Here is a 57671-nt window from a genome sequence, read left to right as displayed (position 1 = left end):
GTCGCGTTCGCGCACCAGCAGGCCGCGGGAGACCAGACGCTCAAGAATAGAGGTCAGGGTAGAAGCCGACAGGGCCACGCGTTCGCTGATGTAGCCGGGGGTGATGGTCGTGTGCTGGTCTGTCGCGTAGACGATCTCAGTCAGGACGGTGAAATCGACAAGATTGAGACCGTGACGGCGGGCGAAGTGTGCTTGCGCGGTGCGAATGAGGTTGGTCTGCGCCATATTGGCATGGACCAAGCGCGCAAGCTCCGCGTTGAATTCAGTGTCCGACGGAAAATGCTGTTTGCCAGCGGTGTCGAACAGGCGGTTAAGGGAATCCGGAAGCATGGCGTTCATCCTAATTGGGAAAATCCGACCGCGCCTCTGGCGATGTCCGCGCTTTGGGATCAAGCAGCCCCATTTATGGACAGGGGCAACGCGAACGCCGAGACCGCAGGGAAACAGGCTCCGAAATGCGAGACGCGGACGTGTCTAAGTTCACGCGAGTGCGAAGCCTGCGATGCCCGTCATTCTGGGCAAGTGGACCGAAGCGAACGCGGCGGGCAGAGCTCTGTGATCCCCCTCATGAAATCCTGGGTGTTCTTCCAGTATTCTTGGAGTCGTAATATCACTGCACGCACTGCGCGCGGGCTGTTCAGACAGCTGTGCTCATAGGCACCCACAGTCTCGACGGTCCTCCCATTCGGTGCGTCTTTCTAAGGAAGTGACTGTGAAGCGCAAGTTTCTCGCTCCTGCCGTCGCCGTCTTTGCGACCGCAGCTCTCGCTCTTTCCGCCTGCGGTGAAGCCCCGGAGGGCGGCGCCGATGCCAAGAAGTCTGACTTCAAGGCCTGCATCATCTCTGACGAAGGCGGTTGGGATGACAAGTCGTTCAACCAGTCGTCAAAGGACGGCTTCGACCGCGCCGTGAAGGACTTCGGCCTGCAGGAGGCAGTCGCCGAATCCAAGGACAAGTCGGACTACTCGCAGAACGTCGACACCATGGTGCAGAACGGTTGCAGCATCATCTACGGTGTGGGCTTCAACCTCGCCGCTGAACTCGGCAAGTCCGCCAAGCAGAACAGCGACATCGAATACGCGCTCGTCGACTCCTACTTCTCTGACGAAAACGGCGAAACCGTCGAGTACGACAACGCCAAGCCGCTGGTGTTCAACACTGCTGAAGCCGCATACCTTGCAGGCTACGTGGCCGCAGGCACCACCAAGAGCGGCAAAGTCGCCACCTTCGGCGGCATGCAGATTCCGTCCGTGTCTATCTTCATGGACGGCTTTGCCGACGGTGTGGACCGCTACAACAAGGACCACGACGGCAAGGTCGAACTGCTCGGCTGGGACAAAGCCAAGCAGAAGGGTTCCTTCGTCGGAAACTTCTCCGACCAGGGTCAGGGCCAGGCCCTGACAGACCAGTTCATTTCGCAGGGTGCTGACATCGTGATGCCCGTTGCAGGGCCGGTGGGCCTCGGTGCGGCTGAATCGGCTAAGAAGCACGGCGATGTTTCGCTCGTGTGGGTTGACGCTGACGGCTACGAAACCACCGAGTACGGCGACCTCATGCTGACCTCGGTGCTCAAGGAGATGTCCAACGCCGTCTACGACAGCGCCAAGGAAGCTTCGGAAGACAACTTCACCGGTGAGCCCTACATCGGCGATCTGAAGAACGAAGGCGTGTCGATCGCCCCGTTCCACGACTTCGAAGACAAGGTCTCCGACGACGTCAAGGACGGCGTCGAAAAGATCAAGCAGGAGATCATCGACGGCAAGACCAAGGTCGAAACCGAGAACGCTCCTAAGTGACCCCGCGCTGAACGCGCAGGTCTCTGAAACGAGACGCCGGTCCCGGCATGGAAGAGCGACTGTCCTCATGCAGTTAGAATCTTCCTGCCGGGACCGCGCCTGTCCACATGTATTGAGGAGTAATCAGTGAAACTCACCCTCGAGGGAATCACGAAGAAGTTCGGTGAATTCACCGCAAACGATTCGATTGACCTCGTCGTCGAACCAGGCGAAATCCATGCGCTCCTGGGGGAGAACGGTGCAGGAAAATCAACTCTCATGAACGTCCTCTACGGACTGTATGAGCCCACCGCCGGCCGTATTCTCATTGACGACGAACCCGTGTCTTTTTCGGGTCCGGGTGACGCTGTTGCGGCAGGCATCGGCATGGTGCACCAGCACTTCATGCTCATTCCCGTGTTCACGGTCGCAGAATCTGTGGCCCTGGGCTATGAGCCCACCAAATCGCTCGGCCTTCTGGATCTCAAGCAGGCTCGGGAGAAAGTCACGGAGATCTCAGCCCGCTTCGGCTTCGACATCGACCCCGATGCCTACATTGAAGACCTTCCCGTCGGTGTGCAGCAGCGCGTCGAGATCATCAAAGCCCTGTCGCGTGATGCTCAGGTGCTCATCCTCGACGAACCGACCGCGGTGCTCACCCCGCACGAAACCGACGAACTCATCGAAATCATGCGCCAGCTCAAAGAGCGCGGCACATCGATCGTGTTCATCACCCACAAGCTGCGCGAAGTCCGCGCCGTCGCAGACTCCATCACGGTCATCCGCCGCGGCAAGGTCGTCGGCGAAGTCAGCCCGGAGTCTTCAGAGGCGGAGCTCGCCTCGGCCATGGTCGGCCGCGAAGTCAACCTCAAGTCTGACAAGACGCCCGCCGAACCCGGCGATGTCGCACTCAAGGTCACAGATCTGACGGTGCTCGACAAGAACAACCTGCCGGCGCTCAACCAGGTGTCCCTCGACGTGCGCCGGGGCGAAATCCTTGCGATCGCAGGCGTTGACGGCAACGGCCAGACAGAACTTGCCGAAGCGATCATCGGTCTGGAGACTCCGGCTGCCGGAACGATCGAACTTGACGGCGTGAACCTCGAAGCCTCGTCGATTAAGGCCAGACTCAACAAGGGCATCGGGTTCGTCCCCGAGGACCGCTCAACAGACGGGATCGTGGCAGGGTTCTCGATTGAAGAGAACATGATCCTCGACTGGTACGACCAGAAGCCCTACGCCAACGGACTGGCGCTGAATCCGTCGGCCATCCGCTCAGCCGCATTGGAAAAGGTCGAGCAGTTCGACATCCGCTGCGGATCAGTGCAAGACCAGATCTCCACGCTTTCGGGCGGCAACCAGCAGAAAGTTGTTCTGTCGCGCGAAATGGGACGCGATCTGCGTCTGCTCGTGGCCAGTCAGCCCACCCGCGGCCTGGATGTCGGATCCATCGAGTTCGTCCACAAGCGGATCATCGAAGAGCGCGACAGCGGAACTCCGTGCCTTATCGTCTCAACAGAACTCGACGAAGTGCTCAACCTTGCCGACAGGATCGCCGTGATGTACCGCGGACAGATCATCGGCACCGTGCCCGGCGGCACATCGCGTGACGTTCTGGGCCTCATGATGGCCGGTGTGCCCGAAGAAGAAGCCAACGCCCGCGTTGCCGACGGTTCGGCCGTGACAGAGGTCAGCCAGGCAGCCCAGGAGGACATCGTATGAATCAGAAGACCACTGCCGCCAGCGCTGATCGAGGCAGTGCGCGCCAGAGCATCATCCGCGGACTGCTGTCGGGCAGCTGGCTGGTGTCGGTTCTGGCGATCGTCATTGCGCTCGTCGCAGGAGCCGTGCTCATCATCCTGGCTGACGCCGACGTCCAGCGGGCCGCAGGCTACATCTTCGCCCGGCCGGGCGACTTCTTCTACTACGCTTTCCACTCGGTTCTCGAAGCCTACTCGGCTCTCTTCCGAGGTGCCGTGTTCGACTGGAACGCGAATTCCTTTGTGCGCTCTGTGCGCCCGCTGACCGAATCGCTGGTGTCGGGAACCCCGCTGATCCTCACCGCACTGGGCATCGCGCTGGCCTTCCGCTCGGGCCTGTTCAACATCGGCGGTCAGGGCCAGGTCATCCTCGGAGCCGTCATCGGCGGATACCTCGGCTACGCGCTGCACCTGCCGGCTGTGCTCCACATGCTCGTGGCACTTCTCGGCGGTATGCTCGCAGGCGCCATCTGGGCGTCGATTGCCGGTGTGCTGAAAGCCAAGACCGGTGCGAACGAAGTGATCGTGACGATCATGCTCAACTCGATCGCGCTGTACCTCATGGCCTATCTGCTCAAACAGGAGTGGTACAAGCACAAGTCCGGTTCGATCCCGCTGACGGCCAATATCGACTCGACCGCGCACTTCTTCAAGATCCTGCCGGACCCGTTCCGCCTGCACATCGGCTTTGTGATCGCCATACTGGCCACCGCGATCATCTGGTGGCTGCTTGAACGATCCACCATCGGATTCGAAATGCGCATGGTCGGACAGAACCCGGCCGCGGCGCGCACCGCCGGCATTTCCGTGTCGAAGGTGACGATCGTCGTCATGGCGGTAGCGGGTGCGCTGGCAGGTGCCGGCGGCGCCAACCAGGTGCTCGCCACAGAGGGCAACGTCGGCGGCGGCATCGCCGGAACGATCGGCTTCGACGCCATCACGGTGGCTCTTCTGGGCCGTTCGCGCCCGATCGGAGTGTTCTTCGCCGGGATTCTGTTCGGCGGTTTCAAAGCCGGCGGCTACCTCATGCAGGCCCAAACCGGCACGCCGATTGACATCGTGCTCGTCGTGCAGTCGATCATCGTGCTCCTGATTGCGGCACCCCCGCTGGTCAGGGCTATCTTCCGCCTGCCGGAGCCCATCGAAAAGCGCCGTGAAGACGTGAAGTCGACCGGCACCTCGACAGGTGCTGAAACAGCAGACTCGACCGGCGCGAAAGCCGAAAGCACAGAAGCGGCAGACGCCGCACCGACGACCGCAGCCGCTGCGAACGGCGGGGAGGAACGATGAGCACACAGACCAGCGTTCACAGCGCCCAGAAGCTCGCACCGAGGGACTGGAAGTTCCCGGTTGTCTACGGCGTCCTCGCCTTCATCGCACTGGCGGCCTTCGGCCTGGCCGCCGAAGGCGGTCGGAACGCAACGTTCCAGCTGGGCCAGCAGGGCGACTTCTTCCACATTCCGAATATCACCGTCGATGCCAAAACCACCGGCATTGTGATGGGACTGCTGCTGGCAGTGCTTGCGGGACTGTCCTTCTGGGGTCAGCTCAAGCGCATCACAATCGGCAACTGGCTTCCCGTGGCCGTCGGCGTGCTGTTCGTCATTGCGTTCCTCGCGTGGTCCGGTGCCGGATCAGGCGTCATCCCCGCAACCGCTCTGCTCGCCGGTGCTCTTGCACTGTCGGTTCCGCTGATCTTCGGCGCAATGTGCGGTCTGGTGGGCGAACGCGCGGGCATCATCAACATCGCAATTGAAGGCCAGCTGCTGGCCGGTGCTTTTGTTGCCGCAGTCGTCGCCTCGCTCGTGGGCAGCCCCTACGCGGGCCTTGTCGCCGCACCCATCGGCGGCGTGCTCGTGGCGATTGTCCTCGTGTTCTTCGCGGTGCGCTACTGGGTCGACCAGATCATCATCGGTGTCGTCCTCAACGTCCTCGTGATTGGTCTGACCAGCTTCTTCTTCTCAACCGTCCTGTCGGACAACCCCGAACAGTGGAACCGCTCCATGCGCCTTCCGGCACTGCCCGTGCCGGTCCTGTCGGACATTCCGATCATCGGGCCCGTGCTGTTCAACCAGAACATCCTCGTGTACCTCATGTACATTCTCGTGGCCGTTCTGCAGATTGCGCTGTTCAACTCCAAGTGGGGCCTGCGCCTGCGCGCAATCGGCGAACACCCGCGGGCAGCTGACACCGTCGGCATCAACGTCAACCGCGGCCGCGTGCTCAACACCATCATGGCCGGTGCAATTGCCGGTCTGGGCGGGGCATTCTTCACCGTCGGTTCGGGTCTTGCCTTCGGCAAGGAAATGACAGCCGGACAGGGATACATTGCCCTGGCCGCCATGATCCTCGGCAAATGGAACCCCCGCGGCGCGCTCATGGCTGCGCTGCTGTTCGGGTTCGCGAAGAACCTCGGCAATTCGCTTTCGGCCATTGGCTCGCCGATCCCGCCGGACCTGCTGCTCATGCTGCCGTACATCGTCACGATCTTCGCCGTCGCCGGATTCGTGGGCAAAGTGCGCGCACCGGCGGCCGAAGGCGTACCCTACTCCAAGCAGTGATGCACATGCCCGATCAGCCAAGCGGCGCCTCGTCAGAAAAGAGCGACAGCCGACAGGCCGACAGCATGCCGGGCAGCGTGGACGAGCGCGTGTGGGAGGACCTGCGAAAACAGGCCCGCCAAGCCATGCGGCGAGCCTACGCGCCGTACTCCGGCTACCCGGTCGGAGTGGCAGCGCTCGTGGACGACGGCCGGGTGATCACCGGATGCAACGTCGAGAACGCCTCCTACGGGCTCGGCCTGTGTGCCGAGTGCGGACTCGTATCGCAGCTGGCGGCAACCGGGGGAGGCAAGCTCGTGGCCTTCAGCTGCAGCGACGGCCAGGGCAGCAAGCTTGTCCCGTGCGGGCGCTGCCGCCAGCTGCTCTACGAATTCGGCGGACCTGACCTCCTGCTGGACATGCCCAGCGGCATCCAGCCGCTGTCTACCGTGCTGCCCGAAGCGTTCGGGCCCGACCACCTGAAACAGCAGACCACCCAACCGCAACCATGAGGAGTGTGTGACGTGGAAAAGTTTGACGCCGTTGACATCATCATCGCCAAGCGCGACGGCAATTCCCTGACCGACGAGCAGATCGACTGGACAATCGACGCCTACACCCGCGGCGTCATTGCCGATGAGCAGATGTCTGCTCTCGGCATGGCGATCTTCCTCAACGGCATGGAGTCGCGCGAAATCACGCGCTGGACGCAGGCGATGATCAAGTCCGGTGAAACCCTGGACTTCTCCAGCCTGTCGGTGCCGACCACGGACAAGCACTCCACCGGCGGTGTGGGCGATAAGATCACGCTGCCGCTGGCACCGCTTGTCGCAGTGTTCGACGTCGCCGTACCGCAGCTGTCTGGCCGCGGACTCGGCCACACCGGGGGCACGCTCGACAAACTCGAAGCGATCCCCGGCTGGCACGGAGCGATCTCCACCGAGGGCATTGTGCGACAGCTTGATGAGGTCGGCGCCATCATCTGTGAAACCACAGAAGGCCTGGCACCTGCAGACAAGAAGCTGTACGCGCTGCGCGACATCACCGGGATCGTCGACACGATTCCGCTGATCGCCTCATCGATCATGTCGAAGAAGATCGCCGAGGGCACAGAAGCTCTCGTGCTGGACGTCAAAACCGGCTCCGGCGCGTTTATGAAAGACCGGCAGAAAGCCGAAGAGCTCGCCCGCACCATGGTTGAACTCGGTAAAGCCGCAGGCACCGCAACATCCGCGTTCATCACCGACATGTCCACCCCGCTGGGCCTGGCTGTGGGCAATGCGATCGAAGTTGAGGAAAGCGTCGAGGTGCTCGCCGGCGGCGGCCCGGCCGACGTCGTCGAACTCACCGTCGCTCTGGCGCAGGAAATGCTGGCACTCGTCGGCAAGACAGACGTCGATGTCGCCGCGGCACTCAAGGACGGACGCGCCATGGACAAGTGGCGTCAGATGATCAGCGCACAGGGCGGTGACCCTGACGCGAAACTGCCGATGGGCCGCGAGAACCACGTTGTTACGGCCCCTGAATCCGGTGTTCTCACCGGTCTTGACGCGCTTTCTGTGGGCCAGGCATCGTGGCGACTGGGCGCAGGCCGCGCCCGTCCGGGCGACGCCGTACAGGCCGGTGCGGGCATTCGCCTGCACGCCAAGCCCGGCGAGACTGTTGAAGCCGGTGCCCCGCTCATGACCCTGTACACAGATGAAGCCCAGCGCTTCGACCGAGCCCTCGAAAGCCTCGAGGGGGCAGCTGTGATCGCCCCGGCAGGAAGCTCGGAAGCGACAGCGGCTGCCGAATCCACCTCGGTCATCTTCGAACACATCAAGTGAACTCAAGGAGCATTATGAAGAAGACCGATGTCGCAGCGATGATCGACCACACGCTGCTCAAGCCCGAATCCACCCCGGAAGACTTCGCCGCTCTCGTTGAGGAAGCCAAGAAGCTCGGCGTGCTCGCAGTGTGCGTGTCGCCGTCGGCTCTGCCGCTGAAAGACACGGGCAACCTTGTGATCGCAACCGTCTGCGGGTTCCCCTCCGGTGCTGTCGCCCCCCAGATCAAGGCTGCCGAGGCGGCGCTGGCTGTTGAACAGGGTGCTCAGGAAGTCGACATGGTCATCAACATCGGTGCCGCCAAGGCCGGACTGTGGGATGACGTCGAAGCTGACATCCGCGGCGTTGTCGAAGCCGTTGCAGATGCCGCGAAGAAGGCCGGGCACGATGCCCTGGTCAAGGTCATCATCGAATCCGCAGCGCTCGAAGACGACGAAATCGTCGCCGCGTGCGAAGCCTCGGTGCGCGCCGGTGCTCACTTTGTGAAGACCTCCACCGGCTTCCACCCGGCTGGTGGGGCTTCGGCTCACGCTGTTGCCATCATGCGCAAGACCGTCGGCGACGCTCTGGGTGTTAAGGCCTCCGGCGGTATCCGCTCGGCTGAAGCTGCCCGCGAAATGATTGAAGCCGGAGCATCACGTTTGGGCCTTTCCGGTTCCGCCGCGGTTCTCGACGGCTTCGAAGACTGAGGTTCTGGGTTCGGCTCTAGCCGGAAAACACTCGTCAGCCGGAAAACTCCCGATAGCAGCAAATCCACCCGCTAGCCGCACGGCTAACGGGTGGATTTGTTCTTTTGCGGTGTGTCGAGGTTCGGCGGCTGTGTGTCTTGGCTGAGTTGGTGGTCTGCCAGCGTGAGCTTTTACAGACCCAGGTATGTGCCGAGTGCGGCTGAGAGCGCCGATAGGCGCTGGCGGCATTCGGCAACTGCGGTGCGCACGTCCTCGGGGGCGTCGAAGCCGTCAGCCGGTGCGACCGTTTCCAGGTAGCACTTGAGCTTCGGCTCTGTGCCCGACGGGCGGATGATGATCCTGTCACCGCCTGCCAGACGCAGTTTGATGCCGTTGGTGGGCGGCAGTTCATCGCTTCCAGCAGCCAGGTCGATGACCTCGACGACGTCCCGCCTCGCGAGTTCGGCAGGAGGAGTGCTGCGCAGCGAGTCAACTGCCGCGGTGATCTTCTCCACGTCGTCAAAGCGGAATGTCAGTGGCGCGGTGAGGAAGACACCGTCGCGCTGACGAATGTCATCCAGCTGGTCTTCAACACTGAGTCCAACGCTTTTGAGTTTGGAGACGAGACCGGCGAAGACAACGGCAGCGCTTATGCCGTCCTTATCGCGCACAGCTTCGGGGTCGACGCAGTAGCCGAGTGCTTCCTCGTAGCCGTACACCAGACCGGGTACGCGGGTGATCCATTTGAAGCCGGTCAGCGTCTGCCGGTGCGCAATGCCTCGGTTGGCCGCTAAATGGGCAACAGCGGTCGAGGACACGATCGAGTTCGCCATGACGCATGTCTCGCCCACAGCCTGGCGGGCTCGCACGGTTCCGGCCATGAATTCGGCAAGCAGAAGCCCCACCTCGTCACCGGAGAGCTGACGGTAGCCGCTTTCGTCCCGCGGATCCGGCACAGCGGCCGACACGCGGTCGGCATCGGGATCATTCGCAATGATGAGATCCGCACCGACCTCGCGGGCCTTGGCAAAGGCGAGCTCGAGCGCACCGGGCTCTTCCGGGTTGGGAAATGCGACGGTGGGGAAGTCGGGGTCGGGCTGGTGCTGCTGATCGACCACGTGAACATCCGTGAAGCCGGCCTGGGAAAGAACACGCAGCGCGGTCTGACCGCCCACGCCGTGCATGGCAGTGTAGACAATCGTCAGCGGTGCGCTCTGGCGGGCACCGGCCATGTCACTGAATTCAGCAAGCCGCTCGGTGTAGGCATCGAGCACCTCGTCGCCCAGTTCGGTCCACCCGGTGTCCGGCAGGGTCATGCTGCCGACAGACGGAACCTCGGCGATTTTGCCGGCAATAAAAGCGTCAAAGGGCTCAACGATCTGCGCGCCTGCACCGGCCGCAATGGTTTCGAGTTCGGCGTCTGTGAGTTCGCGCCCGTCGGCAGCCGCGGCTGCGCGAGCCGAACCGACGAGGGGCCGCTCGCCAAGGTAGACCTTGTAGCCGTTGTCTTGGGGCGGGTTGTGGCTGGCTGTGACCATCACTCCGGCGTCAGTTCCCAGATGTTTGACGGCGAAGGCCAGAAGGGGCGTGGGCAGCTGTGCGGGCAAAAGCATGGCGTGGCCACCGGCCTGGGTGACGACGGCGGCGGTGACGCGGGCGAAATCGGCGGAGCCGTGGCGAGCATCGCAGCCGATGGCGACGGTGAAGCCCTCACCGACAACATCGCGCAGAGCCGCCGCGAGTCCTGCGGCTGCACGGGTGACGACGGCTGCGTTCATGCGGCTGGGGCCTGGCCCGATTTCGCCGCGCAGACCGGCCGTTCCGAACTGCAGAAGACCCTGAAAGCCTTCCGTGATGTCGGCGATTGCGCGCTCGGAGGCCTCGCCGGGTTCGCCGGTGGCCGCGTCCAGCTGCTTCTGGAGGGCTGCGGCCGTGACGGGGTCGGGGTCGTCAGCGATCCAAGCTTTGACGATTTCGGGGTCGAAGCCATTTGTGAAGCGATCGGCGATCATGGGTCAGCGCTCCTGTCGGGGCAGTTCGGCCATGGTGCTGACGGCTTCGGCCAGCAGAGCAGAGATGCGCGGTCCTGCGGCCTGGCCGGCTTCGATGACTTCGGCGTGGGACAGGGCAGTGGCGGATACTCCGGCGCCGAGGTTGGTCACCAGTGAAATGCCGACAACTTCCAATCCGGCGGCCCGTGCTGCGATTGCTTCGAGCGCGGTGGACATGCCGACGAGGTCTGCGCCGAGGGTGCGGGCCATGCGCACTTCCGCCGGGGTTTCGTAGTGCGGTCCGGGGAACTGGGCGTAGACGCCGTCTTTGAGTTCAGGGTCCACACTGCGCAGAACCTCGCGAAGGCGCGGTGAGTAGAGGTCGGTCAGGTCAACGAAGTTCGCACCTTCGAGCGGGCTGATGGCGGTGAGGTTGAGGTGGTCGCTGATGATGACCGGGGTGCCGGGTGCGAACTCTTCCGAGGTTGAGCCGCAGCCGTTGGTCAGGACTAGTTTGTCTGCCCCGGCGGCCGCTGCGGTGCGGACTCCGTGGGCGACTGCGCGTACGCCGCGGCCTTCGTAGTAGTGGGTGCGCGCACCGAGCACGAGGGCGATTTTGTCGCTGTTCTTCAGGCGGATGGACCGGAGGGTGCCGCCGTGGCCGGCAACGACCGAGGCATGGAATCCGGGGACTTCTGCCGCCGGGGTTTCGGCGATCGTGTCGCCCAGCAGGTCCGCTGCGCTGCCCCAGCCGGAGCCGAGAACCAGGGCGATGTCGTGTTTGTCGACACCGGCTGCCGAGTTGATGACCGCTGCGGCTTCTTCGGCCGCTTTCATGGGATTGTCCGTCATCTGCGCCTTAGTGGGCGAGGTATTCGAAGTCATGTCATAACGGTAGCGGAATGCCCTTGCGCCGGGCAGAGTGGGACACAGCTCTTCTGGGCACAACTGCCGCCTCTGGGTGCTGGTGTGGGCGGGCCTAAAATAGTGGGGTCAGCTGCCCTGGAAGGACTTTGTATGCACATCCGCCCTTTTGTCGACGGTGACGATCTCAAGCTCAACACGATCCTCGGCGATCCGCAGAACCCTGCCGCTCACATGGCTCGGTCGCTTTTCCGCGCGGATGCTGATGCTCCTGTCAGCCGGGCCGTTGTCGCCCAGGTGGCTGATGATGTTCTGATCGGTGCCGCTGTGGTCGCGCAGTCGCCCGCGCACCCTACGCGTGCGTGGGCGCATGTTGAGGTCGCCCCGACCGATGAACGCCGAGGTGTCGGTTCGGCTCTGCTGAGCGCCGTACGCGAGGCTGTTGTCGGCACGGACCTTGAGGGTCTGCCGCTGCGGGCTCGGGTGGAGCCGGGCACGCCGGGAGCACAGGCTGCTGCAGCGTGGGGCTTTTCGCCGCTGTTTCGCACCCGGGTGGTCCGCATTGAGGCTGCCGGGCTGGGTGGTCTGGGCGCCGACCGGTTGGAGGACTTCGAGGTGACTGCGACCGGTTCTGTTGCGCTCACCCAGGCGTTCGGCAGTTGGTATGCGGGCGTTAATCGCGCTGACCGTCCGGCCGAGATGACGATTGGCCAGGTCAATCAGCGTTTCCTGTCTGAGGCAACCGGTGCGCACGGGGCGGCGCTTATGCGACGTGATGGTCAGATCACGGCTTTCGCAGTGTCGTTCCCCGCGATTGACGACGGTGAGGACGGTGCGACCGAGCTGACCGTCGGCTCCGTGTACGACGGGGCTGTGCCCAGCGGCGCGGTGTCCGACGCTGATGCGGCCGGGGCTGAGGGCGACGGCGCTGTGCACCAGGCGGAATCGGCTGATACTCCTGAGTTCCAGGCCGCACTTGAGGACACGGGCGCGCTCATTGCCCGTCTGTCGACGGACACCCCTGTTGTGGTTGAGGTAACAGACGAAATGCCGGTGCTCTCAACGCTCATTGACGGCCTGGTGGAGGCCGGCAAAGCACGCGTGCTCTACGAATACGACACGGTTGCCACCAGCTGAGTCTTACAGCGGTTCTCCTTCTTTCGGCGTGACGGGGCCTTCTGACTTGGCAGGTTCGTGCCGCTGAGTTCCCTGCAGCTGGATGGGTATCGCGGCAGTCCGCGTGATGAACCACGCAACACCCGGTGGGGCCACCGGCAGGTGTCGCAGGCCCAGGTTTTCCAGTTCGGCCTGGGCTCTGGCTCCGACGATGATTCTGGGGCCCAAAGCGCTCGCCTGTGCCGCAGGTGAACCGTACGGCAGCTGTTCGTGCAGACCCCATCCGAGAATTGCTCGATCTGCCGTCATAGCCGGTGCGAGGTCACTTGGAAGTGCGTCGGCCGCACTGAGCTGCGTGAAGCAGTCGGGCAGGCCTGCCGCTAGAGCCTGCCGCACCTCGGCAGGACCGATGATGCTCAGCACTTGGCCGTGCTCTTCCGTGTCCCACACAGCCGGTTGGCCGCAGGGGTCGTAGCCGAGAACGCCGTAGGCCGATGAACGCCCGGCACCCCACGGCAGCGGGAGAGGCGATTCAGCAATACCGCCCCCAACACCCGCAGCGGCGGTAGACCCGGCAGCAGCGGCAGAACCGACAGCACTTGCCGCACAGGCGATCTGCACATCGACCCCGTCAGCTCCGATAACGTCCGCCCCCAGCGCATGGTGTCTTTCATCAGCACTGGCACCGGCACAATCGGTGGGCGGGCCGATGAGAACAGCACGTCCGACGGGTGGAAAACCGTCAAAGCGGTGATTGCTGAGCCCGAGAAAAACAGCGTCACCGTCAGAGGCAGGTGGGAAGAAAACTCGTCTGCTGACCGATCCGCCGACCCGCGAATGCAGTGTTCTGCGGTCGCACACAATAGTGGCCGCAGCGTCGCCGAGCAGCGCCTCCACCCGCATGAGGATGTGCGGCTGGGCAGTCAGGTGTTCGAAATCGTCGATGAACACCCGTGGTCGGCCACCGGAAGAGATCGTGCGTTCAATCAGACCGAGCGCGTATTCCACCAGCCAGGCATCGGAATGATTGACTACGAGCAGCTCATACCGGCAGTGCGAGGGCTTGTCTCGCGTAAAGACCACACCGTTCGGAGCCACAATGCCGTTTGGCGCTGAGGCTGAGCCAGACGATAGCGCCCTACCACGTTCACATGTGCTGTCAGACCCATCGGCAAGCAGCCACAGCAGGGATGACTTGCCCGTGCGGGGCCCTCCCAGAATCGCTGTGCTGATATCGGCATCGGGTGTCCAGTCGACGAGAGTTTGGCGGTCAGGAAGGTCAATCCGCCCCACGGGGCCTGAATCGGTGAACGGCAGGATGTTCGGCAGCGCCTCCGGAGTGATCCTGCGCGTGCGCTGCGGTGGACTGATCTGCCGCAGCTTCTGCAGGATCGGTGCAGGCGGGTCTTCAACTTCGATACCGCACTGACCCGAGGCGGAATCGCCTTCGCGCTTGCCACCCGCCAGCAGCCGCCAACTCACCGTGGCGGACGCGTCAGTGGGAACATCCAGCGAGGCTGCGCGAAACATATCGCTGCGGTGGCCGGTGGATATGCAGCCCATGCCCGGCCGGTCCGGTGGGATATCGGCAGCCGCGGGGGAATCGAGAACTTCGAGTGAGTCGGCAGCGTCTCGCACCCGCATGCAGACGCGCAGTGCGATGTTCGTCCGCATGCGCGATGTGATGACCCCCGAGGGCTTCTGCGTGGCAAGGACTATGTGGATGCCCAGCGATCGGCCCAGCGCGGTGAGGGATTCGAGCGCTTCAACACCGGGTGGAAAATCTGCTGTCAGCACTTGGAATTCGTCGATCACAACGACGATTCTGGGCAGCGGAGGTTCAGCACCGGCCTGATTGTGCGCATCGATGTCAGGACAGCCGGACTCTTTGAGAACTGCTTCGCGGTAGCGAACTTCGGCCTGAACGCTGCGCAGTGTGCGCAGAGCCGATCGCAGGTCCAGGTTGTCCGAACACGATTCAACGTGCGGCAGGTCAGCAAGTGGGGCAAATGCTGCTCCGCCCTTGAAATCCATGAGGATAAGCCGCAGTTCCTCCGGCTTTCTGCTTCGGCACAAAGCGGCGATCCAAGTCTGCAGGAGGACAGATTTTCCGCTTCCGGTGGTTCCGGCGACAAGAGCGTGCGGCCCATCGGCGCGCAGATCAGCGAAGATCGGACCATTTTCGCCCATGCCGATGGGAACAGCCGTTTGCGGACACTGGGCCGCAAGATCATCGAAGCTCACGGGTGCGGCCCACGCATCCGCTGTTCCTGCAGTGTGCGGGCACAGGCTGAGGAACCGGCCGGTAGTCATACGCGCGGGATTGAACATTCCAGGTTGGGGAACAGCTGCAGAAGACGGAGCGGCTTGCACGATTCGCGCCGTGCGGGCAGACGCTTCGATTACAACACGGTGCCGTGTTTCAGCGCCCGCCACCACGATGCGGTCGTCTTCAACTGTGATCGATACTTCTGCGTCGCTGTCGATACAGCTCTCGCCGCGAACACAGGGGCAGGTCGGCAGGACAGACACCAGTTCCGGTGAGCGCTGGACAGCCGCGTGACCGTGGACAAGAGGTACAGACGCAGTGCAGACCTGAGCGCACAGCGCGCGGGCAATCGGCACGGCTTCTGCACCGCAGAGCACCACAGCATGTTGCCGCAGGTCGATGTTGATGGGCGCCTGCGTTTGAATTCTGCGACTGTCAGCCTCGATCGGCAGCACGGTCCGACCCTCGAGTGTCTGGCAAGCCGCACAGTAATCGTCATCCCATGATTCTTCGGGCTCGGCAGGTTCGGCAACAGCAGCCGGAAGAAGAACAGTCCCGTATCCGACACACACCGTCAGCGGGTCTCGACTGGGTGGGATCTTCGCTTCGACTGTCTGCAGATTGACTTCATCTGCCAAAGCACGCAGCCGGGCTGCGTAGGCACGCAGTCCTTCGGCTGACTGTCGGCGGATGCGCCGACGCTCCGTGAGCAGCTGCAGTCCCGCGCTCAGCGGTCCCGAGAGGCTGAAGGCAAGAAACCACCACACCTGCATCGCCACGGCCAAGACAATCCCAATGAGCAGCGGAAGGATCAGATGCAGTATCGATGGGCGGTTCAGCTGCGCTACCCGCGGCGCTTTCGGCCAGGGAATAGTTGAGCTGCTGACGGTCTCAGGCTGCCCGTCGTCAACAACCACGATGCTGCTGCCAACCGTGTTCGTGCCGAACTGCAGTCGCTGCGGAACACGCGATGCGAAAGGGTCGTGCAGGCAGAAGTCAGCACGCTCGCTGCGGCCGACCGTGACGGAGTGGGCAGGCAGGATGAAAGCGAAACCCGCATCCGGTCCGGCCACAACTGTGGCGGCCGGCTGAACGCCGGTCAGTCCAGCGCGCACATCCAGCTGGCTTGGACGGCTGACCACGGTTGCCGGATACCGGGCACACCATTGGCGCCAGGTTTCCGAGGCGGGCCGGAAGTGTTCGCCATCGGGGCTGACCGCCCACGCAGTCGCCGACTCAGCTGCGGTGTGACGGGTGAAGGCCGCTAGAACATCAGCAGCACTCGCCCGGTCAGGGGCACTGAGCGCATAGGACGCGTGCCCCTGACCGGTGACGTGAACTGTTGTCTGAGCCATGCTCGGAACATAGGACAGCAGGGGAGAACCGCGCAGCCTGCTGCTTAGCCCTGTGCATTGCCGTTGTCTTATCCACACTGCGCCGAACAGAAGTCACCGGATCACATCGGCACCATCGCAGCCGCCCGGGCTGACGCAGCCGAGCGGCACCTCGAGATTTACCGCCGGGCGGGATCGAGCAGAGCGCCCTCAACCGTGACCGATGCGCGCAGCGGCAGTCCCTTTGGCACAAAAGGGCTGATCAGAACTGGTCTGTAGCCGGCGGTGAGTTCTACGGAAACGTGATTGGCATCGGTGGTCTGCGCCCGCACGCGCATGTTCGTCCACCGGGAATCGTCGGCGGAGAGCCGAATATAGCGGCTGGCTGCGCTTTCGATATCAGAATTGGTGAAGTAGAGGGACGGCCGTTCTGTCAGACCTGGTGTGTAGGAGTCCGCGGCGGCCAGGGCAGCTGAATCCGCCAGGGCAAACAGCTTCCTGTGGGCCATGTAGATATCGGTGATGACAACCGCAATGATCAGCAGCGCCAGGGCGATGCTCATGAAGCCGATCGACAGAGGCATGATCGATCCGCGGTCCCTGCGGCGGTTCATGGTCTGACCTCGCCGAATGCCGCAACAATGTCGGCGTGCTCTGACTGCACGGTGATGCCTGCCCTGCCGCCGCTGGCCAGCCAGTTGGGGATGCCAGGCAGCGGAACCGTAGATCTCACAGTTGCCGTTACACGAGTCCCGTCTTTCTGACAGTCCCCGGCACAGTCAAAGCTGATGGTGTATTCGGCAGAGTCCAAACCGAAGTCGGCAAAGTGCAGCTTTGCCGACTGCTGTGCGCGCTCCTGAGCCGTCTGCGGGTAGCGGGCGGCCGCGCGTGCGGCATCGACGGCAGAAGCCTGGGCCGCGTAGGCGGCTGACTGCACCTGCGCGAACGCAACAGCCCCGTACACCAGGGGGATGATGAGGACGATCGAGGCGAAGATGAACTCGATCGGGGCTCGCCCAGCATCCGCTTTCCTCATGACGGGTCCTCCATCAGGGCGCGCCCCCGCAGCTCCCACACGCCGCCGGGGCCCAGAAACCCGACCACGGGAACCGGGGTGCGGACAGTGACGGTGACCAGCCCCGCCTCGTGGTCTTCTTCGACCGTGATGTCTTCCGCGTAGCGCGGTGAAATCGCGGTGGTGATGAGTTCGCGCGCAACATCCGCTCCCTGTGAGGGCGTGTGGCCGACGAGGCTGGCGTGGCGGGCACCTGCCAGGGCTGAATCCGTCACGGTGTTGCGCACGTGGATGGCCAGCACAATCTGCAGAACGGCCGCGAAGACCAGGCTCAGCAGCGCTGCGACAAGGATGAATTCGGCAACCGCGTTGCCTGCATCGGCCCTGCGGGCGGGTGCTTTGCAAGCTGGCGCTCTGCTTGCAGTCATCAGCCGGCGCTGCGGACCTTGTTCATTGCGTCTTGGAAGAAGCTGGTGAACGCTTCGCCGGCCAATGCCCACAAGCCGACAACCAAGGCCGCTGTCATAACTGTTATGAGCACCCAGCCGGGAACATCTCCGCGGTCGCTGCGGCGGCGACGCGGTGCTGCCGGTGCGAAGACGACAGCGGCGAAGGTCAGGAGGTGTGCGGTGAATCGGTCAAACATGAGTTCTCCTTTGAACTTGTGTCGGGGCGAATCTCTACGGTCCCAGCTGCAGGACAGCGAGCGATGGATAGACAGCGAAGATGACGGTGATCGGCAGGACGAAAGCGACAACGGGAACGAGCATCCCGACCTCTTTGCGGCCGGCCAGTTCCATGAGTGAGCGGCGGCCCTCAGCACGGACATCAGCGGCCTGGGCGCGCAGGACCTCTGACAGGGGAGTGCCTCGGGCAATCGCGACGGCAATGCCATCGACGAACTGGCCGAGGCTGCGCACCCCGGAGCGCTGCGCCATGGTGTCAAGAGCCTCCACCAGGGGTGTCCCAGTGCGTGCCTCGGCTAACGCAGCCTGCAGTTCGCGGCTCAGCTCCCCGGTTGTTGTGCGGCAGATGCGCTCAAGAGCGTCGACGGTGGATTCGCCGGCGGTGATGGACAGCGCGAGCAGTTCGGCAATAGTCGGGAACTCCGCGAGGATCCGCTGTTCGCGGCGACGGACGGCGCGTGTGAGAAGCCAGTCGTTGAAGAAGTGCCCGGCGACGCCGCACAGGACGAGCATTGTGATGACTACGACGGGGTAGAAGCCGCGCAGAGCAGACAGACCGACTGCAGCCGCGATGCCGATGACGATTCCGGCGGCGGTCCAGACGATCTGCTGGGCGCGGAAGCGCTCAACTGTGGCATGCGGGCCCAGGCGTTCCAGCCGACTGCGCACCCCGGCATCGGTTGTCAGTCGTTCACCCAGCCAGCTGGCGGCCCGCCCCACGGCGGTGTCGATGATTCCGCGAAGCCCGCTGGTGTCCGGTGCTGACAGTGAGTACATCCGGCCCACGGTTTCGGACTCCCGCATGTACGGTGCCAGACGATCCTCAAGGCTGGGCCGGCGCATAATCGGCAGGGACAGCACAAGATTGACAGCAGCGATGCCTATGAGCATGCCCAGGGCGATGACAGCGACGGGGGACATCATGACCTCAGAACTCGTGGCTCTTCCGGCAGTCTGCCGATTCTCTTCATGGCCGAATACGCTGTGAGCGACACCACCAGCCCGACGGCCAGAAGCAATGCGCCGCGCGGTGAACTGTAGGCGGCAGCAGCTTCCGGCCGGGTGGCGAGCATGCCCAGAACAACCCACGGGGCGGCCACCGCCAGCCGAGCACCGGTGACAGTCCACGACTGGCGTGCTGTGAGTTCTGCCCGGGTGCGTGAATCTTCACGCAGAAAGTGACTCAGCGTTTTCAGCAGGGTTCCCAAATCGGAACCGCCGACATCGCGGGTCACTCGCAACGCGGCCACGATTCGATCAGCCACTGGATCGGCCGCTGCTTCTTTCAACCGGTCCAGAGCGACAGAGAAAACACCCGTTGCGCGGTATTCGCGGGCAAACACTGCGAAGATCGGGCGCAGGCCCTCGGGGCCGCGTTCGGCAAGAGCTGCAACAGCCTCGGGCAGGGACAGCCCGGCACGCACACCCGAACTCAAATGGTCGACCGCCTGCGGCCACAGGTCGCGGCGGACGAAAGCCGTTTTGCGTGCTTTTGCCTTCAAAACGGTAAATGGCGCCGCCGCTGCAAAGATGCCAAAGCACGCGGCAATCGGCACTGCCGCCGTGATTGCCCACAGTGTGAACATCGTCAGCACCGCAGCGAGAGCGGCAACCGCGAAAACGTGCGCTGCCCTCAGACGGTGGAACCCGGCGGCTCGCAGCTGATCTTCGAGGTTTTGGATGAATCCGAGCGTGCGTTTGTGTTTGGGCGGGCCGTCCCACATGGCCAGCCACAGCAGTGCCAATCCGGTGCCGATTCCCATGCCGCACATAACGGCGGTTGCCGAGGCGCTCATACGCCCTCCAGGATCTGGTGAATGTTCAGTCCCATGCGGGCGAAGCGCTCGCCCAGGTGCGTGAAACCGGTGCCGCGGACCAGGTTGCCGTCCACCGTGTGGAAAACGCTTTCGAGTTCGACAACGCCGTTTTCCATCCCGCCAGGAACGGCTGCGATTTCCACGACCCTGCGGGACCCGTCGGAGTTTAATGCCAAGTGCACAACGAGGTCCAGTGCTGCGGCGACTGTGGGGGTGACGAATTCAGAGCCGATGTTCGGCCCGGCCAGCAGCGGCAGGGTGCACAGCTTCGTCACTGCGGTTCGGGCTGAGTTTGCGTGGATGGTGCCCATGCCGGGCAAACCGGAGTTAAGAGCAATGAGAAGATCGAAGCTCTCAGCCTGCCGGACTTCGCCGACGACAATCCGAGTGGGCCGCATCCGCAGGGCCTCTTTCACGAGATCGCGCAGTGTGATTTCGCCCGTTCCCTCCAGGGATGCCTGGCGGCACTGCATGGGCACCCAGTCTCGGGCGGGGATGGCCAATTCGAAAACTTCTTCACAGGAGATGACCCGTTCGCGCGCCGGAATGGAACCGGCGAGTGCATTGAGCATTGTCGTCTTGCCCGCCTGGGTTGCCCCGGAGACGACGATGTTCGCTCCGGCTTTGACTGCTGCGTCAAGGAATCGCGCCGCTGCCGAGGTGAGGGAACCTGTTCTGACCAGGTCGTCGAGGCTGCGGGTCTTCTTGATGAACTTGCGGATGTTCACCGAGGGGTGACGGCGTGTGATGTCCGGCAGGACCACGTGCAGGCGTGAACCGTCAGGCAGGCTCGCATCGACAAAAGGCTGCGACAGGTCCACGCGGCGTCCGCTGGTGCGCAGCATCTTTTCAATGAGTTCGTAGACATCGGTATCGGTGAGCACGAGCGTGGTGAGTTCGCTGATGCCCTCACGGCTGATGAACACCTTGTCGGGGCTGTTGATCCAGACTTCTTCGACGTCTGGGTCGTCAAGAAAACGCTGCAGGGGACCGAAGCCGGTGAGGTCATCGACAATCCGCTGAAATGCCTGCTCAGGATCGTCAAGAAGAGGAAGTGATCCGCTGAGTGTGTGTTCGTCGTAGGCGGCGATGACATCGCGGATGAGTGCCCGTGTGGGCTCGGGCTCCATACGCGGGTCAAGACCTCGAAGCCGGACGGCATCACGGACCTGTTCGGCGATGATGTCGGTGGCGTCCATGAAGCTTCAGCCTCTTTTCATCCTCTGCGCCGCGGTGCTCCTTTGCACAGCGAGTTCGGTAATTCGAAATATAGAGGACTTGCGGCCGGCTGGCTACGGCTCGCGCTGAATCTGTGGATAACTTCGCCTGATCAGTGCAGCAGTCAACAGGCTCAGCACCCGTACTCCGCGCGTCATCTACAGTGAACCCATGGCGAGCCTCAATGACGATGCGAACTACATCCGGAACCTGTGCACGCAGTTGGACATTCCCGGTCTGACCGATATTCACACGCACTTCATGCCGCACAATGTGCTGCGCAAAGTGTGGGCATACTTCGAGCAGGCAGAAGACGTCCTCGGCTACGACTGGCCCATCATCTACCGCACTGATGAAGCTGAGCGAATCGACACGCTGCGCACGCTGGGGGTCAAGCAGTTCACATCGCTGCTCTACCCGCACAAGCCGGACATGGCCGCATGACTCAACTCCTGGGCCGCTGAATTCGCTGCCCGCATTCCCGACTGCGCTCACAGCAGCACCTTCTACCCGGAACCCGAAGCTGAAGACTACGTCCGCACCGCCATTGAGGCCGGCACTCGGGTTTTCAAAGCCCACGTGCAGGTGGGCGGCTACGATCCGACCGACCCCCACCTCGACCCCGTGTGGGGCATGATTGCCGAGGCGGAGCTCCCCATCGTCATTCATGCCGGCCACGCTCCCCAGAGGGGAGCGCACACGGGCATCGAGCCGATTCGCGAGGTGCTGAGGCGGTTTCCGAACCTCACTCTGGTTATGGCCCACCTGGGTATGCCGGATTACGATGCGTTCCTTGACCTGGCCGATGAGCACCCCGACTTCCACCTGGACACCTGTATGGCACTGACTGACTTCACGGAGCGGTTCGCCCCGACTTCAGGGAAGTACCGGAGGCGCTTGGGCGATTACGGGGATCGGATTGTGTTCGCCTCAGATTTCCCCAACATTCCCTACAGCTACGCGCACCAGGTTGAAGCGCTTGAGCGGCTGGAGCTGGGGGAAGAGTGGATGCGAGCTGTCCTGTGGGACAACGGTCAGCGGCTTCTGAACCCGGTGCCGTAGACTGGCGGGACTATGGCCTTTGACTTTGCGAGCGAAATCGCCGACCTCAAGCAGACCTTCGCCTCGATTCGCGAGGTGTCCAACATCGATCAGCTGCGCTCAGAAGTCGCTGAGCTCACCGAGCAGGCGGCAGCACCTGACCTGTGGGACAACCCGGATGAGGCCCAGCAGGTCACCTCGAAGCTTTCGCACCGCCAGTCCAGGCTTGAAAAACTCGAAAAGTTTGATGAGCGCATTGACGACGTCGAACTGCTGGTCTCCATGGCCGAAGACGAAGACGACGGCGACGCCCTGCAAGAAGCGCAAGACGAAGTCAACAAGCTTTCCCGCGAACTGTCGGACATGGAAATCGCCACGCTCCTGTCCGGTGAATATGACGAACGCTCCGCGGTGATCACGGTTCGCTCCGGTGCAGGCGGTGACGACGCCACCGACTTCGCACAGACGCTCACCCGCATGTACGTGCGCTGGGCGGAAAACAACGAATACAACGTGCAGGAACTCGACACCTCGTACGCAGAAGGTGCGGGTGTGAAGTCTGCGACCATCCAGATCAATGCGCCCTACGCCTACGGCACCCTGTCAGTTGAAGCCGGCACGCACCGCCTGGTGCGCATCAGCCCGTTCGACAACCAGGGCCGCCGCCAAACCTCATTTGCGGCAGTCGAAGTCATTCCGCTCATCGAGCAGACCGACCACGTCGACATTGACGAAAACGACCTGCGCATCGACGTGTACCGTTCCTCCGGTCCCGGCGGTCAGTCGGTCAACACGACTGACTCCGCTGTGCGCATTACCCACATCCCCACGGGTGTGGTTGTGTCAATGCAGAACGAAAAGTCGCAGATTCAGAACCGCGCGGCAGCCATGCGAGTGCTCCAGTCGCGACTGCTGCAGCTGAAGCACGAAGAAGAAGAGGCGCAGAAGAAGAGCCTCGCCGGTGACATCAAGGCATCGTGGGGCGACCAGATGCGCTCCTACGTCACCCACCCGTACCAGATGGTCAAGGACCTGCGCACCGGCTACGAAGTCAACAATCCCTCTGCTGTTTTCGATGGTGACATCGACGGCTTCCTCGAAGCGGGCATCCGCTGGCGCAAGGAAGAACAGCAGAAGGCAGAAGAAGAAAACGCTCTGCCCTGATAAAAAGGACGATCCCAGAACATGGCTAAGACCGGCGAGTTCATAAAGAACGACGGCAAAAAGGTCGTCGCGCGCAATCGCCGTGCCTCTTTTGACTACCACCTGGAAGAGGAATTCGAAGCTGGCCTCGTACTCACGGGCACGGAAGTGAAGTCGCTGCGCGAAGGCCGGGCATCAATCACTGACGGCTATGCCCACATTGACCGCGGTGAAGCCTGGATCGAGAACATCTACATTCCCGAATACCTCCAGGGGACCTGGACGAATCACGCGGCCAGGCGCAAGCGGAAGATGCTTCTGCACAAAGCCGAGATCATCAGGATCACTCAGAAGCTCAAAGAATCCGGGCGCACTCTGGTACCGCTTGAGCTGTACTTCTCTGGTTCGCGCGTCAAGATCTCCTTCGCCCTGGCAAAGGGCAAGAAGGATTGGGACAAGCGTCAGGCACTGCGCGAAAAGCAGGACAAGCGCGAAGCCGAACGCGCCATGTCGCTGCGGCAGAACAGGTGAGCGGAACCTCGGCCTTCCTTTAGTCGGCTGTCAGCCGGCACATGATCGGGGACTGAGCCGGCACCTCGGCAGGGGCTTTGACCAGTGCGTCCCTCAGCGTGAGTCGTTAAACTCGGGGCTATGCAGCGAGTAGATTTCTATTACGATCCCTCTTGCCCCTTCTGCTGGGTCACCAGCCGCTGGCTTGTGCAGGTCAGCGCTAAGCGCGACATTGACGTCACGTGGCGGCCATTCAGCTTGGCGATTAAGAACGACGAACTGCCCGGCGGTGCCAATGAAAACTCAGGTCACTCGAAAGGCCACAACGCCGGTCACCGTGTGCTGCGTGTGATTGCGGCGGCTGAGAAAGAAGGCGTCAACGCAGGTGGTCTGTACACCGTGTTCGGTGCGGCTCGGCACGTTGACGGCACGGACTTCACTGACGAACTCATCAGTGAAATCCTTGCTGATTCTGGCCTTTCCGAAGACCTTCTGAAAGCCGCTGACGATGACAGCTGGGATGAGCACCTCAACGCTGAACTGAAGTCGGCTCTCGACCTGGTCGGAGACGATGTCGGTGTGCCAATCATCGCCTTCGAACGCGAAGACGGCTCCAAACAGGGCTACTTCGGTCCGGTCATCCTTACCCTTCCCGCGGAAGAAGAAAGCCTCGCCATGTGGGACGGCCTGAGCAGCTTGGCCACGGTTGAAACCTTCTACGAACTCAAGCGCACCCGTCCATCTGGCGGGCCCGATACCCAGAGCACCAAGGGTCTCTGAGGATTGCACTGATTTCCCAGCGCGCTTAAATTGACAGAGCACCATTTCTCTGACGAGGCGGAGCTCACCCAGCGCCGATTTGGTCCCGTTGCCATTCCCTTCCGGGGACGGCAACGGGACTTGTGGATTCGGGGGCCTGTTGTGTGGAGTTCAGGCGCTGGGACAGGGTTTTGCATCGGCTGTGGACAACCTGGGGATAAGTCGGCCGATCAAGTTTCTGCCAGGGGTTGCCCTGCAGTCGACTTGACAGATGCTGAGCTTCTGACCTGCATAAATATATATTTGTGAGTTTATGCACGCTATTCTTCTGCCTGTGGTTGGATCTGTGGATCAAGAGGGTTTCCTGCTGGCGTTGGCCCCGCGCTGAGGCGGTTCCTGCTTGTTGAGCACTGCTCGTCCACGGCTGTGGATAACCCTGTGGGATTTGGGGATTCAGTTTGCCAGCAGGGTGGGTCTGAAGTTATGCGTGAGTGTGGCTTCAGATCTGTTTTCGGGTGCTGATCTCACTGCTTCGCGCCCCGGTTGGCTTTGTGTGGGGCGGGGGTGGAATAATCGTCTGAGCCTGCAGCGTTAACGCTGTGTGTTAGACAAATTCATATGGGGATGATCGGTTTCGACGTTGACGTGTGTGTCGAGTGAAGCGGGTCGAGGATGCAGGGTCATCTCGTTAACGATCCTTGCAAAAGAATAGGTGCTAAATCTAACGACCGCACCGAGTTCGCCCTCGCCGCCTGATAAAGGCCTTCAACTAGCGAGCTGCGACTCTGCCGGCCTAGGTCTGCTTTCGGCCTAGCTCCCGGTATCAGCTTAGAAAGCCACTGCTGACGGTGTTTGTTGGGGACACCGTCGGGACTTCTACCCAACTCCGTCTGTTGAGCACGGTGTTCGTGCCAAGCTCAGGACCTAAGAAACATTCTTCACGAACTGCACCCGGAGAAGCCTCGGTGCATCGTCGACGGACGCGGGTTCGATTCCCGCCATCTCCACCTCGGGGGGGGAAGCGTTGAACTCTATAGTCAACGCTTCCCCCATTTCTTTTGCGTCAGAGAGTTCCTCGAAGGTGACTTCTGCACCGTGGTCGAAGAACCATGATGCGATGGTCAGATCGCCTGGACCGACGAAGATCTTGTCCACGAAGTACTCCAGCAGCAGATCCCTGGTCTCCGGGGCATCCATTGTTGCCCCGGCATACTTTTTGTAGAACGTTCCGATGCTGGCCTCATCCTCGAACAGGGCTGCTTTGACATGCTCGGCCTGGATCGCACCATCAAGCTCACGCTGCTGGTCTTCCAATACCTGCATAGCCTCAGCCGTGGCGTCATTGAAGATGCCAGCAGCTATCGCTTTGACGAAGTTAGCCAGCTTGGCCGCCACACCCTTCCGGCGAGCCTCCAGTGCCTCTAGAACTGCCGTTCCCCGTTCATGCGTCTCTCGGTAGTGGACTGCCATGTCCACGGCTAGAGAAGCCAACATGGCTTCGTCGTCGAGGAAGCCCTCAGTCGTCTCCACGACACGTGCCTCCAAGTCGTCTTTACGGAGGGGCTTAAGCGTGCACTGCTTCTTACGCTGGTTGAAGCAGTAGTAGTACCGGTGCTTTCTGCCGGTTTTCGATGTTTCTGAAACACCTTGCACCTTCTCCATATAAGTGGGGAGGCGCGAGGCCTCGATCTTTAGTATTAAACACCGATACATGACTGTTCTCGTCGACTTTGACCATTGTTGCCACGGTCGTTGGGCGCGAAGAGTCAGGGCTTTGCAGCAACACCATCACTGGCGCGAGCCTGAAATGCCCTGTTGTTGCGCGAAGCATCCAGCAGCTGGTGGTAGATCCACGTGGTCTGCAATGGCTTTCGGAGAGCGTGACGATCACGGTCATCGGCAGCTTCTCCAGTGGTTCTCGCGGGCGATCGACGCCGTCGGGCCCAGTGCCAGGGCCGTACCGTACTCGCGCGGCATCCGTAGCCACCTAGCCACCGCGCCAGCTGCGGCTGCGCTTGTTGACAGTCTCAACCACCAGGGGTTACCTTGTAACTGGTTATCAGGTAACCATTCGTTGTATTCATGAAACGGGGGACAGTGCATGTCCGTAAAGCACGCGATACTTGCGCTCCTGTCGTCGGAGCCGTCGTCGACATACCAACTCTGTAAACGCTTCGACGCGTCCACCGGCCAGAGTTGGCCGCTCAACATTGGGCAGGCGTCGTCGACGCTCCAGCGCCTGGAGCGCGACGGACTCGTGGTCCGCGACGACACGGAGACCGACGGCGAGTCAGGCGGCCAGCCTTGGCGGCTCACGAGCAAGGGCGCCGATGATCTCCAGGTCTGGTGGGAGCGCCCTGTAGTCGCAGAGCAGCGCGGCCGGGGCGAGCTCGTCGTGAAGCTCGCCCTCGCTACGGTCACGCCCGGCGTCGACGTGCTCGCGCTTGTGCAGCGCCAGCGCAGCACGACGCAGCGGACCCTGCACGATCTCACCCGCTTGCGTCGTCACGCCGACGATTTCGTCGGCCAGCTCGTGCTTGACCACCACCTGTTCCTCACCGAAGCTGAACTCCGTTGGCTCGACCACATCGAAGGCACCCTGGGCCGTCGTGCCGAGGTGCGCTCAGACGCCGACGCAGCCATCATGGCTGAGCCCTCGCTGGTGAGCAACGCGAAAGGCCGCCGATGACGTCGCCGGGCCCGCTGTTAGCGCTACGTGATGTGACCCGCGTCCACGGCGAGGGTGCGCGTCGAGTCACCGCTCTTGACGCCGTGAGCCTCGTCGTCGAGGCGGGCGAATTCGTTGCCATCATGGGACCTTCAGGCTCGGGCAAATCGACGCTGCTGAATCTCGCGGGAGGCCTCGACTCCCCGACGAGCGGCGAGGTGCTCATCGAGGGATCCCCGCTCTCCGGGCTCACCAGCCCGCAGCTCGCAGCCATGCGACGCCGCCACGTCGGCTACGTGTTCCAAGACTTCAACCTCCTGCCTGGGCTGAGCGCCGTCGAAAACGTCACCTTTCCCCTCGAGCTAGACGGCATGCCATGGCGTCGAGCTCGACGCGCGGCGATGGATGTGCTTACCCAATGTGGGATTGCCAAGCTCGCTGATCGTCGTCCCGAGGAAATGTCGGGTGGTCAGGCCCAGCGCGTCGCCATCTCTCGGGCGCTCGTCGGGCCTCGACGGCTCCTGCTCGCCGACGAACCCACGGGTGCGCTTGACAGCGAGACCGGCGTCGCGGTGCTCGAACTCCTTCGCCAGCGTGCTGACAAGGGAGCGGCGGTGGTCATGGTGACGCACGAGCCCCGATTCGCGGCATGGGCCGATCGCACGGTGTACCTGCGCGATGGGCGCATCTCGGGAGAGGCTGGGCCGACCGACCCGAACCAGCTGCTTGACGAGCTTCACACCGGCGACGGAGCACCCCGATGAGCGCATGGCACGCCGTGCTGCGGTTGGCGAGCCGCGACGCTCGACGCCACCTGACCCGGACGATTCTTGCCGCCCTACTCATCGCCTTGCCGGTCGCGGCGCTCGGCACGTTCTTCTCAATCTCCTCGCCGGGCGCCCCGGTCACGAAGCGTGTGCTGGGGAGCATTCCCGACGGTGCCCAGGCCACCATCACGGCCGCAGCCTTGCCACAGGGTGGACCACCATTTCCGCAGATCCCCGAGGGTGCCCCCGGGCCGTGGATCGACGATGCAGACGTGCGCGCCGCAGATCCGGAGCAGATTCGCGCGGCACTCCCACCGGCCATCGAGCTCTCCGAGTACTGGACGTCGCCGTCGCTCGTCGCATCGCCAGAGCTCGGGCTGCAGCCGGGGCAGGAGCAGACCCTCGACAGTCAAGTGAAGACGCTCGATGGGAAGCCCCCCAAGCGGCTCGCGATGGCGGAGCTGTGGGAGGGTGAACCGTGGGCCTTTTCCGCCAGCGCGCCGCGTGTGGCTGAGGGCACCGCTCCGACGACGCCCTCGGAAGTCATCATCACACGCTCGCTGGCCGACCGACTCCACCTCGAAGTGGGCGATTCGCTGGGCTTCCTCGCGCCACCGGACGTCGGCGTGCGCAGTTCCGACGGCAACCTCGCCGCCGCGATGAACGATTCCGCCCGAGGGTACCGTGTGGCTGGCATTGCTGACGCGTCCGGCACCCGCGCCTGGGCGCCGTCGGGCTGGTTGTCGTCGCTGGCCGCGAAGCATCCGGAAGGGCTGCAACGGCACTGGTTCGCGCATGGTTCGGAGCCCGTGACGTGGACGGATGCCAAAGCGCTGAACAAGCTCCAGGCCTTCGCGATTTCCAGGCACGTGCTCGAACACTACCCGGCCGCCGACGAGCTCTACCCGGTGGACATCGATCCAGCGCAGCTGCTGGAGCGAGCTATCGGCGTCGCGGTAGCACTTGTGGTGGGTGGGCTGCTCGTGTTCTTCCTCGTCACTCCTGCGATTGCGATTTCCGCGGAGCAGTCGCGGCGCACGCTCGGACTTGCCGGGGCGGTCGGCGCCACCCCACGACACCTGCGGCGCATCGTGCTGTCCCAAGGACTTGTCATCGGAGTATTCGGGGCGGTGCTGGGATGCGTGCTGGCAGTCGCGTCAGCTGCGGGATCCGGCGCATTGCTCGGGGCGATGGTGCCAGCCGAGGACTCCGAGCAACCGCGATTTGGTGCGGGCGTGGCGCTCGCCAACTTCCCCTGGTGGGTGCTCGTTGCCGGTGCATGCATCGCCGTGCTGCTCGGCCTGATCGCCGCTTGGGGGCCAGCGCGCTCCGTCGCTCGTCTCTCGGTGGTCGATGCGCTGCGCGACAGGCCCAGCGTGCGCGCGCAACGTCGTCGTCGGGGACGCTCGCTCATCATCGGCCCCGCACTGCTCGGTATTTCGGTGCTGGTTGGAGCGGCGACACTGTTGGCGCGAGTGCCCGAACATGTGGCGGGCCAGGAAGCTAAGGCGGAACTTGCGCCGGGCTCGCTGCCGCCAGGCGCGACGGTGTTCGTCATTGGGGCGTCACTTGCCATCGTGGCCGCGCTGGCCGGCCTCGCGGTCACGGTGCGAGGGCTGCTTCCACTCCTCGGGAGGCTCGGGGATGGCCGTCGGCCGGTGTGGAAGCTGGCGCTTCGAGATGCGGCCGATCATCCGTCGCGGACGGTGCCGGCGGTCCTCGGCGTGATGTTCTCGCTGCTGGCAGCGTCGTATCTGTTGGTCATGGGCGCGTCGCAGCATGCCGATTTTCGGACGACGGGCGAGTCCGTCGACTGGCGGGGGACATTCCTCGTCTCTCCGACGGTGTCCATCGACCCGGTGCTCGATCGGGCCATCGCTGACGCTGCGTTGGAAGAGCTGTCCCGCAGCCTGCCTGAGGTCGACGGTTCGCATCCCGTCGAAGCGTTGGCGCATGACTCGCCGACATTGCTTCTCCCTCTCCAGCCGAAGGGCCGCGAATGCCCCGAAGGCACATTGGTTCACGCCGCCTCGGCACGAACTCCGGGAGCTCCGCTTCGTTGCGTGAGCGAGGTCTCTGGTGCTGCCTTCAGAGAGGAGAGCGCCGGGTTCGGAAGCCCCGAATCTTCCTCGGATCCGCCGGTGTTGATGGATGGCCCTGCGCTGCAGGCGATGCGTCTGCCAGGGGCCGACGCCGCCGCGCAGGTGCTGGATAGTGGGGGTGTGTTGGTGAGCGATGCCTCGTTGATCGATGACGACGGTCGTGTCCGTCTTGCACGCATCCCTCGTGAGAAGCTCGACACGCTCGAAATTGATCCGCACGACGAGGTGAAGCTCCCGGCGAAGTTTGTGCGGGGCATCGGTACCGGCCTCGTGATGTCACCTTCGACGGCGCGTGGCCTTGGTCTCGACCACATCGTGCTGGCGGGCGTGCTGGCAGACACCTCGAAACCGCTGGATGAAGCGACGCTCGAGCGCTTGGGTGACGAAAGAGTCGGCGGGCTGGTGTGGGTGAACCTCCCGGACTCGACAGACCCGCTTGGAGCCGATGAGCCAGAGGAGCGTGCGGCCAAGTGGGGGCCGCCGGTGCTGCTGGGGGCCCTCTCCGTTGCAGCGGCGGCCATCGCGGTGCTGCTGTCCGCCACGCAGGGGCGCCGCGACGCGATCACGGCCTATGCGGTGGGTGCGTCACGAGGCGTGCTCGTGCGGATCGGGCTCGCGAGAGCTGCGGTGATCTTGCTGTTCGGGGTGCCGTTAGGGCTCGGCGCCGGGCTCGCGGTCAGCGCCTACCACGTCGCTTGGAAGAGGCGGATCGCTTCCAGCGGGGCGTGGCTGGACACCGTCCCACTGTGGGGCTACCAAGCCATGCTCGGGGCGGGGGTCGTCGTCGCGGGAATGCTGGCAGCGCTGCTGCTGACGAGGCCGCCTCGACGGTTGGTGCGGCGCGGGCTCGACTGACGTGGCCATATTCGCCCTGCTTTTGAAGTTGACCGTCACACGATGCGCGGAGCAGAGTGGGTGACCACGAAGGGGGAGAGGTGTGCTGACTGATGGTCTTCGTATGGAGGCCGTCAGAAGCGGCATCAACTCATGCAATGTGGGAGCCCACGGCTGAGTAACGCCGTAATCGAGCATCTTCTTGCCGCCAGTTGCTTGCATTGGCTGTGCTGCTGGTTCGCGAGGGGCCTGAGCAGCAATACAGCTGCAGCCAAGCTATCGACCGCCGTCTCACGACGGTTGGTGAGCGTGGCAGCTGTCTGGGGGGTGGTCACGTTCTGCAACCGGTCAGCGCAACGTGCCCACCACCAGTCCCGGTCCCGAAGGGAAGGTCAGTTCTCCCAGGCTTCGATGATTTGCCAGGTTGTCGTCTCACGTTCGAGGGTCGGTTTCCCGCCCCGTTGTCGAAGGATTCTCGAGGCACGGCGTAACAGCCGGTGAGCCATCGGCGCATCGAACAGAACAGTGCCTCTCCAAGTTGCCCCCACGATTTGATTCCTGTCTGCGAGAGTACGCATTCGAGTGCGGTCTTTCCCCGGCAGGACAAGCCCCTGACGTCAAGCGCGGTGATAGTCCAACGCCAGGGACTGCCAAAGGTTTGGTTGACTGAGTGTCTTGCACTTTAAGTGGGTCCGGGAAAGGACGTTGGCTGTGAATTCAGCGTACTCACTATAGTAGAGGTGGGGGAGAGGGGGAATGAACGCTCACCGCTGCAATCCATTATGATTTTCTGTTTGGGTGCTTGCAGGGATTCTTATCTGTCGAGTATTGCGAATAGCAACTTCTAACTCGGCACTGATGTTCGGTGTGCATCAGTTGGGTGCAAGATCCTTGTAGGGGTGAACCCAGCAGTGGTTTGCGATTCAGCCACCCAGCCGTTTCGTACACCCACTTGAGTTTTGTAGCCAAAGTTGAGTACGGACAACCGTGTAAAGTCCTGGGACGTAGTTCACTCGATGTTTCGGGACTTTTTGTGTTTCGGCCTGGCGAACTGCGGGTGCGAATCATGCTGTCATGACTGACGCCAGAGTTTCCTTGGCTTGTGCGACCAGCAGAGAAGGCTTGCTTAGCATTGAGTAATGACTGCGTTTGAATCACCTTCTGCATGGACCCGTCGGTCGGTCCTCGCCGGGCTGCTGACGGCCCCGTTTGTTGGGTTGGTTAACGGTTGTGCACCAATCAGCACGAAACACAGCGAAACTTCGGGTGCGCGGAAGGCCCTGGTCTACCGCGGGCCGGCGGGGTGCGAAGGCTGCGCGGAAACTCTTGCAGAGCGGCTGTCTCAATCGCCGCTGGGTATGGACGTTGCGTTCATCGGCCCGGATGAAAAGTTCCCTCTCGAAGCGAGTGCTCTTTCTGGAGTCGCTCTCTACGCTCAGCCGGGCGGTGGAGACGATATTCCCGCCGCTGCGCAGAGTTTTCCTTCCGATTTCATTCGCGGGGTTGCTGACTTTGTTATGGCAGGCGGAAGCTACCTTGGGGTCTGCATGGGTGCATATCTTGCAGGGACCGAAGGCTTTGGTCTTGTGAACGAACCCGTCGAGGGTCAGGCGAATGTTCCCGGCTTCCCCGTGACAGACAGCACGGCTCAAGTTGTGGCAGTCACGTGGGACGAAACCTCGCGATGGACCTATTTTCAAGAGGGAGCGAGGCTGCCCAAAGAAGGCGCTGAGGCTTATGCCCATTACGAAACAGGCGACATCGCCGCCGCGTACTATCGGTTTGGGGAGGGAAGTGTGGGCTTGATTGGCCCCCATCCAGAAGCTGATAAAACCTGGTTTGATGACGATGATCTTGTCGACCCCGACGGCGACGACTGGAAATACGCAATCCCACTTGTCGAGCGAATTCTCAGTTGACCGGCGGGAAACTTGGGTGCAGGCGGAGAACCACAGATCAATTCGGTGAAGGCGTTCTGACTTGCCTGCTGAGCAAGAGGCAGCAAGTTTCGGAATGCGCCTTTGGGTGGCTCTGCAGGCCCCGGTGGTTCTTCGAACGACTGGGGTTCATTTTGTCCCCGACATTGGTTTGTCCTCAGCGCCGGTACAGGTGGCCTTGTTCATGGTCTGCCGTCTGCAGGTGCAGGCCGAGCTTTTCTGCCAGCCGGGCGGATGGGGCGTTGCTTGGATCAATAATCGCCACGACTGGACGCTCAGGATGCGTCTGACGTGCCCAGTCAATGGCGGCAGCTGCGGCCTCGGCCGCATAGCCCCTTCCCTGGGCTTCGGGCGCAAAGCGGTAGTAGAGGTTGAGTACCTTTTGGCCCTGTTCCTCTGAGAAGCGCAAGCCTGTAAAGCCGATGATCTCGGCTGGTTCTCGGAAAACGACAAAGTAGCCGATTCCGTCCTCCGCCCAGTTGCGCTGCCACGCGGCCAGCAGCTCGAAGGCCTCGTCACGGTTCTTCATCGCCAGTTCAGGGCGATGCTGGTAGGTCCTTGGGTCAGAGTGGATGCTGAACACAGCATCTTCATCGCCGTCATGCGGTGGTCGTAGTGCCAATCGCTCAGTCGTAAGTGAAGTCATTGTTCCCTTCGAGTAAAGAGCTTCAAAGTGCGCTTCCGCAGCTTTTCCGGTCAACTCTTGTAGATTTTGTCGCTCCGGCCGATAGAAAACACCTCGATGGTTGGGTCGCGCTAAGAGTTCCTCTAGGACCTCGTCAATGCTGAAACGTTCGCCGTTGTCCTCCGAAATTGCTTCGTGGAGCTCTTGTAGGTCAAAGGAGTCTTCGATTTTCTCCAAGATCGCTGACCGGGCGAAGTCGGAAACCGTGACGCCTTCAGAATCGGCAAATTTGCGAACAAGAACGGCGCTTTCGTCAGGCAGTTCGACAGTTATCGTGCTCATGCAATGCTCCTCTCGCTGTTCGAAGCAAGTGTATTCAGCAGCGCTGACACAGCCCTTCGAAAGTTGCCTGCCTACGCCCCAATAAGGTTTGCCGCCAGTCCCGTCACTGCGCCGATCAGCACGACGGCCCATGCGGGCCACTTAGCCAGCATGAGCAGCGCCAGGCACGCCAGAGCAATCAGCAGGGGAGCGGGCCCCGTAATAGCTGAAGACACAACCGGGGTGATGAGGGCCGCGGCGAGGATCCCGACAACAGCGGCATTCGCTCCAGCCACACCAGCGCGCGCAAGCGGGCTTGTCTGCACTGACGCCCAGAACGGAAGCGTGGCTATCACCAGGAGCAGTCCGGGGAGGAAAACGGCAATCAGCGCAACCGCCGCACTGAGCCACGCCTCGGCGGTGGCGACCCACTGGGGCGCAGCCAAACTGGCCAGCAGGGGAAGGCCCATCAAGAGGACCGCGAACAGGCCAACACTGATCAGACCCACTGTCGTCGAAACGTGCACACGCAGCGGATGGTCAGCGCCACCAGCCACCCCACGGCAGAAGAGCAGTCCCGCCACAATGCCCGCACCGATAGCCGTCACCTGCCCGAGGTTCCCAGGTACCAGCAGGGCCGCAGCAGCTCCCGTGGCTGCAATGAGCGCGCGACGAAAATCTGGCGCGAGCGTTGTCGCCATACCCATCACCGCGTGCGCCACAACAACAACGGCAACAGCTTTCAAGCCCATGAGGAGGCCGTCACCCACAGGGCCGCCGAGGTGGACGGCACCAAGTGCGAACAGCACCAGAAGCAGGGCGGAGGGGAGAGTGAAGGCTGTCCATGCGGCAAGGGCGCCCAGGGTTCCGCCGCGGAGCAGGCCCAGAGCAAAGCCCACCTGTGACGATGCCGGGCCCGGCAAGAACTGGCACAGGGCAACGAGCTGCCCGTAGTGGCCGCAGGTTTGCGCTTTAATGCGAAATCACGCAGTAATGCAGCGCATTAAAGCGCAAACCTGCATTACTGCGTGAATCCGGCGTTGGTCTAGCCGCTGCCCGACATCAAGCCCGCGGCGTATCCTCAGTGCCGCGGCGGATGCGCTGTTGCCACGCAGTCATGATCCGCTCCGGCGTGGGCCGGGACATGAGCGAGCCGACAACGTAGGCGATGAGCGAAGCGCCCAGGCCGAAGTAGATCGGCGTGTTCGCAAACAGCCCGTTGACGATCATGAAGATGACAGCGGTACCTGTTCCTGCGATCATGCCCGCCAGAACTCCGACGATGGTGCCGCGCTTCCACACCAGCCCGCCGACAATCGGGATGAACAAACCGGCCACGAGGATGTTGTAGGCAATTGTCAGCGCATCGACCACGCTGGTCATGACGCAGGCCAGGATGATCGACACGATTCCCAAACTGACCAGGTAGATCCGTGAGTCGCGAACTTCGTCCCCGGTTTCGCGCACGAGGCTGCCGCGCAGAGCTTCGCCGAGTCCGCTGCTGGTCGATGTGCGCTTGGCCAGAGCGGGTTCAACAACGTCCTGACGCAGAACCGTTGAGGCGGCAAGAAGCGCACCGGATGACGTCGACATGACAGCCGACAGCGCTGCTGAGAGAACCAGTCCGGCAAGCAGCGGTGACAGCGCATGTTCGGTGACGGCTGTGAACACCTGGTCGGAGTCTTCGATGCCGGGCACCAGCACGCGGGCCCCCACACCCACCAGGGCACCGGCAGCACCGTAGAGCACGCAGTACACACCGGCGGCGAAACCACCCCAGCGAGCGGTGCCGGGGGAGCGGGCGGTGAACACGCGCTGCCAGATGTCCTGACCGATGAGCAGGCCGATTGTGTAGATGAGAACGTAGGTGATGATCATGTTCGGCCCGATGGCCACCGGGTCGAACGCTTCGGGACCCACTGCGTTCCGGATGGCGGTGAAGCCGCCTGCGTCTGTCAGGACGATTGGCAGCAGGATGATGAAGATGCCGACGGTTTGGATGAGGAACTGCACGAAATCGGTCATGGTGATCGACCACATGCCGCCGAGCATGGAGTAGACGATGACGACAGCTCCGCCGATGAGCACCGCAGGCACCCGGTCGATGCCCAACAGCGAGTGGAAGATCGCGCCGTATGCCACCGTGGAGGTTGTCGAGATCATCAGCCCGTATGCGGTCATGATGATTCCCGAAACAGTGCGGGAGCCGATTCCGTAGCGCAGCTCCAGCATCTGGGACACCGTGTAGATCTCCAGGCGTTGGATCGTTGGGGCGAAGAGCAGGCTCAGAATGATGATGCCCAAGCCGATGCACACAACCAGCCACATGCCCGACAGTCCGTGGACGTATCCCAGGCCGACACCTCCGACGGTAGAGGCTCCGCCGAGCACAACGGCGGCCATAGTGCCCATGAACACCAACGGTCCCAGCCGCCGTCCGGCAACAAGGAAGTCCTCCTGGTTCTTCGCGCGGATTCGACCCCAGACGCCGAATGCGAGCATGCACGCCAGGTAGACGGCTACGACTGCTGTTTCCATGGTGTTTCTCTCTTGCGGGAAGGGCAGTGGGGCAGCTGCAGTGCGTGCCCCGACGGATTCGGGTGGTTGGTGAAGCGGGTCAGATCTTCACGTGGATGAGTGTTGGGACATCAGCGCCCAACGCCTCGGCAACTGCGCGTTCCAGCTGGTCAGAGCAGTCGGGGTCGGTGGCGTCCAATTCTACGCCCTTGCCGCCGAACGCCGTGCCCAAAGCCGCGAAATTCGGCCTGGCCAGGTGGACGGCGAACGGGTCGATGTGCCGCTGCTGCATCTGCGCTTCGATTTCGGCATAGCCCCCGTTGTCGACGATGACCATGGGGATGCCCAGACCCAGTTCGACTGCTGTCATGACTTCCTGGATGGAGAACATGGCAGCGCCGTCGCCCACGTGGACGACCACCGGGCGGTTTGGATCTGCCAGCTTGGCGCCGATTGCAGCGGGAATGCCGTAGCCGAGGGTGGCAAAGCCCGGCATGTACAGCAGCTGGTCTTCGCTGTGGGCCTGCAGGGCGTGGACGGCTCCGTCGTAGGTGACCTGCGAAGAATCACCGGCGATCACGGTTCCGGGCCCGCCTGCGGCTGTGATTGCCCGCGTCGTCCACACTCCCGCACCGTCGGGGAATTCGCTGCGCCATTCGCGATTGAGATCGGCTGTCCGTTCAGCGCCGCTGCGGCCCGGCTGCTCACCCAGTTCCCGGCTCAGCGCATCGACGAACTCCCGGCTGTCGGAGTGAACCAGGATGTTGCCCGGCAGGTTTTTGTGCAGCTGATCGGGGTCGATGTCGCAGCGGATGACTGTCTGGGTCGGCTGGTTTTCGGGCTGTTCGGGTGGGCAGCCCAGGTGGTCCCAGGAATTGACGCCGCGCGCGCCGATCCGTCCGCCCCACAGGTCGGAGTCTGCAAGCTCTGAACCGATCACCAACAGGACGTCGGCGTTCTGCGACTCTTTCTGCACCGAAGGAAAGCGCACGCTGGCACCCAAGGACAGGGGGTGTGACTCATCGACTGCGCCCTTGCCGTTGGCGGTGGTCACAAGCGGTGCGTCGAGCTTTTCAGCCAGCGCGGTCAGCGGCCCGGCCATGCGGCGGGCACCACCGCCGGCAATGATGAGCGGACGCTGTGCCGCCGTCAGCGCCTCGGCAGCTTCGGCAACTACTGCGGGAGCCGGCTGTATCGGCGTGACGGTGCGCGGCACCTCGGCGGTGCCGTGCCAGGGGCCCTCGAGAACATCGAGCGGCACCTCGATGTGGATCGGCCCCGGCCGTTCCGAAGCGAACCGGGCGAAAGCCTCGGACACGGCGGCAGCGGCACCTTCGGCGGTGCGGGTGCGCTTGGAGCCGACCAGGAGATTGTCGATGGCTTCGGCGGTGGCCTTTGTTTCGTGCAGCAGACCGACATCGGCCCGCTCCAACCCGTTGGGCACACCGGGGGAAAGGATGAGCATGGGACGGGATTCCGCATAGGCGGTGGCGGCTGCCGTGATGACGTTCGTCAGGCCCGGACCCGAGGTTGTGATGACAACACCGGGTTTGCCGCTGAGCAGCCAGTAGCCGTCAGCGCCATAGCCTGCACCCTGTTCGTGGCGGGGCGTGATGGCGCGGATGCCGAAGGTTTCAAGGTGGCGGTAGAACTCCAGATTGTGGGTTCCGGGAATGCCGAACACGGTGTCGACGCCGTGGGCCGCCAGTGCGGCGATGACGGCCAAACCGCCGTTTCGGTGGGCGTCGTCAACGCGCTTCAGGCGTTCGTTGATGCTGGTCACGTGTGCTCCTGGGCGGTTGGTCGTGGGGATGGTCAGTGTACGAGGCGGAGCTTCCCTCCCGCTTGTGCCGTGTAGGCAGTCCGCGGGAGGGCAAGCGGATCAGCCGAGGTTGTCAGCGGCGAAGCCCGTGGGAGATTCGGCGCCCTTCTTCTGAGCGGCCCACAGAGAAAGGAGTTCGTAGCCGACCTGTGCTGCGGCCAGACCGGTGATTTCGGCGTGGTCATAGGCAGGTGCGACTTCGACGATTTCAGCGCCGACGATATTGAGTCCCTGGAGGCCGCGAATGGAGTTGAGCAGTTCGCGGCTTGTCATACCGCCGGCCTCGGGGGTGCCGGTGCCCGGTGCGGCCGCGGGGTCGAGCACGTCGATGTCGACGGAAATGTAGACGGGCGCATCACCCAGGCGCTTGCGGATGCGGGCGACAATGTCCGGCAGCGGCTGGAACTGGTAGTCGTCGGAGCGCAGAATCTGGAAGCCGAGCACAGCATCGTCCTCGAGGTCCTTCTTGCCGTACAGGGGACCGCGGATTCCCACGTGCATACAGTGTTCGAGGTCGAGCAGACCCTCTTCTGATGCGCGACGGAACGGCGTTCCGTGAGTGTAGGGCGCACCCATGTAGGTGTCCCACGTGTCCAGGTGAGCGTCGAAGTGCAGCACCGCAATCTTTCCGTGGGTTTTGTGCAGCGAGCGGATGTTCGGCAGGGCAAGCGTGTGGTCTCCGCCCAGGGTGAGCAGCTTCGAGCCGTCTTTGCGCGCTTCGTCGGCGTTGGCTTCGACAGCGGCGATGGCCTCTTCGATGTTGAAGGGGTTCACGCCCAGATCTCCGCAGTCGGCGACCTGCTGCCAGGAGAACGGGTGCACATCGGTGGCCTGGTTGTAGGGGCGCAGCAGCTTGGAGGACTGGCGGATGTGGGAGGGGCCGAACCTGGTGCCGCTGCGGTAGCTCACACCGGCGTCGAAGGGGATGCCGATGACCTTGACGTCGATTGGCTGGCCTGGCCGCTGTGCTTCGACTTCGTCAATGCGCGGCAGGAGGCCGAAGGTCGGTGGGCCTGCAAAGCGCGGGGTCAGGCTGTAGTCGGCTGGGCCCAGGGGTTGGGATTCGCTCACGTGTTCCTCCTAGTTGCGATGATTCAGTTTCAGGTTTGAGGGGTGAGCTGCATCATGACATATCCAGTATGGCCAACAGCGCCCGCCCATATGCTGCAAGGTATATCTCTGCGTGCGCCTCTGGCGGGCCCGGGCCTTGGGGCCCAATCAGATGTCGTTGGGACTGAAGGCCTTTGTTTTTTGCTCGAATTGGGCCCTGACAGGCCCGGTGTGATGCATTAAACTGAAAAAATTTTTCTTGTGGACAGATGTCGAAAACCTGTGGATAGAGCGCAGGCTGAAAACTCTGCGGACCTCGGGCGATCCCCGGAATCTCGCGGGAGTTGAACTACATTGATGTGATTTTGGAAGTTCACAACTGTGGATGACGACCTGACGGCCCCTTGTTGACACTGGGTGGGACGCGGCGCGGCGCCAGGAGATTTGCTCGAAAAAGCCTAGATATGGGCGTAGTCTCTTATCGGAACACAACATCTTGTGGTTACTCACCCGTCCGGTTTGGACGGCCAGCAGCCTGAGATCCGAGTCACCTTGAAGGAGACCCACATGATCACCGTTTACACCAAACCCTCCTGCGTCCAGTGCACTGCAACGTTCCGCGCCCTGGATGTCCGCGGTCTGGAGTACCGGTCGGTTGACCTCAGCCAGGACCATGGTGCCCTCGACGTTGTCAAGGCGATGGGCTACATGCAGGCTCCCGTCGTTGTGACCGACGGCGATCACTGGTCGGGCTTCCGCCCCGACAAGATCAATGCTCTCGCAACTGACAGTGCGGAGGCCGCAGCGGTCTGATCATGCTGATCGTCTACTACTCCAGTGGTTCTGAATACACCCACCGGTTTGTAGAAAAACTGGGGCTGCCCGCTGTGCGGCTGCCTCTGCTGACGAAGGACGACACTCCGCTGGTCAGCGAACCCTTCGTCCTCATCACGCCGACGTACGGAGCCGGACGCAACGCCGGCTCCACGCCGCGGCAGGTGATCAAATTCCTCAATGTCAAAGAAAACCGCGACAAGATCGTCGGAGTCATCGGCTCTGGAAACACGAACTTCGGCAGCAACTTCTGCCGTGCGGCCTACACGGTGGCAGAGAAGACCAAAGTTCCCGTCCTCTACAACTTCGAAATGTTCGGAACGCAGGAGGACGTCGACAAAGTGAAAGAAGGGTTGGACAAGCTGTGTCAACGACAGCCGCAGACCGCGACCTAGAAGCCATCATCCGCGAGGACACCGACCTCGACTACCACGCTCTCAACGCCATGCTCAACCTGTACGACCAGGACGGTCGCATTCAGTTTGAACGCGACAAGCAGGCGGCACGACAGTTCTTTCTCCAGCACGTCAACAACAACACCGTCTTCTTCCACGATCTGGAAGAGAAGCTCAACTACCTCATCGAGCACCAGTACTATGAAAAAGAAGTGCTCGACCAGTACTCGTTCGCCTTCATTTCAGAGCTGTCCAAGCACGCATACGCCAAGAAGTTCCGCTTCGAGACGTTCCTCGGTGCGTTCAAGTTCTACACGTCCTACACGCTGAAGACCTTTGACGGCAAGCGCTATCTTGAGCGTTTTGAAGACCGCGTCGTCATGGTGGCTCTGTTCCTTGCCCGCGGCGACGAAAAGCTTGCCCGCCAGCTTGTCGACGAAATCATCTCCGGTCGTTTCCAGCCTGCAACGCCCACGTTCCTCAACGCCGGCAAGAAGCAGCGCGGCGAAATGGTCTCCTGCTTCCTGCTGCGCATTGAAGACAACATGGAGTCCATCGGCCGGTCGGTGAACTCCGCGCTGCAGCTGTCTAAGCGCGGCGGCGGTGTGGCTTTCTGCATGACCAACATCCGCGAAGCCGGCGCACCCATTAAGAAGATCGAAAACCAGTCCTCGGGTGTCATTCCCGTCATGAAAATGCTCGAAGACGCCTTCTCCTACGCCAACCAGCTGGGCGCCCGCCAAGGTGCCGGTGCGGTGTACTTGAACGCCCACCACCCGGACATCTACAGCTTCTTGGACACCAAGCGCGAAAACGCAGACGAAAAGATCCGCATCAAGACCCTGTCACTGGGTGTGATCATTCCGGACATCACGTTCCACTTGGCCAAGAAGAACGAGCCCATGTACCTGTTCAGCCCCTACGACGTCGAAAGCGTCTACGGGGTGCCGTTCACCGAAATCTCGGTGACAGAGAAGTACTACGAAATGGTCGACGACGCGCGGATCAAGAAAACCAAGATCAACGCGCGCGAATTCTTCCAAACACTCGCCGAGATCCAGTTCGAATCGGGCTATCCGTACATCATGTACGAAGACACGGTCAACCGCGCCAACCCCATCAAGGGCCGCATCACCATGTCGAACCTGTGCTCGGAGATCCTGCAGGTGAACTCCGCTTCGCTCTACAACGAAGACCTCACCTACAGCCACATCGGCAAGGACATCTCCTGCAACCTCGGTTCGCTCAACATCGCCGCGACTATGGACTCCGAAGACTTCGGGCAGACCGTCGAAGTCGCCATCCGCGGCCTGACCGCCGTGTCGGAGACTTCGAACATCGCTTCGGTTCCCTCGATTGAACGCGGCAACTCGATGTCGCACGCCATCGGCCTGGGTCAGATGAACCTGCACGGCTACCTGGGCCGCGAGCGGATTCACTACGGTTCCGAAGAGGGACTCGACTTCACCAACATGTACTTCTACACCGTGGCCTTCCACGCGGTGCGCGCATCCATGGAGATCGCCAAAGAACGCGGTCGGGCCTTTGAGGGCTTCGAAGACTCCAAATACGCCTCCGGTGAGTACTTCGAGAAGTACACGCAGCAGGAATGGGCTCCGCGCACGCAGCGTGTGGCACAGATCTTCGAAGAAGCCGGCGTGCACATTCCCACCCAGGACGACTGGGCCAAGCTGCGCGACGATGTAGCCGAGCACGGCATTTACAACCAGAACCTGCAGGCTGTGCCGCCGACGGGCTCGATTTCCTACATCAACAACTCAACATCGTCGATTCACCCGATCGCCGCTCCGGTGGAAATCCGCAAAGAAGGCAAGATCGGCCGCGTGTACTACCCGGCACCGCACATGACGAACGACAACCTGGAGTACTTCCAGGATGCCTACGAAATCGGCCCGGAAAAGATCATCGACACATATGCCGAAGCCACCCAGCACGTGGATCAGGGGCTGTCGCTGACGCTGTTCTTCAAGGACACCGCCACCACGCGTGATGTCAACAAGGCCCAGATCTACGCCTGGACCAAGGGCATCAAAACCGTCTACTACAGCCGCATCCGCCAGATGGCGCTGACCGGTACGGAAGTCGAAGGCTGCGTTTCCTGCATGCTGTGACCAGCAGCGGGAGAACAGAAGGGAACAACAGTGACACAGACACGTGACTTTGGACTGTCCGAGCGGGCTGAGGCGATCAACTGGAACCGCATTGAGGACGACATCGACCTCGAGGTGTGGGATCGGCTCACGTCGAACTTCTGGCTGCCGGAAAAGGTTCCGCTGTCCAATGACATCCAGTCGTGGGCCACGCTCAGCGATGACGAAAAGTGGATGACCATGCAGGTGTTTGCAGGTCTGACTCTGCTGGACACCATTCAGGGCACCATCGGCGCGGTTTCGCTGCTGCCGGACGCCCTGACACCGCACGAAGAGGCCGTGTACACCAACATCTGCTTTATGGAGTCGGTGCATGCGAAGTCGTATTCGTCGATCTTCTCGACCTTGTCGAACACCCGCCAGATTGACGAAGTCTTCCGGTGGGCAAAAGAAGAGCCGACCCTGCAGAAGAAGGCGAAGGTCGTCACCGACTTGTACCACGGGGATGACCCGCAGAAGCGCAAGATCGCTTCCACGCTTCTGGAATCGTTCATGTTCTATTCGGGCTTCTACCTGCCGCTGTACTGGTCATCACGCGCGAAGCTGACGAACACCGCCGACCTCATTCGGCTGATTATTCGCGACGAGGCGGTGCACGGCTACTACATCGGGTACAAGTACCAGCAGAACCTCAAGAGCGAATCCGAGCAGCGCCGCCAGGAGCTCAAGGACTTCACCTACGAAGTTCTGTTCGATCTGTACGAAAACGAAGTCGCCTACACCCACCTGATCTACGACCGGGTGGGCTTGGCTGAGGACGTGAAGAAGTTCCTCAACTACAACGCGAACAAGGCGCTCATGAACCTGGGGTATGAGGCCATGTTCCCGGCCGAAGTCACGGATGTGAACCCGGCTATTCTGTCTTCGCTCAACCCGAACGCGGACGAAAACCACGACTTCTTCTCCGGCAGCGGCTCCAGCTACGTCATCGGCAAGGCCGAATCCACCGAAGACGACGACTGGGACTTCTGAGCCACGTCCACACACATCGGCTCGTATAGCAGCGGCCCGGAACTGTTCAGAACAGTTCCGGGCCGCTGTCTTTGAGCGGTGCTCTTTCGCCGGGAAGTCGTAGTACCGGAGCTGGCGCCCGACTTCAGCGAGTGACCGCTGCTGTTTAGCTTCGGTCGGCTGCGAGCAGCAGCCTCAGTCAAAGGGCCGGTGACCTCAGTCGTTCCAGGCCCAGACGTCTTCGCCGCGCAGCGAAACTTCTGCACCGCCATCCACGTAGATGGTCTGTCCGGCCATGTGGGTGTTGGCAGGTTCCGTAATCCAGATGAGCGCGTCAGCCACAGACTCCGGCGGCTGGTGGTAGTTCAGCGGCATGGGAACCTGCTGGTCGACATACGCCGTCATTTCGGGAGTGGACAGAAGCTCTTCCGTCATGGGAGTCAGCACCGTGCCCGGGGCAATCGCGTTGACCGGAATACCGGCGCCAGCCCATTCGTCGGAAATCGAGACGCGGCGGATCCAGCGCGACAGAGCGCGCTTGGAAGAGGGGTAGGAAACATAGCCGGTCATCGGGTCATCCGACAGGTGACTCTCAGCGATCTCAAGGGCCTTGGCTTCGTCGCCGGCGAGCATCGCCTCGACCATGGCGGGATCGTTCGGCTGCAGTGACGCCATGGACGAAACAACAGCAACCCGAGGAGCCTCCGACTTCTTCAGCGCAGGCAGCAGAGCTTCCAGAAGCTCAACAACGCCGAAGTAGTTCACCGACACGGTCTTAGGAATAGGAGCGGCAATACCGGCAGAGGCGATGACAGCGTCAACTGTCCCACCGGCAAGTTCGACGGCGGAAGCGGCAGCTTGCGAGCGGCCCTCCGGAGTGGACAGGTCAGCCTCAATATCAGCGTTCTTCAGGTCGATTCCGACAACGCGGTCACCGCGTTTGCGCAGAATCTCGACGGTTGCGGCGCCGATACCCGACGCCGAGCCGGTGACAACATAGGTGCGGGTCATAGACTTTCGCCTTCCTCCGCCCGGTGAGCTTCGGGCGGTATGCGTTACAACGGCGGTCTGCCGTCGGCTCTAATCTAATCGTCTACAGGCAAATGGCAGCTGAAAATCCAGTGGGCAGACCACACCCGTTTAGCCGTCGGGAGGCCCTGATCCTGGCAGGCGACGTCAGTAGCCCAGACGCGCGTTTTCGAGAACCGGAAGCGCTGCTTTGGCTTTGTCGACGACTGCGAAATCAATGTCGGCGACAACCAGCTGCTCACCCTGCCCGTCATCCTGCGCGATCAGCTCACCGAACGGGTCAACGACGAGCGAACCGCCCACACCCGTCGGCGCGTCTGCAGGCACCTGAACACCGGAGACTTCCGGGTCCGCCTGATCTACCGCGGAGACGATCATGTTGGAATCCAGTGCCCGCACCCGCGCCAAAAGGTCCCACTGGTAGAGCTTGCCCGGGCCCGCACCCCAAGAGGCGGACACCAAAGCCAGCTGCGCACCGGCACGCGACAGTTCCGCAAACAGCTTCGGGAAGCGAATGTCATAGCAGATGGCAAGGCCGACGGTCACCCCGTCGACATCGACGGTGACAATGTCACTGCCCGGCTCCACCGTGTCGGACTCACGGAACCCAAAAGCGTCGTACAGGTGGATCTTTTCGTACGCCACGCGCTGACCAGCGGGGGAGTAGACCGCCAGCTGATTGACCACACGACCCCCGTGTGCCAAGAACTCACCGGCGACAATCGTCAGCCCGTGCTCATCCGCAAGCGCCTGCATCCGCTCCTGCCAGTCAGCTGCGTGCTTCCGGGTGTCCTCACGCAGCCCCGGCCCGAATGACCGCATCGTGGCCTCCGGAAACTGCACCAGGACAGCTCCTGCCTCAGCGGCCGAACGCACATAGTCTTCGACCTTGCTCACATTGGCCGAAACATCAGGAGTCGTATTGATCTGTGCAAGCGCAATCTTCATACCCTCACCGTACCGCCGCCGAGGTGGAGGCGACAGACCTGCCGACCTCCACCTCGTGCGGGTGGGGAAGACGGCTCCGCACAGCGCAGCCTCAGAAGATCCGGCCGCGCAGATCTTCGACGGCGGCCCGGTACTCGCTTTCCAGACGCTCCACGAGCGCGGCGACCGGCAGCTTTTCGCGCACCGCACCAATGCCCTGACCGGAACCCCAGATGTCCTTCCACGCCTTCGACTTCGACGATCCTCCGCTGCCGAAGTTCATCTTCGAAGGATCGGATTCGGGCAGATTGTCCGGATCCATGCCGGCAGCCTCAATCGAACCGCGCAGATAGTTGCCGTGCACTCCGGTGAACAGATTCGAGTAGACAACATCGCTGGCACCGGAATCCACAATCATGTCGCGGTAACCCTCAACAACATTCGCTTCGGGGCTGGCCAAGAACGCCGAACCGACATAGGCGAAGTCTGCTCCAGCGGCCTGTGCCGCCAGAACCGAGGTGCCGTGGGCAATGCTTCCCGACAGCAGCAGGGGGCCGCCGAACCATTCGCGGATTTCACGGATGAGCGCAAACGGCGACAGCGCACCGGCGTGTCCGCCAGCTCCGGCGGAAACAGCAACCAGGCCGTCCGCGCCCTTCTCAATGGCCTTGTGGGCAAAGCGGTTGTTGATGACATCGTGCAGCACAATGCCGCCATAGGAATGGACCGCTTCGTAGACATCTTCGCGCGCACCGAGTGACGTGATGACAATCGGCACCTTGTGGTCAACAACAACGCCGAGGTCGTGCTCAATGCGGTCATTGGACCGGTGCACGATGAGGTTCGCGGCAAACGGGCCCACGGGCGTGCCGGGGTTGTTCTTCGCGAATTCGGCATTGGATTCGCTGATCTCGTCAAACCAGTCCGACAGTGCTTCCTGCGGACGGGCGTTCAGGGTGGGGAAAGCGCCGATGATTCCTGCCTGGCACTGGGCTTTGACGAGTTCGGGGCCCGATGCGATGAACATGGGCGAAGCCACAACTGGCAGGCGCAGATCAGTGCGCAGCTGTTCGGGAAGTTCGGTGCGTTCGACGGTCATGAAGCTCCTTCGGTTCGAGTGTCCGACATCACTTTAGACGACGAACGCCCCGCTGGTGGGCGGGGCGTTCGCATACTGGTCAGGGCAAGCTGATCAGCGGTCCTTGAATTCGGGCTTGCGCTTCTCGACAAAAGCGCCCATGCCTTCCTTCTGGTCTTCTGTGGCCAGCGAGGAGTGGAACAGCCGACGTTCGTACAGCAGACCCTGGTCGAGGGTAGTCTCGAAGGCCGCGTTGACGGCTTCCTTCACCATTGCCGATGCAATGAGCGACTTCGAGGCGATGACGCCGGCGGCTTCACGGGCAGTGTCCATGAGCTCCTCATGCGGTACAACGCGTGCCACGAGGTTGGACTCCAAAGCTTCGTCAGCTTTGATGAAACGGCCGGTCAGGCACAGGTCCATGGCCTTGGCCTTGCCGATGGCGCGGGTCAGGCGCTGGGACCCGCCCATGCCGGGCAGCACGCCCAGGTTGATCTCCGGCTGGCCGAACTGAGCACGGTCGGAGGCGATGATGAAGTCACACATCATCGCCAGTTCGCAGCCGCCGCCGAGCGCGTAGCCGTTGACGGCGGCGATGATCGGCTTGCGGACTTCACGCAGGCGGTTCCAGCCGACGAAGAAGTCTTCGCGGTAGGCCTCGGCGAATTCAAGCGAAGCCATTTCCTTGATGTCAGCACCGGCGGCGAACGCCTTGTCGCCGTCACCGGTGATGATGATTGCGCGCACATCGTCAGAGGCGTCGAATTCGGCAAGCGCTGCCGTGACGTCTTTCATGACTTTTGAGCTCAGCGGGTTCATGGGGCCCGGAGCCAGGGTGATTGTGCCGATCTTGTCCGAAATGTCGACCTTGATGGTTTCGTACTGGGTCACTGGAAAACCTTTCGTGCTGCGGGTTCTGTCAGGACTTCCTGGACGAGTTCACTGCTGACTTCTTCCAGGGTGGCAGGCTTCCACTGCGGGTTGCGGTCCTTGTCGATGACCTGGGCGCGGATGCCCTCGGTCAGGTCGTTGTGTTTGCCGAGGTTGATTCCGGTGCGCAGGTCGCGCTCCAGAACTTCTTCGAGGCTCATGTCGCCGGCGGTGCGAATCGATTCGAACGTCACCTTCAGGCTCAGCGGGGATTTCGTTTGAATGAGGTCAGCGGTTTTGGTGCCCCACTCGGTGTCGAGTCCGCGCAGACGCTCGAGGATCTCCTCGACTGAGTCGGCCGAAAAGGCGTGGTCAATGGCTTCGCGGTGCTCATCGAGTTCATCCGCGGGAGCTTCTGCGGCGAACTCCTTGAGAACAGCTTCGGCTTCTGCCGGGCGTTTGCCCAGTTCTGCCGCGACCTTTTCGAGTTTGGCGTCCTCGATGTAGTAGTCGGCAAGACCCGCCGCCAGCGCGGTACCCGCGCCGACCGGCAGGCCAGTCAGGCCCAGGTACATGCCGACCGCGCCGGGAGCCCGGGAGAGCAGGTAGGTGCCGCCGACATCCGGGAACAGACCGATCGTGGTCTCGGGCATGCCGATCTTGGTGCTGTCGGTGACGACGCGGTGTGAACCGTGCACCGAGATTCCAACGCCGCCGCCCATCGTGATGCCGTTCATGAAAGCCACATAGGGCTTGGGGAAGCGGGCGATCCGGTCGTTCATCACGTACTCTTCGCCGAAGAACCGCAGGTTCGCGTCAGTGCCGTCGATCAGCGATGCGTGGATGGCCTTGATGTCGCCGCCTGCGCACAGCCCGCGCTCACCGCGGCCGGTGACGAGTACAGCCTTGATTGAATCGTCGTCCTGCCACTTGACCAGGGCCTCGTTGACGATGTCGACCATTTCCTGGTTCAGGGCGTTGATTGCACGCGGCTTGTTCAGTTCAATGCGTCCCAAGCCGCCTTCGGCGCTGAGGACGACGGGCGTTTCTTCACTCAACTTATGCAACTCCTGTGCTCTTGCGCGAAATGATGACGCGCATGATTTCGTTTGTTCCTTCGAGAATCTGGTGGACGCGCAGGTCGCGGACCAGCTTCTCCACACCGTACTCGTGGAGGTAGCCGTAGCCGCCGAACAGCTGCAGGGCGCGGTTGGCAACGTCGAAGCCGGTGTCGGTCGCCTTGAGCTTTGCCATTGCTGACAGCAGGGTCGTGTTTTCGTGTTTGGCGTCGTAGGCCTGGGCGGCGCGCCACAGGAGGGAGCGGGCGGCTTCGAGGTCTGCCTGCATTTGGGCGATTTCAAAGCGCAGCGCTTGGAACTGGTTGAGGTCTTGACCGAATGCCTGGCGTTCGCCCAGGTACTGCACTGCCTTTTCCAGTGCCGACTGGCCGCCGCCGAGAGATGCGGCGCCGATGTTGAGGCGCCCGCCGTCCAGACCGCTCATAGCGGCTTTGAAGCCTTTGCCTTCTTCACCGACCAGGTTTTCCACGGGAACGCGAACGTTTTCCATGATGACCTGGCGGGTGGGCTGTGCGTGCCAGCCCATCTTGATTTCGTCGGGTCCGAAATCCAGTCCTTCCATGCCCTTTTCCAGGATGAAGGCCGAGATTCCGCGGGCGCCGTCCTGGCCGGTGCGGGCCATGACCAGGTAGACATCCGATGCACCGGCACCCGAAATGAACTGCTTGACGCCGTTGAGGATGTAGTGATCGCCGTCGCGGCGGGCCGAGGTGCGCAGGCCGGCTGCGTCAGAACCGGCGTTCGGTTCGGTCAGGCAGTAGCTGGCGAGGTTTTCAAAGGTCACGAGCTTTGACAGGTAGCGCTCGTGCTGGTCTTGGTTGCCGAAGCGCTCGATGACCGAGGCGACCATGTTGTGAATCGAGATGTACGAAGCCACAGCGGGGCAGCCGGTCGACAGGTTCTCGAAGATGAGGGCCGCATCCATTCGTCCCAGGCCCGAGCCGCCTAAGTCTTCGTCGATGTAGATGCCTCCCATTCCCAGGTCTGCGGTCGACTTGATGACGTCGACGGGGAAGTGCGAATTCGCATCCCATTCGAGAGCGTGCGGTGCCAGCTGTTCGTCCGCGAACTCGCGGCACATGTTCGCCAGTTCGAGCTGGTCATCGCTCAGCCCGAAGGGCAGAGAAGCCGCGGTGCTGCGTGCCATGTGGTTGCCTCCAAAATTTAGTAGGACGTCAAACAAAGTCGCCGTCAGTGTAGTCGGTGTCACACCTTTTCGTCACGCGCGCCGGTGTTGGTCTCCTGGCGGGGAAGTGAATATTCAGTGCACGAGGTGGTGGGAGGGGCGAGGTGTCGCCCGCGGGTGTCATTCCTCTGCCAGTGCTCCTCGGTGTTCGGCCAGAAGCTGCAGCAGCTGATCCAGACGCTTTCCTTCAATCCCCGGGTGGCTGAATACCTCGCGGTTGAGGGCTTCTGTTGCGGCAAGGGACAGTTCGCAGCCCGCATCGGTCAGTCGGACGATTGTGGATCGCCCGTCTTGCGGATGCGGCGCGCGCTCGACTAGGCCGGCCCGCTCTAAGCGGTCGACGGCGTTTGTTGTCGAGGTTGGATGCACCTGAAGCCGTCGGGAGACCACTGACATCGGGAGTTCACCGTGACTGCTGAAGCGCAGAAGGGTCAAAAGCTCGTAGCGGGCGAATGTCAGCTTCAGCGGCCGCAGTGCACGGTCGATGCGTGCCATGAGCAGCTGCTGGGAGCGCATGATGCTGGTAGTCAGCGTCATCCCGTCGGCCGCTTCTGCGTAGCCGTGAGCCAGCCACTGCCGGCGCGCTTCCCGAATCGGGTCGAATTTCTCAGCCATAGTCGGGCTGAGTCTAAAGCGCTTGTGTGGTCGAGCGCACATCAGTGCGCTCATGTGGGGTCGGCGCGATGATGTGCTCATGTGCGGACGGCTGACCTGGCGGCTGGAAGCGGCGCATTGGGTCCTGGCGCCAGGATGGGCCAAGGGTGACAAGAGCTGCTTGTGCGCAGGCAATGCACGATCAGAACCCGTTGACACGCAGCCGATGTTTCGCATGGCCTTCACTGAGCGGCGTTGCGCTCTTGCGGTCAACAGCTGCTGTGCATGGGAAAGGACTGAATTCGGCTGGCCGCGCTGAGAGTAATCCATCGGTGTCCAATGGGCACCTGGTCTCGACCTCATTGCAGGGCTACGAGGTGGGGAACAAGAAATGACTTCGGTACGGGGGATGAGAGTAAGATACGTGTTGACCAGCGTGTCGTTTGTAGGCGGACTTTGGCACCCTATTCCGGAGTTTCGGTCGCGCTCAGGGAAAGAAGAATGCAGATGGGCGTATAGAACGTACGAGAGGGTAGAAAGCTGACCACTCCTTCGTTCTGAAGGCCGCCTGCCCCAACCAGCCGGGGCGGAGTTTATACCCCCGGTTCGCGTCAGCCGATATTCCTACGACGCGGGGCCGCTGAATGCAGTGATGCGAATCGTTCTGGTTGTCGAGTTGTTGTTGCATTTTCCGTCATCGGCTGCAGACTCGTGCTGTGCTCCTTCAACGAGGCGCCAACGTTCCGCATGCACCTGGGAAACGTGCAAGTCCGGTCCAGAGTGTATGTCTTCACGTGGTTATAGCAGCAAGAACCATCCTCGTTGATGTTTCCGCAATCGCTGCATCCAGGGGGGTGAGCCCGGTAGAACTGCTCGGACTAACAAAGGCCCGAGCAGAGCGTCACACACGTCAGAGGCGCTGACTTCGCCTACCGCCTTGCCCCTTGCCTGAGCAAGCGACGGGACTCGGTGGACATTTCTTCTTCGAGGTTTGACAAATTGTTCAGCAAACAGCTCACCGAATTCACTGTCTTGCCGGATCGCTTCAAGGATACCCGTGAGGTTCTTGCGAACGAGTGGCGTCGATAGCATCTCAACTTCGCGGTTTTGAAGAGCGAGGATGTCTGTGGCGATTGAACCGGTGTCTACCTCAGCGCCAACACCATATTCTTTCCGGATCACGGTAAGGGCAATGTCGGCAATGCCATTAAATGGGCTGTAGAATGTCGGTCTTGTCGTCCCTGCCTTCTTGGTCAGCCTATCAACGCTGAGGGCCGAATAACCCTCCGTGATCATCAACTCTTTCGCTGCGGTAATCAACGCGTCACTGACGCCGCGAGCGTACGGGCGGCCCTTCTGAACTGTAACCATTTAAACAATGTGGCCCGAGTGGCGTTGTGTCATTCTAAAATTTACGCGCTTGACTCGCTCGGTGCGCGGACTTGCTCGTTCCCGCGAGAAATTTCCAAGAGGCTGAGGGTCATGGGCTTCATTGTCGTATCCGTGCTCTTCCCGGTTGGACCCGATTCCGGTCGTGGTTCCAGCAGCGGTAGTGAAATTCGCCAGCTTCAGCTGCTGGTGCAACAGCTTGCGGTCGGTAGACAAAGCCACGACGAGGTTGCCTTTGAGCTGAGCCAGTCAAGAACTGGCTCCGTACTTTGAACGGTTCATTCGCTTGACACTGTTCGCATCGACCATGTTGTGACGCTCTTGGGTCGAATGGGCGGTGTCGATACCGAATTCCTTCGCGATGAGCGGTGCTTCTATATCGGTGCGGTGATCCCAGCGCGAAAAGCTAGTAACACGAGGTGGACGCGATCGCGTGCCTGGGTCTTGGAGAACAGGTTTCCGATGTGCTTCTTAACAGTTGGCATAGAAAGCGACAGGACTTCGCAGATTTCTCTGTTTGAATGTCCGTGGGCCACTAGCTTTAGCACTTCAGTTTCCCTAAGCGTAAGGCGGTTGCGGACCTGCATTTGATCGGTGCCAGCGTGTGCTGGATCGAAGCGATCATTATCCATTTGACGTATACGGTCGAACAGTTTTGCGGTGGGGCCAGGGGAGATGACCGACTCGCCGCGGTGGATCACACGAACGGCTTCGACTAGTTCGTCAGGCGGAGTGTTCTTCATCAAGAAACCAGAGGCGCCGTTGTCTATAGCCTTGACCACGTTATTGTCGGAATCAAAGGTCGTCAGAATTGCAATCTTCACTGCGGAGTTCACTTCCAGCAGTTTCTTGGTTGTTTGGATTCCATCAAATATAGGCATTTGTATATCTAGCAGAATCACATCCACCGGAGTATTCCGTTGACGGTCAATCGCCTCTCGTCCATCTTGTGCCTGCCACAAGACATCCATGCCTGTTTGACCGTTGAGAATTAGCGCCAACCCAGCAGTGAACAGGGGTTCATCATCGACGAGACCGATAGTAATCATGACCTGCCCCAAACCAGTTCACTCTTGACATGCCACTCGCCGGTGGTTGCGTCGGCACCTGCTGTGAGGCTGCCGTCAAAAGCAAGAGCTGTTTCTTTCATTCCGACGATCCCGGTTCCGGTTCCGACGGTAGTCCTTTCTCGCACTGCGCTACCGGCAGTGTTGTATATGTGCAACATGATCCTACTTGCTTCGATCTGCACTCTCATCGTTATACGCGCACCCGGTGCATGTTTTAATGCGTTGACACAAGATTCCTGGACGATACGGTAAGCGGCACCGCTTATTTGAGCTGGCACATCGTCGATGTTTCCAAGGATTTGTAGTTCTACAGACGGATTCGTGGATCGGACCGACGATACAAAACCTTCCAAATCGCTGAGTTGCGGAGGTGGAGGTTTGTCGACCAGCTGCGCGCTCTGTCCGGTAGGTCCACGCAACAGGCGGGTAACTCTTGAAACCTCGCTGACAGCTTCTCGACTGACATTACCTATATCTTGGAGCAGCCTATCGGCGCCGTTTGGATCGGATTCAAGGATATATCTGGCTCCTTCCGCCTGAACCGCAACAACGCTGAGCGAATGCCCTAGGACATCATGGATTTCTCGCGCCATGTTCGCCCGTTCTTCGATGGTATTGAGCCGCTGCTCAACCCTTCTTTGTTCTTCAAGCAGTTCTGCTCGCTCGATCGCCATATCGAATTGTTCCCGATTGCGCTGGCGCAAAAGCCCGGCAAGAGCGGCTGCGATGATAAGCGACCAGGCCATAGTGGTGGCGATAAGTGGATCCAGCCAGGACTCGAGTGCCGAATCTTTTGCGATAAGGAGAATCGTGACCGTAGTTCCGACCAGCAGAGCAACAAGGCTGAGCCACCGCCACGACGATTTGACCTGTGTTTGTGAACCATATGCCACAGACAATGCGAGTGCGATAGTCAGAAGGCTGAGCTTATGGGTAGCGAGGACATGTGCGGCCCCAGCCACTGCGCAGCCTACGACCGAAACGAGCGGCACCGCATTTCTGAACGTGGCAAGAATGACGCATAGCGCTGTGATTGCCCAATGAAACGCTTGGATCGTTCCCGTGGGTGGCGCGGGTCGGCTCAACAACGCGGCCACCAGGATGGCTAAGGCGAGGGCAACGTTCGGCAACTGCGAGAGCTGCGAGCGGAGTCGTGCGAACGATGACTCGATCGTGGGCATCATAGTGCTAACCCTACCGGGGCGGATGCTTGGCAGTGGGATACCGGAGTATGCCTCCAAGATGGTCCCAGGGGATGTTTCGTCATGGTGCAGCTCTGGAGACGATAGAACCATGCTGACTCTGGAAGGACCATTATGACAGCAGTAATCAAGACGCATGCTTTGACAAAGACATTCAAGAACCACACGGCGGTCGACGCTCTCGACCTGAACGTACCAGAAGGCTCAGTGTACGGCTTTTTGGGGCCAAACGGTTCAGGCAAATCGACCACCATGAAAATGTTGCTTGGTCTGACATCACCGACGCATGGAGAGATAGAACTCTTCGGGCGCGAACTCAATCCTACGAGCAGAACCGAGCTGTTACCGGCAATCGGATCCATGATCGAAGCTCCACCGGGGTACGGCCATCTCTCCGGGGAGGAAAACATGCGGATTGTGCGCGACATGCTTGGCCTGTCGAATGCACAGATCGACTATGCGCTGTCGACGGTTCGGCTAACGGAGCACCGCACAAAACTCGTTCGCAACTACTCATTGGGCATGAAACAACGGCTCGGCATTGCGATGGCCATCGCGAGGGGCCCGTCCCTACTTGTCCTCGACGAACCGACCAACGGTCTTGATCCCGCCGGCATCGAGGAAATTCGAAACTTGCTCGTGCATCTGGCCCACGAGGGAATCACAGTGATGGTATCTAGCCATCTCCTCGACGAAATAGACAAGATGGCGAATGTGCTTGGGATTCTCTCTCAAGGGCGGATGATCTTTCAAGGCACTCGCGAAACGCTTTTCGAGCATTCGCTACCCGACCTCATCATTGAAACTCCCGACCCTGAAGCTGTCTTGGCACAAGGCGTTGACGCAACCAAGACTCAAGGCGGGGTAGTAGTCAGCGGCATCAATAAGACAGAGACTGCCGAAATGATTCACCGTCTGGCTGTAGCTAACGTGCCCATCTTTGAGGTTCGTCGAGTACAGCAGAGCCTGGAAGACGCGTTCATGGACCTCACTGGACGCGAGGGTTTGCTGTGAAGCTCGCAATGGTGTTGGAATTTCACAAGATGCGCCGACTGCGGACAGCTCCGACCGTGGCTATCCTCGTTGTAGCTGTCGCTGTACTATCGAGCTTCTCCCTCTTTTCGGGAAGCACCCAGGAAACCTTGAACGATCCAGATTCCATGCCGTGGGCGGGACTCTTGACGACATACACGTTGATGTCTGCAATGACGTCACCAATCTTGATCTCAGTAATCGCGAGTCGGCAAACCGACATCGAACACTCCGGTGTGGGATGGACGCTCGCATCGACCGCCGGATACTCACCTGGCAGGCTATGTCAAGCCAAGCTAATAACTTTAAGCATCGTATTAGTGCCGGCAGTCGCGATTCAGACTTTGCTCGTCATCGGAATCGGATTGCTCGCGGGTATCCGGGCACCCCTTGAGCCAGGGCCCTGGGTGGGGTACACCCTGCTGCTGTTCTTGGTCGACGTCGGCTTCCTGGCAATACATATTTGGCTGGCAGCAGTCGTTGAGAACCAGTTGATCAGCGTGGGTATTGGAATGCTGGGCGCATTTCTCGCTGCTTTTACCTTTCTCATGCCGGGCCCCATCGCGCGCTTCATCCCGTGGGGGTACTACGCAATGATTTCACACGCTGGACAACGCGGGGGCAGTGTTGCATACATCACGCCGGAGTACGGGTGGGTCGTCGGATTCCTGCTCATCGTTGCTCTGGCATTTGCTGTTGTTACTCATCGACTCAACCGAATTGAGAGGTAAACCAGTGTTTCGAGCTGAACTTCTAAAACTTAAGCGTTCGACCACATGGCTCATCGCTCTGATCTTGCCAGTATTAGCCGTAGTCACGGGCACAATCAATTTGGCCAACAACACTGAGACTCTTGACACCGGGTGGCAATCGTTTACCTCCCAAGTCACCCTGTTCTACGGCTTGTTGTTCTATTCAATGGGCATTGCGCTACTCGCAGCAACGGCCTGGAGGATGGAACACCGCGGAACAAACTGGAACCTGCTGCTGACCACCACACGAAAACCCCTAGCTTTGGTCGTTGCAAAGATCGCGGCAATCACTGTTCCAGTTGCATTTATGCAGGTCGTCCTCGTCATTGGGACTGTCGTCTCCGGCGTGGTCTTCCTGGACCTTGATGGAGCTATCCCTTGGCAGTTTGTGCTGGTCGGAGTGATCTCGGTGGTTGCTGCGTTGCCGCTTATTGCAGTGCAGTCCCTTCTCTCGATGTTGCTGAAGTCCTTTGCTGCGCCCGTCGCTATCTGCTTGTTGGGGTGCGTCATCGGCGTAGCCAGCGTCACGTCTGTTGCGCTTCGACCGCTGAGTTTCGTACTCCCGCAGGGAATAAACACCCGGGCACTCAACCTTGGTTCGACCGCCCTTGCTGGGTCGGGTGGTCTGACTGTCGGTTCAGCGCTGCCACTGATCGGCACTGCTGTCGCGATCGCTGCTCTGTTTTCCCTGGCCACAGTGGCGCTTATTCGCGCTGTCAAACTGCGCTGAGGTGAGCACCCAACTCTTTGCATCGTGAATTGCCTGACAACCTAGCGTGTAACGTAATTTACCGGTCTTGTGATCTGAAACGCAGGTCACACTCATAGTGAATCGAGGACTCAGGAGCTAGGAGCGCTCTGCTGGACGTGATCCAGCACCATTCGACATCCTGTCGGGGCATTCCCGTATGTAGTAGTCCGAATGGTTCGTCAGCGAGGCATGGACGTGGGCGAGTAGCGAAATGAGTGATTCTTTTCGGGCGCCCGTCGACGTCGGGCCCTTCAGTATGTTGGAGGTGCCGGGAAAGGAAGGTCCGAGGGGAAGGTCGTCGTTGTTTGACTGTGCATGTGCATGTCGACGACTGTCGCGGTCGCTGCACTGTTGTTTGTCGGATCAGGCGTAGCTGTGATGGTCTTCGATGCACTGTCATCGTTTACGTTACCTGGGTGGTAGCCAGATACGGTACGTCGAAGTGTTAGTCCAAATCACCACAGTTGCGTAGGAGACGAAACACCCAAGGTGTCGGGTCCCCCTGCTGAACTCGAAGTTCGAACTAACCGTGTTAGGTCGACTCTTGCCATCGTGGCCGGGTCCCAGCTCCTGGGTTCCATGAGATGGTTTTCAACTCCGCAGCTTCAATAATGCCGGCAGAAGCTCGCCACGACCGCAGCGACCGAACAAACTGGCAATCCATCGACCCGCGGCCCGGCCATTCGACGGTCCCCATGAGCTGGGGGACGTTGATATGCCAGTGCTGGCGATAGAACCCGTCGAGAAGATCCAATCTCTTGAGGTACTGCCTTTCTTGGCAGTCCTCGCGCGTCGAGGTCGTGGTTTCGTGTCACAGTGCGGGATGTCAATGTCCGGCCCAGTCGCGCTCAGCCCGTGTGAGGGCTGGATGGGCTGAGGTCCTGCGCTGGCCGGGCGGGCCGCCGCTGAGGTCTGCTGAGGAGAAGACACGAGGTGTCCTCCGCGGCAATAGGCAGGTGGTGCACATCACGCAATACCGGCTTGCAAAGCTGGTTGGCTGCAGTCTAGAGTTAAATCTCGTTGCCAGGACGCGAAAGCGAAACGGCACAGGCGAAGATTAACTGCAGCAGATCTGAGATTTGCAAGCAGATGAACTTCAGGCTAAGATAGCCAAGCGCTCACATTCCGAGCGTAAGACTTTCACTTTTGATGATGTGCCTGCGTGTGTGGGTGTGGATTCTTTGTGTGTCTGTTCTTTGTCAACTCAATAGCGTGTTTGTTTGTTTCGTGGTGCCAGATTTTTTGTTTTCTGGCCATGGATTTTTTGATTTGTAGCAGGATGATGCTGGCAGCTGTTGTGGTTGTTGGTGTTGTTTTGTTCTTGTCAGTTTTCTTTTGGTTGGGATCTTCTTTTTGTTTTTAGTGGAGAGTTTGATCCTGGCTCAGG

The 57671-nt window shown here is 61.3% G+C and carries 51 protein-coding genes, 1 other RNA gene and 1 pseudogene (1 of these 53 running past the window's edge); 27 read left to right on the top strand and 26 right to left on the bottom strand.

Going from position 1 to position 57671, the window contains the following annotated elements:
• Nucleotides 1-330 carry the 5' portion of a MarR family winged helix-turn-helix transcriptional regulator gene (locus GC119_RS09620; protein WP_193215650.1) on the bottom strand. The gene continues 201 nt to the left of window position 1, outside the view, so only the first 330 of its 531 coding nucleotides appear in the window; it begins with the start codon at nucleotides 328-330; its stop codon lies beyond the left edge, outside the window.
• Nucleotides 331-712: 382 nt separating this feature from the next.
• Between GC119_RS09620 and GC119_RS09615 the strand changes: the two genes are divergently transcribed.
• The 7 genes from GC119_RS09615 (at nucleotide 713) to deoC (ending at nucleotide 8589) form a co-directional block, all read left to right on the top strand.
• Nucleotides 713-1795, top strand: a complete 1083-nt coding sequence (locus GC119_RS09615) for a BMP family lipoprotein (RefSeq protein ID WP_070574547.1) — start codon at nucleotides 713-715, stop codon at nucleotides 1793-1795.
• Nucleotides 1796-1921: 126 nt separating this feature from the next.
• Nucleotides 1922-3496 (top strand): ABC transporter ATP-binding protein, encoded by a 1575-nt coding sequence (locus tag GC119_RS09610; protein WP_151953016.1) that lies wholly within the window; start codon nucleotides 1922-1924, stop codon nucleotides 3494-3496.
• A complete protein-coding gene (locus tag GC119_RS09605; RefSeq protein ID WP_151953015.1) occupies nucleotides 3493-4824 on the top strand; it encodes an ABC transporter permease in 1332 nt (443 codons plus the stop codon). The genes GC119_RS09610 and GC119_RS09605 overlap by 4 nt, the downstream gene beginning before the upstream one ends.
• Entirely contained in the window at nucleotides 4821-6095 is a 1275-nt protein-coding gene (locus GC119_RS09600) for an ABC transporter permease (protein WP_070574541.1), read from the top strand. The genes GC119_RS09605 and GC119_RS09600 overlap by 4 nt, the downstream gene beginning before the upstream one ends.
• Nucleotides 6096-6160: 65 nt before the next feature.
• Nucleotides 6161-6586 carry a cytidine deaminase gene (locus GC119_RS09595; RefSeq protein ID WP_070575290.1) on the top strand — a complete coding sequence of 142 codons (426 nt, stop codon included), beginning with the start codon at nucleotides 6161-6163 and terminating at the stop codon, nucleotides 6584-6586.
• A gap of 12 nt (nucleotides 6587-6598) precedes the next feature.
• Complete coding sequence (locus GC119_RS09590) at nucleotides 6599-7900, top strand: thymidine phosphorylase (RefSeq protein ID WP_070574539.1); 1302 nt, start codon at nucleotides 6599-6601, stop codon at nucleotides 7898-7900.
• A 14-nt stretch (nucleotides 7901-7914) separates the two neighbouring features.
• Complete coding sequence (deoC, locus tag GC119_RS09585) at nucleotides 7915-8589, top strand: deoxyribose-phosphate aldolase (RefSeq protein ID WP_070574537.1); 675 nt, start codon at nucleotides 7915-7917, stop codon at nucleotides 8587-8589.
• A gap of 170 nt (nucleotides 8590-8759) precedes the next feature.
• On the opposite strand, the gene GC119_RS09580 is transcribed toward deoC, so the two are convergent.
• Nucleotides 8760-10580, bottom strand: coding sequence for a phospho-sugar mutase (locus GC119_RS09580; protein WP_151953014.1), 1821 nt, complete (start codon nucleotides 10578-10580; stop codon nucleotides 8760-8762).
• Nucleotides 10581-10583: 3 nt separating this feature from the next.
• Entirely contained in the window at nucleotides 10584-11411 is an 828-nt protein-coding gene (locus GC119_RS09575) for a purine-nucleoside phosphorylase (RefSeq protein WP_070574533.1), read from the bottom strand.
• 165 nt (nucleotides 11412-11576) lie between these two features.
• Between GC119_RS09575 and GC119_RS09570 the strand changes: the two genes are divergently transcribed.
• Nucleotides 11577-12560: a histone acetyltransferase gene (locus GC119_RS09570; RefSeq protein ID WP_151953013.1), complete on the top strand. Its 984-nt coding sequence runs from the start codon at nucleotides 11577-11579 to the stop codon at nucleotides 12558-12560.
• 3 nt (nucleotides 12561-12563) lie between these two features.
• On the opposite strand, the gene GC119_RS09565 is transcribed toward GC119_RS09570, so the two are convergent.
• The 8 genes from GC119_RS09565 to GC119_RS09530 form a co-directional block, all read right to left on the bottom strand.
• Entirely contained in the window at nucleotides 12564-16163 is a 3600-nt protein-coding gene (locus GC119_RS09565) for an FtsK/SpoIIIE domain-containing protein (RefSeq protein WP_151953012.1), read from the bottom strand.
• Between the two features lie 158 nt (nucleotides 16164-16321).
• Nucleotides 16322-16756: a pilus assembly protein TadG-related protein gene (locus GC119_RS09560; RefSeq protein ID WP_070574528.1), complete on the bottom strand. Its 435-nt coding sequence runs from the start codon at nucleotides 16754-16756 to the stop codon at nucleotides 16322-16324.
• On the bottom strand, nucleotides 16753-17178 hold the full coding sequence (locus tag GC119_RS09555) for a hypothetical protein (protein WP_151953011.1): 426 nt from the start codon (nucleotides 17176-17178) through the stop codon (nucleotides 16753-16755). Before GC119_RS09555 ends, GC119_RS09560 begins: the two co-directional genes overlap by 4 nt.
• Nucleotides 17175-17585, bottom strand: a complete 411-nt coding sequence (locus GC119_RS09550) for a TadE/TadG family type IV pilus assembly protein (protein ID WP_151953010.1) — start codon at nucleotides 17583-17585, stop codon at nucleotides 17175-17177. Before GC119_RS09550 ends, GC119_RS09555 begins: the two co-directional genes overlap by 4 nt.
• The gene (locus tag GC119_RS09545; RefSeq protein WP_141750205.1) at nucleotides 17585-17803 is read right to left on the bottom strand and encodes a hypothetical protein; all 219 of its coding nucleotides are present in this window, start codon (nucleotides 17801-17803) and stop codon (nucleotides 17585-17587) included. The genes GC119_RS09550 and GC119_RS09545 overlap by 1 nt, the downstream gene beginning before the upstream one ends.
• A 34-nt stretch (nucleotides 17804-17837) precedes the next feature.
• Nucleotides 17838-18764, bottom strand: coding sequence for a type II secretion system F family protein (locus tag GC119_RS09540; protein ID WP_151953009.1), 927 nt, complete (start codon nucleotides 18762-18764; stop codon nucleotides 17838-17840).
• A complete protein-coding gene (locus GC119_RS09535) occupies nucleotides 18764-19639 on the bottom strand; it encodes a type II secretion system F family protein (protein ID WP_151953008.1) in 876 nt (291 codons plus the stop codon). The genes GC119_RS09540 and GC119_RS09535 overlap by 1 nt, the downstream gene beginning before the upstream one ends.
• Complete coding sequence (locus tag GC119_RS09530) at nucleotides 19636-20859, bottom strand: CpaF family protein (RefSeq protein WP_151953007.1); 1224 nt, start codon at nucleotides 20857-20859, stop codon at nucleotides 19636-19638. The genes GC119_RS09535 and GC119_RS09530 overlap by 4 nt, the downstream gene beginning before the upstream one ends.
• 190 nt (nucleotides 20860-21049) lie before the next feature.
• On the opposite strand from GC119_RS09530, the gene GC119_RS11095 reads away from it, so the two are divergent.
• The 11 genes and pseudogenes from GC119_RS11095 to GC119_RS09480 all read left to right on the top strand — a co-directional run bounded on the left by GC119_RS11095 (nucleotide 21050) and on the right by GC119_RS09480 (nucleotide 32621).
• On the top strand, nucleotides 21050-21322 hold the full coding sequence (locus GC119_RS11095; protein WP_226829391.1) for a hypothetical protein: 273 nt from the start codon (nucleotides 21050-21052) through the stop codon (nucleotides 21320-21322).
• 21 nt (nucleotides 21323-21343) lie between these two features.
• Nucleotides 21344-21940: pseudogene (locus GC119_RS09525) on the top strand (amidohydrolase family protein); the annotation flags it as partial.
• 12 nt (nucleotides 21941-21952) lie between these two features.
• Nucleotides 21953-23083 (top strand): peptide chain release factor 2, encoded by a 1131-nt coding sequence (gene prfB / locus GC119_RS09520; RefSeq protein ID WP_070574514.1) that lies wholly within the window; start codon nucleotides 21953-21955, stop codon nucleotides 23081-23083.
• Between the two features lie 21 nt (nucleotides 23084-23104).
• On the top strand, nucleotides 23105-23593 hold the full coding sequence (gene smpB, locus GC119_RS09515; protein WP_070574513.1) for an SsrA-binding protein SmpB: 489 nt from the start codon (nucleotides 23105-23107) through the stop codon (nucleotides 23591-23593).
• A gap of 120 nt (nucleotides 23594-23713) precedes the next feature.
• A complete protein-coding gene (locus tag GC119_RS09510; RefSeq protein WP_070574511.1) occupies nucleotides 23714-24352 on the top strand; it encodes a DsbA family protein in 639 nt (212 codons plus the stop codon).
• A 599-nt stretch (nucleotides 24353-24951) separates the two neighbouring features.
• Nucleotides 24952-25341, top strand: a transfer-messenger RNA (tmRNA) gene (gene ssrA / locus GC119_RS09505).
• 256 nt (nucleotides 25342-25597) lie between these two features.
• A complete protein-coding gene (locus GC119_RS10970) occupies nucleotides 25598-25756 on the top strand; it encodes a hypothetical protein (protein WP_193215649.1) in 159 nt (52 codons plus the stop codon).
• A 676-nt stretch (nucleotides 25757-26432) separates the two neighbouring features.
• Nucleotides 26433-27020 carry a PadR family transcriptional regulator gene (locus GC119_RS09495; RefSeq protein WP_151953006.1) on the top strand — a complete coding sequence of 196 codons (588 nt, stop codon included), beginning with the start codon at nucleotides 26433-26435 and terminating at the stop codon, nucleotides 27018-27020.
• The gene (locus GC119_RS09490; protein ID WP_151953005.1) at nucleotides 27017-27763 is read left to right on the top strand and encodes an ABC transporter ATP-binding protein; all 747 of its coding nucleotides are present in this window, start codon (nucleotides 27017-27019) and stop codon (nucleotides 27761-27763) included. The genes GC119_RS09495 and GC119_RS09490 overlap by 4 nt, the downstream gene beginning before the upstream one ends.
• Nucleotides 27760-30723, top strand: a complete 2964-nt coding sequence (locus GC119_RS09485) for an FtsX-like permease family protein (protein WP_151953004.1) — start codon at nucleotides 27760-27762, stop codon at nucleotides 30721-30723. The genes GC119_RS09490 and GC119_RS09485 overlap by 4 nt, the downstream gene beginning before the upstream one ends.
• A 1118-nt stretch (nucleotides 30724-31841) precedes the next feature.
• Complete coding sequence (locus GC119_RS09480) at nucleotides 31842-32621, top strand: BPL-N domain-containing protein (RefSeq protein WP_151953003.1); 780 nt, start codon at nucleotides 31842-31844, stop codon at nucleotides 32619-32621.
• A 175-nt stretch (nucleotides 32622-32796) separates the two neighbouring features.
• On the opposite strand, the gene relB is transcribed toward GC119_RS09480, so the two are convergent.
• From relB to speB, 5 genes are all read right to left on the bottom strand, one after another.
• Complete coding sequence (gene relB / locus GC119_RS11090; RefSeq protein WP_226829390.1) at nucleotides 32797-33606, bottom strand: type II toxin-antitoxin system RelB family antitoxin; 810 nt, start codon at nucleotides 33604-33606, stop codon at nucleotides 32797-32799.
• Between the two features lie 71 nt (nucleotides 33607-33677).
• Nucleotides 33678-34562 carry a chromate transporter gene (locus GC119_RS09465; RefSeq protein ID WP_083304151.1) on the bottom strand — a complete coding sequence of 295 codons (885 nt, stop codon included), beginning with the start codon at nucleotides 34560-34562 and terminating at the stop codon, nucleotides 33678-33680.
• Between the two features lie 85 nt (nucleotides 34563-34647).
• Nucleotides 34648-36123: a sodium:solute symporter gene (locus tag GC119_RS09460; RefSeq protein ID WP_151953002.1), complete on the bottom strand. Its 1476-nt coding sequence runs from the start codon at nucleotides 36121-36123 to the stop codon at nucleotides 34648-34650.
• 79 nt (nucleotides 36124-36202) lie between these two features.
• Complete coding sequence (locus GC119_RS09455) at nucleotides 36203-37885, bottom strand: thiamine pyrophosphate-binding protein (protein WP_151953001.1); 1683 nt, start codon at nucleotides 37883-37885, stop codon at nucleotides 36203-36205.
• A 99-nt stretch (nucleotides 37886-37984) separates the two neighbouring features.
• Nucleotides 37985-38995: an agmatinase gene (gene speB, locus GC119_RS09450; protein WP_070574494.1), complete on the bottom strand. Its 1011-nt coding sequence runs from the start codon at nucleotides 38993-38995 to the stop codon at nucleotides 37985-37987.
• A 546-nt stretch (nucleotides 38996-39541) separates the two neighbouring features.
• On the opposite strand from speB, the gene nrdH reads away from it, so the two are divergent.
• Genes nrdH through nrdF form a run of 4 tightly spaced genes read left to right on the top strand, consistent with a single transcriptional unit; the run spans nucleotide 39542 to nucleotide 43346 of the window.
• Nucleotides 39542-39787: a glutaredoxin-like protein NrdH gene (gene nrdH, locus GC119_RS09445; protein ID WP_070574492.1), complete on the top strand. Its 246-nt coding sequence runs from the start codon at nucleotides 39542-39544 to the stop codon at nucleotides 39785-39787.
• 2 nt (nucleotides 39788-39789) lie between these two features.
• Complete coding sequence (nrdI, locus tag GC119_RS09440; RefSeq protein ID WP_070777010.1) at nucleotides 39790-40203, top strand: class Ib ribonucleoside-diphosphate reductase assembly flavoprotein NrdI; 414 nt, start codon at nucleotides 39790-39792, stop codon at nucleotides 40201-40203.
• Between the two features lie 5 nt (nucleotides 40204-40208).
• Entirely contained in the window at nucleotides 40209-42335 is a 2127-nt protein-coding gene (gene nrdE, locus GC119_RS09435; RefSeq protein ID WP_413462992.1) for a class 1b ribonucleoside-diphosphate reductase subunit alpha, read from the top strand.
• A gap of 30 nt (nucleotides 42336-42365) precedes the next feature.
• Nucleotides 42366-43346: a class 1b ribonucleoside-diphosphate reductase subunit beta gene (nrdF, locus tag GC119_RS09430; RefSeq protein ID WP_176745903.1), complete on the top strand. Its 981-nt coding sequence runs from the start codon at nucleotides 42366-42368 to the stop codon at nucleotides 43344-43346.
• Between the two features lie 195 nt (nucleotides 43347-43541).
• Here nrdF and GC119_RS09425 read toward each other — a convergent pair whose 3' ends face one another.
• The 7 genes from GC119_RS09425 to GC119_RS09395 form a co-directional block, all read right to left on the bottom strand.
• Nucleotides 43542-44336 carry an SDR family NAD(P)-dependent oxidoreductase gene (locus tag GC119_RS09425; RefSeq protein ID WP_070574486.1) on the bottom strand — a complete coding sequence of 265 codons (795 nt, stop codon included), beginning with the start codon at nucleotides 44334-44336 and terminating at the stop codon, nucleotides 43542-43544.
• Between the two features lie 165 nt (nucleotides 44337-44501).
• Nucleotides 44502-45302: a nitrilase-related carbon-nitrogen hydrolase gene (locus GC119_RS09420; RefSeq protein ID WP_151952999.1), complete on the bottom strand. Its 801-nt coding sequence runs from the start codon at nucleotides 45300-45302 to the stop codon at nucleotides 44502-44504.
• A gap of 91 nt (nucleotides 45303-45393) precedes the next feature.
• A complete protein-coding gene (locus tag GC119_RS09415; protein ID WP_151952998.1) occupies nucleotides 45394-46380 on the bottom strand; it encodes an NAD(P)H-dependent flavin oxidoreductase in 987 nt (328 codons plus the stop codon).
• A 93-nt stretch (nucleotides 46381-46473) separates the two neighbouring features.
• The gene (locus GC119_RS09410; protein WP_070574480.1) at nucleotides 46474-47250 is read right to left on the bottom strand and encodes an enoyl-CoA hydratase-related protein; all 777 of its coding nucleotides are present in this window, start codon (nucleotides 47248-47250) and stop codon (nucleotides 46474-46476) included.
• Nucleotides 47247-48287 carry an enoyl-CoA hydratase/isomerase family protein gene (locus tag GC119_RS09405; protein WP_070777013.1) on the bottom strand — a complete coding sequence of 347 codons (1041 nt, stop codon included), beginning with the start codon at nucleotides 48285-48287 and terminating at the stop codon, nucleotides 47247-47249. Before GC119_RS09405 ends, GC119_RS09410 begins: the two co-directional genes overlap by 4 nt.
• Nucleotide 48288: 1 nt before the next feature.
• Nucleotides 48289-49455, bottom strand: coding sequence for an acyl-CoA dehydrogenase family protein (locus tag GC119_RS09400; protein WP_151952997.1), 1167 nt, complete (start codon nucleotides 49453-49455; stop codon nucleotides 48289-48291).
• Nucleotides 49456-49614: 159 nt separating this feature from the next.
• Complete coding sequence (locus tag GC119_RS09395) at nucleotides 49615-50109, bottom strand: MarR family winged helix-turn-helix transcriptional regulator (RefSeq protein WP_070574473.1); 495 nt, start codon at nucleotides 50107-50109, stop codon at nucleotides 49615-49617.
• Between the two features lie 52 nt (nucleotides 50110-50161).
• Between GC119_RS09395 and GC119_RS09390 the strand changes: the two genes are divergently transcribed.
• Nucleotides 50162-50407: an SOS response-associated peptidase family protein gene (locus tag GC119_RS09390; RefSeq protein ID WP_083304150.1), complete on the top strand. Its 246-nt coding sequence runs from the start codon at nucleotides 50162-50164 to the stop codon at nucleotides 50405-50407.
• Nucleotides 50408-50886: 479 nt separating this feature from the next.
• Here GC119_RS09390 and GC119_RS09385 read toward each other — a convergent pair whose 3' ends face one another.
• The 3 genes from GC119_RS09385 to GC119_RS09375 all read right to left on the bottom strand — a co-directional run bounded on the left by GC119_RS09385 (nucleotide 50887) and on the right by GC119_RS09375 (nucleotide 53731).
• Nucleotides 50887-51459, bottom strand: a complete 573-nt coding sequence (locus GC119_RS09385; RefSeq protein WP_070777014.1) for a TetR/AcrR family transcriptional regulator — start codon at nucleotides 51457-51459, stop codon at nucleotides 50887-50889.
• Between the two features lie 392 nt (nucleotides 51460-51851).
• Complete coding sequence (locus GC119_RS09380) at nucleotides 51852-52526, bottom strand: response regulator transcription factor (RefSeq protein ID WP_151952996.1); 675 nt, start codon at nucleotides 52524-52526, stop codon at nucleotides 51852-51854.
• Complete coding sequence (locus tag GC119_RS09375; RefSeq protein WP_193215648.1) at nucleotides 52523-53731, bottom strand: sensor histidine kinase; 1209 nt, start codon at nucleotides 53729-53731, stop codon at nucleotides 52523-52525. Before GC119_RS09375 ends, GC119_RS09380 begins: the two co-directional genes overlap by 4 nt.
• A 132-nt stretch (nucleotides 53732-53863) precedes the next feature.
• Between GC119_RS09375 and GC119_RS09370 the strand changes: the two genes are divergently transcribed.
• From GC119_RS09370 to GC119_RS09360, 3 genes are read left to right on the top strand one after another with little or no spacing between them, the layout of a single operon-like run.
• A complete protein-coding gene (locus GC119_RS09370) occupies nucleotides 53864-54763 on the top strand; it encodes an ABC transporter ATP-binding protein (protein WP_151952994.1) in 900 nt (299 codons plus the stop codon).
• Between the two features lie 8 nt (nucleotides 54764-54771).
• A complete protein-coding gene (locus tag GC119_RS09365) occupies nucleotides 54772-55512 on the top strand; it encodes an ABC transporter permease (protein ID WP_226829394.1) in 741 nt (246 codons plus the stop codon).
• The gene (locus tag GC119_RS09360) at nucleotides 55478-56263 is read left to right on the top strand and encodes an ABC transporter permease (RefSeq protein ID WP_226829389.1); all 786 of its coding nucleotides are present in this window, start codon (nucleotides 55478-55480) and stop codon (nucleotides 56261-56263) included. The genes GC119_RS09365 and GC119_RS09360 overlap by 35 nt, the downstream gene beginning before the upstream one ends.
• Nucleotides 56264-57671: the final 1408 nt, after the last annotated feature.

The sequence above is a fragment of the Brevibacterium sp. Marseille-P9724 genome (assembly GCF_902500275.1).
GTDB lineage: Bacteria > Actinomycetota > Actinomycetes > Actinomycetales > Brevibacteriaceae > Brevibacterium.
The sequence above is the reverse complement of the archived record's forward strand: the minus strand, read 5'-3'. Positions and strand labels throughout refer to the sequence as shown.

Bases quoted from the DNA above. Each gene is read 5' to 3' on its own strand.
- GC119_RS09380 (WP_151952996.1), bottom strand. From the start codon at position 52,526: ATGATTACTATCGGTCTCGTCGATGATGAACCCCTGTTCACTGCTGGG.
- nrdI (WP_070777010.1), top strand. From the start codon at position 39,790: ATGCTGATCGTCTACTACTCCAGTGGTTCTGAATACACCCACCGGTTT.
- GC119_RS09480 (WP_151953003.1), top strand. From the start codon at position 31,842: ATGACTGCGTTTGAATCACCTTCTGCATGGACCCGTCGGTCGGTCCTC.
- deoC (WP_070574537.1), top strand. From the start codon at position 7,915: ATGAAGAAGACCGATGTCGCAGCGATGATCGACCACACGCTGCTCAAG.
- GC119_RS09560 (WP_070574528.1), bottom strand. From the start codon at position 16,756: ATGAACCGCCGCAGGGACCGCGGATCGATCATGCCTCTGTCGATCGGC.
- GC119_RS09545 (WP_141750205.1), bottom strand. From the start codon at position 17,803: ATGTTTGACCGATTCACCGCACACCTCCTGACCTTCGCCGCTGTCGTC.
- smpB (WP_070574513.1), top strand. From the start codon at position 23,105: ATGGCTAAGACCGGCGAGTTCATAAAGAACGACGGCAAAAAGGTCGTC.
- GC119_RS09600 (WP_070574541.1), top strand. From the start codon at position 4,821: ATGAGCACACAGACCAGCGTTCACAGCGCCCAGAAGCTCGCACCGAGG.
- GC119_RS09390 (WP_083304150.1), top strand. From the start codon at position 50,162: ATGTGGGGTCGGCGCGATGATGTGCTCATGTGCGGACGGCTGACCTGG.
- GC119_RS09400 (WP_151952997.1), bottom strand. From the start codon at position 49,455: ATGGCACGCAGCACCGCGGCTTCTCTGCCCTTCGGGCTGAGCGATGAC.
- GC119_RS09595 (WP_070575290.1), top strand. From the start codon at position 6,161: ATGCCGGGCAGCGTGGACGAGCGCGTGTGGGAGGACCTGCGAAAACAG.
- GC119_RS09460 (WP_151953002.1), bottom strand. From the start codon at position 36,123: ATGGAAACAGCAGTCGTAGCCGTCTACCTGGCGTGCATGCTCGCATTC.
- GC119_RS09370 (WP_151952994.1), top strand. From the start codon at position 53,864: ATGACAGCAGTAATCAAGACGCATGCTTTGACAAAGACATTCAAGAAC.
- GC119_RS09555 (WP_151953011.1), bottom strand. From the start codon at position 17,178: ATGAGGAAAGCGGATGCTGGGCGAGCCCCGATCGAGTTCATCTTCGCC.
- prfB (WP_070574514.1), top strand. From the start codon at position 21,953: ATGGCCTTTGACTTTGCGAGCGAAATCGCCGACCTCAAGCAGACCTTC.
- GC119_RS09550 (WP_151953010.1), bottom strand. From the start codon at position 17,585: ATGACTGCAAGCAGAGCGCCAGCTTGCAAAGCACCCGCCCGCAGGGCC.
- GC119_RS09575 (WP_070574533.1), bottom strand. From the start codon at position 11,411: ATGACGGACAATCCCATGAAAGCGGCCGAAGAAGCCGCAGCGGTCATC.
- GC119_RS09540 (WP_151953009.1), bottom strand. From the start codon at position 18,764: ATGTCCCCCGTCGCTGTCATCGCCCTGGGCATGCTCATAGGCATCGCT.
- GC119_RS09565 (WP_151953012.1), bottom strand. From the start codon at position 16,163: ATGGCTCAGACAACAGTTCACGTCACCGGTCAGGGGCACGCGTCCTAT.
- GC119_RS09495 (WP_151953006.1), top strand. From the start codon at position 26,433: ATGTCCGTAAAGCACGCGATACTTGCGCTCCTGTCGTCGGAGCCGTCG.
- GC119_RS09395 (WP_070574473.1), bottom strand. From the start codon at position 50,109: ATGGCTGAGAAATTCGACCCGATTCGGGAAGCGCGCCGGCAGTGGCTG.
- GC119_RS09530 (WP_151953007.1), bottom strand. From the start codon at position 20,859: ATGGACGCCACCGACATCATCGCCGAACAGGTCCGTGATGCCGTCCGG.
- GC119_RS09425 (WP_070574486.1), bottom strand. From the start codon at position 44,336: ATGACCCGCACCTATGTTGTCACCGGCTCGGCGTCGGGTATCGGCGCC.
- GC119_RS09385 (WP_070777014.1), bottom strand. From the start codon at position 51,459: ATGGTTACAGTTCAGAAGGGCCGCCCGTACGCTCGCGGCGTCAGTGAC.
- GC119_RS09510 (WP_070574511.1), top strand. From the start codon at position 23,714: ATGCAGCGAGTAGATTTCTATTACGATCCCTCTTGCCCCTTCTGCTGG.
- relB (WP_226829390.1), bottom strand. From the start codon at position 33,606: ATGAGCACGATAACTGTCGAACTGCCTGACGAAAGCGCCGTTCTTGTT.
- GC119_RS09365 (WP_226829394.1), top strand. From the start codon at position 54,772: ATGGTGTTGGAATTTCACAAGATGCGCCGACTGCGGACAGCTCCGACC.
- GC119_RS09490 (WP_151953005.1), top strand. From the start codon at position 27,017: ATGACGTCGCCGGGCCCGCTGTTAGCGCTACGTGATGTGACCCGCGTC.
- GC119_RS09580 (WP_151953014.1), bottom strand. From the start codon at position 10,580: ATGATCGCCGATCGCTTCACAAATGGCTTCGACCCCGAAATCGTCAAA.
- GC119_RS09535 (WP_151953008.1), bottom strand. From the start codon at position 19,639: ATGAGCGCCTCGGCAACCGCCGTTATGTGCGGCATGGGAATCGGCACC.
- GC119_RS09420 (WP_151952999.1), bottom strand. From the start codon at position 45,302: ATGAAGATTGCGCTTGCACAGATCAATACGACTCCTGATGTTTCGGCC.
- GC119_RS09375 (WP_193215648.1), bottom strand. From the start codon at position 53,731: ATGATGCCCACGATCGAGTCATCGTTCGCACGACTCCGCTCGCAGCTC.
- GC119_RS09570 (WP_151953013.1), top strand. From the start codon at position 11,577: ATGCACATCCGCCCTTTTGTCGACGGTGACGATCTCAAGCTCAACACG.
- GC119_RS09485 (WP_151953004.1), top strand. From the start codon at position 27,760: ATGAGCGCATGGCACGCCGTGCTGCGGTTGGCGAGCCGCGACGCTCGA.
- GC119_RS11095 (WP_226829391.1), top strand. From the start codon at position 21,050: ATGGCGAGCCTCAATGACGATGCGAACTACATCCGGAACCTGTGCACG.
- nrdH (WP_070574492.1), top strand. From the start codon at position 39,542: ATGATCACCGTTTACACCAAACCCTCCTGCGTCCAGTGCACTGCAACG.
- GC119_RS09415 (WP_151952998.1), bottom strand. From the start codon at position 46,380: ATGACCGTCGAACGCACCGAACTTCCCGAACAGCTGCGCACTGATCTG.
- GC119_RS10970 (WP_193215649.1), top strand. From the start codon at position 25,598: ATGCTCGGCCTGGATCGCACCATCAAGCTCACGCTGCTGGTCTTCCAA.
- GC119_RS09605 (WP_151953015.1), top strand. From the start codon at position 3,493: ATGAATCAGAAGACCACTGCCGCCAGCGCTGATCGAGGCAGTGCGCGC.